The organism is Asticcacaulis biprosthecium C19 (genome assembly GCF_000204015.1).
Classification (GTDB): domain Bacteria; phylum Pseudomonadota; class Alphaproteobacteria; order Caulobacterales; family Caulobacteraceae; genus Asticcacaulis; species Asticcacaulis biprosthecius.
Map to the genome: position 1 here is coordinate 635,572 of NZ_GL883079.1, position 43,925 is coordinate 679,496.

Annotated in this window: 44 protein-coding genes and 1 tRNA gene; 16 read left to right on the forward strand and 29 right to left on the reverse strand. The window is 60.2% G+C overall.

Features of this window, described 5'->3' with window-relative positions; all coding sequences use genetic code 11:
- The coding region (locus ABI_RS25770; protein WP_211211192.1) for a hypothetical protein at positions 1–387 on the reverse strand (387 nt) is incomplete at its 3' end.
- A 103-nt stretch (positions 388–490) separates the two neighbouring features.
- Entirely contained in the window at positions 491–913 is a 423-nt protein-coding gene (locus ABI_RS18165) for an EamA family transporter (protein ID WP_245531392.1), read from the reverse strand.
- Positions 914–1,233: 320 nt separating this feature from the next.
- Between ABI_RS18165 and ABI_RS18170 the strand changes: the two genes are divergently transcribed.
- Both ABI_RS18170 and ABI_RS18175 read left to right on the forward strand, forming a co-directional pair.
- The gene (locus ABI_RS18170) at positions 1,234–1,695 is read left to right on the forward strand and encodes a hypothetical protein (RefSeq protein ID WP_006274523.1); all 462 of its coding nucleotides are present in this window, start codon (positions 1,234–1,236) and stop codon (positions 1,693–1,695) included.
- The gene (locus ABI_RS18175; protein ID WP_040309590.1) at positions 1,692–2,180 is read left to right on the forward strand and encodes a hypothetical protein; all 489 of its coding nucleotides are present in this window, start codon (positions 1,692–1,694) and stop codon (positions 2,178–2,180) included. Before ABI_RS18170 ends, ABI_RS18175 begins: the two co-directional genes overlap by 4 nt.
- On the opposite strand, the gene ABI_RS18180 is transcribed toward ABI_RS18175, so the two are convergent.
- From ABI_RS18180 to ABI_RS18190, 3 genes are read right to left on the reverse strand one after another with little or no spacing between them, the layout of a single operon-like run.
- Positions 2,177–2,725: a DUF4287 domain-containing protein gene (locus tag ABI_RS18180; RefSeq protein ID WP_006274524.1), complete on the reverse strand. Its 549-nt coding sequence runs from the start codon at positions 2,723–2,725 to the stop codon at positions 2,177–2,179. The genes ABI_RS18175 and ABI_RS18180 overlap by 4 nt on opposite strands.
- A 1-nt stretch (position 2,726) precedes the next feature.
- Positions 2,727–3,065, reverse strand: coding sequence for a DUF1523 family protein (locus ABI_RS18185; protein ID WP_006274526.1), 339 nt, complete (start codon positions 3,063–3,065; stop codon positions 2,727–2,729).
- Positions 3,066–3,125: 60 nt separating this feature from the next.
- Complete coding sequence (locus ABI_RS18190) at positions 3,126–3,842, reverse strand: RlmE family RNA methyltransferase (RefSeq protein WP_040309591.1); 717 nt, start codon at positions 3,840–3,842, stop codon at positions 3,126–3,128.
- A 102-nt stretch (positions 3,843–3,944) separates the two neighbouring features.
- Here ABI_RS18190 and ABI_RS18195 point away from each other — a divergent pair, with 102 nt between their 5' ends.
- The 7 genes from ABI_RS18195 (at position 3,945) to ABI_RS18225 (ending at position 10,503) form a co-directional block, all read left to right on the forward strand.
- The gene (locus tag ABI_RS18195) at positions 3,945–4,292 is read left to right on the forward strand and encodes a hypothetical protein (RefSeq protein WP_006274528.1); all 348 of its coding nucleotides are present in this window, start codon (positions 3,945–3,947) and stop codon (positions 4,290–4,292) included.
- A gap of 75 nt (positions 4,293–4,367) precedes the next feature.
- Positions 4,368–4,835 carry a peptidylprolyl isomerase gene (locus ABI_RS18200; RefSeq protein WP_040309592.1) on the forward strand — a complete coding sequence of 156 codons (468 nt, stop codon included), beginning with the start codon at positions 4,368–4,370 and terminating at the stop codon, positions 4,833–4,835.
- A 96-nt stretch (positions 4,836–4,931) separates the two neighbouring features.
- Positions 4,932–5,327, forward strand: a complete 396-nt coding sequence (locus ABI_RS18205; RefSeq protein WP_006274529.1) for a hypothetical protein — start codon at positions 4,932–4,934, stop codon at positions 5,325–5,327.
- 81 nt (positions 5,328–5,408) lie between these two features.
- The gene (locus tag ABI_RS18210) at positions 5,409–5,819 is read left to right on the forward strand and encodes a hypothetical protein (protein WP_006274530.1); all 411 of its coding nucleotides are present in this window, start codon (positions 5,409–5,411) and stop codon (positions 5,817–5,819) included.
- A 39-nt stretch (positions 5,820–5,858) separates the two neighbouring features.
- Positions 5,859–6,929, forward strand: a complete 1,071-nt coding sequence (gene queA, locus ABI_RS18215; protein WP_006274531.1) for a tRNA preQ1(34) S-adenosylmethionine ribosyltransferase-isomerase QueA — start codon at positions 5,859–5,861, stop codon at positions 6,927–6,929.
- A 1-nt stretch (position 6,930) separates the two neighbouring features.
- Positions 6,931–8,046: a tRNA guanosine(34) transglycosylase Tgt gene (tgt, locus tag ABI_RS18220; protein ID WP_006274532.1), complete on the forward strand. Its 1,116-nt coding sequence runs from the start codon at positions 6,931–6,933 to the stop codon at positions 8,044–8,046.
- A gap of 249 nt (positions 8,047–8,295) precedes the next feature.
- Positions 8,296–10,503 (forward strand): TonB-dependent receptor, encoded by a 2,208-nt coding sequence (locus ABI_RS18225; protein ID WP_006274533.1) that lies wholly within the window; start codon positions 8,296–8,298, stop codon positions 10,501–10,503.
- A 54-nt stretch (positions 10,504–10,557) separates the two neighbouring features.
- Here ABI_RS18225 and ABI_RS18230 read toward each other — a convergent pair whose 3' ends face one another.
- Positions 10,558–11,274, reverse strand: a complete 717-nt coding sequence (locus ABI_RS18230; RefSeq protein WP_006274534.1) for a hypothetical protein — start codon at positions 11,272–11,274, stop codon at positions 10,558–10,560.
- 244 nt (positions 11,275–11,518) lie between these two features.
- Here ABI_RS18230 and ABI_RS18235 point away from each other — a divergent pair.
- Both ABI_RS18235 and ABI_RS18240 read left to right on the forward strand, forming a co-directional pair.
- Positions 11,519–11,595 (forward strand) — tRNA-Lys (locus tag ABI_RS18235).
- A 440-nt stretch (positions 11,596–12,035) separates the two neighbouring features.
- Positions 12,036–13,073, forward strand: a complete 1,038-nt coding sequence (locus ABI_RS18240) for a pyridoxine 5'-phosphate synthase (RefSeq protein WP_040309594.1) — start codon at positions 12,036–12,038, stop codon at positions 13,071–13,073.
- 26 nt (positions 13,074–13,099) lie between these two features.
- Here ABI_RS18240 and hspQ read toward each other — a convergent pair whose 3' ends face one another.
- The gene (gene hspQ, locus ABI_RS18245; protein ID WP_006274536.1) at positions 13,100–13,429 is read right to left on the reverse strand and encodes a heat shock protein HspQ; all 330 of its coding nucleotides are present in this window, start codon (positions 13,427–13,429) and stop codon (positions 13,100–13,102) included.
- Positions 13,430–13,692: 263 nt separating this feature from the next.
- Between hspQ and ABI_RS18250 the strand changes: the two genes are divergently transcribed.
- Positions 13,693–14,844 (forward strand): Ppx/GppA phosphatase family protein, encoded by a 1,152-nt coding sequence (locus ABI_RS18250; protein ID WP_040309595.1) that lies wholly within the window; start codon positions 13,693–13,695, stop codon positions 14,842–14,844.
- A gap of 31 nt (positions 14,845–14,875) precedes the next feature.
- Here ABI_RS18250 and ABI_RS18255 read toward each other — a convergent pair whose 3' ends face one another.
- The 13 genes from ABI_RS18255 to flbT form a co-directional block, all read right to left on the reverse strand.
- Complete coding sequence (locus tag ABI_RS18255) at positions 14,876–15,742, reverse strand: peptidylprolyl isomerase (RefSeq protein WP_006274538.1); 867 nt, start codon at positions 15,740–15,742, stop codon at positions 14,876–14,878.
- Positions 15,743–15,767: 25 nt separating this feature from the next.
- A complete protein-coding gene (gene coaD / locus ABI_RS18260; protein WP_006274539.1) occupies positions 15,768–16,247 on the reverse strand; it encodes a pantetheine-phosphate adenylyltransferase in 480 nt (159 codons plus the stop codon).
- A 24-nt stretch (positions 16,248–16,271) separates the two neighbouring features.
- Positions 16,272–19,079 carry a DNA gyrase subunit A gene (gene gyrA, locus ABI_RS18265; RefSeq protein ID WP_006274540.1) on the reverse strand — a complete coding sequence of 936 codons (2,808 nt, stop codon included), beginning with the start codon at positions 19,077–19,079 and terminating at the stop codon, positions 16,272–16,274.
- Positions 19,080–19,164: 85 nt separating this feature from the next.
- Positions 19,165–19,674: a single-stranded DNA-binding protein gene (gene ssb / locus ABI_RS18270; protein ID WP_006274541.1), complete on the reverse strand. Its 510-nt coding sequence runs from the start codon at positions 19,672–19,674 to the stop codon at positions 19,165–19,167.
- 318 nt (positions 19,675–19,992) lie between these two features.
- Positions 19,993–20,442, reverse strand: coding sequence for a hypothetical protein (locus ABI_RS18275; RefSeq protein ID WP_157138988.1), 450 nt, complete (start codon positions 20,440–20,442; stop codon positions 19,993–19,995).
- 13 nt (positions 20,443–20,455) lie between these two features.
- Positions 20,456–21,136 (reverse strand): hypothetical protein, encoded by a 681-nt coding sequence (locus tag ABI_RS18280; protein WP_040309596.1) that lies wholly within the window; start codon positions 21,134–21,136, stop codon positions 20,456–20,458.
- A 143-nt stretch (positions 21,137–21,279) separates the two neighbouring features.
- Positions 21,280–24,276: a hypothetical protein gene (locus ABI_RS18285; protein WP_006274544.1), complete on the reverse strand. Its 2,997-nt coding sequence runs from the start codon at positions 24,274–24,276 to the stop codon at positions 21,280–21,282.
- Positions 24,277–24,439: 163 nt separating this feature from the next.
- Entirely contained in the window at positions 24,440–25,273 is an 834-nt protein-coding gene (locus ABI_RS18290) for a flagellin (RefSeq protein WP_006274545.1), read from the reverse strand.
- A gap of 145 nt (positions 25,274–25,418) precedes the next feature.
- Entirely contained in the window at positions 25,419–25,721 is a 303-nt protein-coding gene (locus ABI_RS18295) for a flagellar protein FlaG (protein WP_245531393.1), read from the reverse strand.
- Positions 25,722–25,874: 153 nt separating this feature from the next.
- Positions 25,875–26,699: a flagellin gene (locus ABI_RS18300; RefSeq protein WP_006274547.1), complete on the reverse strand. Its 825-nt coding sequence runs from the start codon at positions 26,697–26,699 to the stop codon at positions 25,875–25,877.
- 344 nt (positions 26,700–27,043) lie between these two features.
- Positions 27,044–27,874: a flagellin gene (locus ABI_RS18305; protein WP_006274548.1), complete on the reverse strand. Its 831-nt coding sequence runs from the start codon at positions 27,872–27,874 to the stop codon at positions 27,044–27,046.
- A 299-nt stretch (positions 27,875–28,173) separates the two neighbouring features.
- The gene (gene flaF / locus ABI_RS18310) at positions 28,174–28,566 is read right to left on the reverse strand and encodes a flagellar biosynthesis regulator FlaF (RefSeq protein WP_040309597.1); all 393 of its coding nucleotides are present in this window, start codon (positions 28,564–28,566) and stop codon (positions 28,174–28,176) included.
- A 33-nt stretch (positions 28,567–28,599) separates the two neighbouring features.
- Complete coding sequence (gene flbT, locus ABI_RS18315) at positions 28,600–29,004, reverse strand: flagellar biosynthesis repressor FlbT (RefSeq protein WP_023448551.1); 405 nt, start codon at positions 29,002–29,004, stop codon at positions 28,600–28,602.
- A 180-nt stretch (positions 29,005–29,184) separates the two neighbouring features.
- On the opposite strand from flbT, the gene ABI_RS18320 reads away from it, so the two are divergent.
- A complete protein-coding gene (locus tag ABI_RS18320) occupies positions 29,185–31,023 on the forward strand; it encodes a tetratricopeptide repeat-containing glycosyltransferase family protein (protein WP_006274549.1) in 1,839 nt (612 codons plus the stop codon).
- Here the strand turns inward: ABI_RS18320 and ABI_RS18325 are convergent.
- Together ABI_RS18325 and ABI_RS18330 are read right to left on the reverse strand one after the other, a co-directional pair.
- The gene (locus ABI_RS18325) at positions 31,016–31,546 is read right to left on the reverse strand and encodes a mismatch-specific DNA-glycosylase (RefSeq protein WP_040309598.1); all 531 of its coding nucleotides are present in this window, start codon (positions 31,544–31,546) and stop codon (positions 31,016–31,018) included. The two genes, ABI_RS18320 and ABI_RS18325, sit on opposite strands and share 8 nt — an antisense overlap.
- 36 nt (positions 31,547–31,582) lie before the next feature.
- Positions 31,583–31,783 (reverse strand): hypothetical protein, encoded by a 201-nt coding sequence (locus ABI_RS18330; protein WP_006274551.1) that lies wholly within the window; start codon positions 31,781–31,783, stop codon positions 31,583–31,585.
- 112 nt (positions 31,784–31,895) lie between these two features.
- On the opposite strand from ABI_RS18330, the gene ABI_RS18335 reads away from it, so the two are divergent.
- Entirely contained in the window at positions 31,896–33,425 is a 1,530-nt protein-coding gene (locus ABI_RS18335; protein ID WP_006274552.1) for a tetratricopeptide repeat protein, read from the forward strand.
- On the opposite strand, the gene ABI_RS18340 is transcribed toward ABI_RS18335, so the two are convergent.
- Both ABI_RS18340 and ABI_RS18345 read right to left on the reverse strand, forming a co-directional pair.
- Positions 33,413–34,585 carry a 2OG-Fe(II) oxygenase gene (locus tag ABI_RS18340; RefSeq protein ID WP_083811559.1) on the reverse strand — a complete coding sequence of 391 codons (1,173 nt, stop codon included), beginning with the start codon at positions 34,583–34,585 and terminating at the stop codon, positions 33,413–33,415. The two genes, ABI_RS18335 and ABI_RS18340, sit on opposite strands and share 13 nt — an antisense overlap.
- A 31-nt stretch (positions 34,586–34,616) precedes the next feature.
- Positions 34,617–35,441 (reverse strand): universal stress protein, encoded by an 825-nt coding sequence (locus ABI_RS18345; protein ID WP_006274553.1) that lies wholly within the window; start codon positions 35,439–35,441, stop codon positions 34,617–34,619.
- Between the two features lie 106 nt (positions 35,442–35,547).
- On the opposite strand from ABI_RS18345, the gene ABI_RS18350 reads away from it, so the two are divergent.
- Positions 35,548–36,180, forward strand: a complete 633-nt coding sequence (locus tag ABI_RS18350; RefSeq protein ID WP_050808347.1) for a YfbR-like 5'-deoxynucleotidase — start codon at positions 35,548–35,550, stop codon at positions 36,178–36,180.
- A 4-nt stretch (positions 36,181–36,184) separates the two neighbouring features.
- Positions 36,185–37,090, forward strand: a complete 906-nt coding sequence (locus ABI_RS18355) for an NUDIX hydrolase (RefSeq protein ID WP_006274555.1) — start codon at positions 36,185–36,187, stop codon at positions 37,088–37,090.
- An 87-nt stretch (positions 37,091–37,177) separates the two neighbouring features.
- On the opposite strand, the gene ABI_RS18360 is transcribed toward ABI_RS18355, so the two are convergent.
- From ABI_RS18360 to ABI_RS18380, 5 genes are all read right to left on the reverse strand, one after another.
- Positions 37,178–37,837 carry a helix-hairpin-helix domain-containing protein gene (locus tag ABI_RS18360; RefSeq protein ID WP_006274556.1) on the reverse strand — a complete coding sequence of 220 codons (660 nt, stop codon included), beginning with the start codon at positions 37,835–37,837 and terminating at the stop codon, positions 37,178–37,180.
- A gap of 103 nt (positions 37,838–37,940) precedes the next feature.
- Positions 37,941–38,756: an OmpA family protein gene (locus ABI_RS26495; protein ID WP_050808348.1), complete on the reverse strand. Its 816-nt coding sequence runs from the start codon at positions 38,754–38,756 to the stop codon at positions 37,941–37,943.
- 139 nt (positions 38,757–38,895) lie between these two features.
- Entirely contained in the window at positions 38,896–41,565 is a 2,670-nt protein-coding gene (ppdK, locus tag ABI_RS18370) for a pyruvate, phosphate dikinase (protein WP_006274558.1), read from the reverse strand.
- Between the two features lie 90 nt (positions 41,566–41,655).
- Positions 41,656–43,704 carry a glycine--tRNA ligase subunit beta gene (gene glyS, locus ABI_RS18375; RefSeq protein ID WP_006274559.1) on the reverse strand — a complete coding sequence of 683 codons (2,049 nt, stop codon included), beginning with the start codon at positions 43,702–43,704 and terminating at the stop codon, positions 41,656–41,658.
- A 16-nt stretch (positions 43,705–43,720) separates the two neighbouring features.
- On the reverse strand, positions 43,721–43,925 hold a 205-nt coding region (locus ABI_RS18380; RefSeq protein WP_040309600.1), incomplete at its 5' end, for a glycine--tRNA ligase subunit alpha.

A 43,925-nucleotide genomic window follows, 5' to 3' on the forward strand; every position in this document is an offset into this window, starting at 1 on the left:
TTCCGCCTTGACCAGGTCGTCGGCACGTCTGGCCGCTGTCTGGGCGAGCTCCTGTTGAGCCTGAGCACGAGCGACATCGCCATCAGCGCGGGCCTGGTTTGCTGCAAGGGCTGCAGGGTCGCTGGTCCCGCCGGCGGTGCCCGGCGCCACGACTTCGCCATGAACCCTCATTGCCTGGCCCAGGGCGCCTTCACCGACAGCGACAGTGGTCAATCCAAGACGATTTTCCGCGTCGGCTGTCAGGGTCAGCTTCAGCAGTTCGGTTTCGTGGCCGATCACTTCGAGGGTCGCCGGCTTCACCGGGCCTGAAGCTTTTTTCGGCGGTTCGCAGGCAACCAGGATAAAACCTGCCAGGGCGATAAGTCCCGATATTCCAAGTCTGGACATGTCTTCCGTCTCCCGCGAGTCTTCGCGGCAGCCATAGCCTGTTCGTCCTTCGCTGCGGCTGGCGGCATCTATACAAAATGCGAAGGTTTCGGTCGGAAATTGATCAGGTGCGGAGCGAAACCAACACAGCACCAACGGCGATCAGACCGACACCTGCCCAGTTGGCCAGGCTCAGCTTTTCGCCCAGGAACAGCACGGCAAAAGCGGCGACAAAGACGACACTCAGCTTGTCGATCGGTGCGACTCGGGCGGCGTCACCCAGCTTGAGGGCATGAAAATAACAGAACCAGGATGCCCCCGTGGCCAGACCCGACAGAATGAGAAACAACCACGTTCGGTTGGAGATGCTCGACGGGTTGTGCCAGCTTCCCGTCGCGACGACCAGGAGACCGGCTGCGAGCAGGATCACAATCGTCCGGATGAACGTCGCAAGGTTGGAGTTGACGTTTTCAACTCCAACCTTGGCGAACACAGCCGTAAGCGCTGCGAATCCCGCCGATAACAAGGCCCAGAACGGCCAGGACATGTAGAAGGTTTTCATCACCGCAAAGTATGGTTGAAAGGCGTCGGAGGCAATTGAGAAATCCCCAACCAAGACCATTTGCAGGTGCCTCCAAGACAGGGCTCAGGCCGCCGTCATCTACAACCCGGTAATCGACGTCCCCAACATGGCAGGAACACCACGCGCAACGGCAGCATGGTCTCGTGGTACGTATCCATGCCCTGGATCATCGTGGCAGTTCATGGGTCGCAGGCGATGGAACAAATTGTTGTTTCGGTTGTCGTGGTGTCTGTAACGCCGCCGGATCTGTGGTAGGCTGGGGCGGTTCTATGGAGGGGGAAACGATGTGGATCTTGCCGCGCATTTTCTTGAGCGTTCTGGGCGCCGCCGCCGCACGGGCGGCGGCCATCGGCCTGATGGCCTATGGCGTTATCGGCGAACGCACGGCTATTTCCGGTTTTGAGCTGGCCTCGACCATGCTCAGCCTCACTTTTTTCCTCAGCCTGATCATCGCCGCTATCATCGGCATACCAATGTTTGCGGGCCTGATCCGGCGTGGTCGCCTGAGGTGGTGGTCTGTAACCTGGCGGTCGTTTTTCGTCGGGTTTGTCGTGGTCAACCTGGTCGGTGTGGCCTTGTACGGCTTGGGCGCACCTGCGATCTGGGTGCTGGTGCCGCTGTATGCCCTGATTTTCCTGTCACCTTATCTGATCCTTAGCCCATTGGCCGGTCTGACGGCCCTACTGGTATGGAAGACGTTTCCCGCGAACCCGTGGGGGCACGAACGTCAGGAACCAGCGGCATGACACATCCGCAGGCCCAGCCGGTACCGATCGGCCTTCGGGCATGTGTTGCGGCCCTCGCCGGACCGCTGTCCTTAACGCTCATCGGAACCATGTTTTCGCTCTTGAAATCGGGGTGCGGGCCTTCAGGGGTAGACCTGAACTGCATTTTTGTGACGGGTCGAGGTTCCATCAGTTTGTTCGTGTGGTTGTTGCCGTGCGTAGCGCTTCCCGGAATGCTGGCGCTGCTCGGATTGGCGCATCTGAAGATGGACTATTGGTGGTCCATGACACTCGCTGGTTTCGTCATAGGCTACGGCATCTCCGGTGCTTGGGGACTCCTTAGCCCACCACATTTAGGTACCGATATTCCCGCCGAGGCCTGGCACGCCTGGAATCCCCTGTTTCTAGTCTTCGGCGGTATGGGTGCCTTGACAGGTCTTTTCATGTGGGCGGCGTGGCGCGGTCTGCGGTCAAAAGCACATGTGGATGTGCCGAGTGACGCTTAAGCCGCGTCATAGGCAGCGCGCAACCAGCCCAGCAGTTCCTTATCGACCTGAGCCCCTGCCGTCACCCGGACACGATGCGTCACCATGGTATTCCAGCTTCCGGCGGCTTCGAGACGTTCGCCAGGATCATAGCCTTTGAGCTTGATGCCGACATCCATACGCTCGACGCCGATCTGAACAATGCCGAATTTTTTCTTGCCGCGGTTCAGGTTGATGTAGCTCTGCGCAGGCGCAAACTCCACATCGCCACCAAAGGCTGTCACGTCTGCTGCCAAGGCGTCAAAAGCTGTCCGCCACGCCGCCTTGTTACCGGAAAAATGCGCGGCGAGCTTGTCGTCGTCCGATGACGGACCGCCGGTGGCTGCTTGCTTCAACACGGCCGCGATGGCGTTGGCATGGCCGTGCCCCAAGCCCAGCTCCCCCTTGGCCCAGGCGAGGATATCGGCGTGTTGCGTCAAGCCGCGTTCGGCGGCGATACGGCGAAAGTCGTCGGGGCCCAGCCCCGTCTTTTCGCGGATGGTATCGAGATAGGCCTGGAACGACATGCTAACCGATCTTTTCGGCCTTGGTGATGTTCTTGTAGACCGACAGAACCGGAATACGGAAACCGTAATAGCTGATCTTGAACCGTCCCTGCTCAGCCAGCTTGCCCTGAATATCCGACGAGTTGAACTTGAAATAGTGCAGGCTGTCGGTGTTGCGATAGGTGCCGTCATTGGTGAAAACCAGATAGACATCCTGGCGATCGCCGTTGCGCTCCATCAGCTTGTTCTCGACATGGGTGACCGTGACCTCGGCCGAGCCCGCCGTCCAGTAGGGATAGGTCGCCCAGCCCAGGAACATGGCCACGACGACGACAAGAATAGCAACAACCAGTTTCTTCACAGCCAACCCTCCATCTTACAAAATAAGCTTAGCCTCGCGATGGCAGGGCGGCAATGGCAATTAGCCTCTGAACCCCGTCGCGACGATGTAGATTTCCGTCGAGCCAGCGCGGCTGGACTTGGGTTTCATATGTTTGACCACATCGAAGGCGAGTTTCAGCTTCAGCAGCAGTTCTTCGGTCTCACCACCCTGGAAAGCCTTGGCAACAAAGGCGCCACCCGGCTTTAGGTTTTCGAGCGCGAAATCGCCGGCCATCTCCAGCAAGCCCATGATCTTGAGGTGGTCGGTCTGTTTGTGGCCAACCGTATTGTGCGCGAGGTCGGACAGTACGATATCGGGCTTGCCGCCCATCAATTCGATCAGTTGCGGCCCGATGGCCGGATCGGTGAAATCGGCCTCCAGTATATCGGCGCCCGGCACCGGATCGACCGGCAACAGGTCGACGCCGACCACATGCGCCGCGCCACGCTTTTTCGCAACCTGGACCCAACCGCCCGGGGCACAGCCCAGGTCGATGACCCTAGAGCCGCGCTTGAGCAGGTGAAAGCGCTCGTCGATCTCGATCAGCTTGAAGGCGGCGCGCGACCGCCAGCCCTCGGCCTTGGCCTGCTGGACGTAGGGGTCGTTCAATTGCCGCTCCAGCCACTTGGCGGAGGATTGCGTGCGGTACTTGGCAGTCTTGACGGCGGTGTGGCCTTTGCCGCGGCCGGCCAGGGTTCCGCCTTCGGGCGGCTTGACCATACGGCGGCGTTCGGGCTCTTCGGGGGTATCGTTCATGTCGCGTCTATAACAGTCCCTTGTGGAGCACGGAAGGAAAAGGTTCCAATTCCTTTCTTACATGCAAACCGCTAAACCGCCCGTAGCCCGAAAGGAGGCCCCATGCGCCCTGCCCTGTTCCTGATACCGCTGCTGATGCTGTCCGCCTGCGGGCCATCCGAAAAGCCGGCCGATGTCGCCACCGCCGCCGAAGCGCAGGCCGTCCAAGCTTTTGTCTCCTCCAGCGGGCCGCAACTCACCTTTGTCGACTCCTCGGAAATGGCCGGCTCCTGCCGCCTGGAAATCGGCGACGAGGAAGCCCGTAAGCTGGTCAAGCGCTGCACCCTGCTGTCGCCACCCACCCATCCGCCCTGCCACGTCGACAATTCGTGCAAGATGATCCACGACGAAATCAAGCGTGCCTGCGAGCAACTTCCCATCAACCGGCAACTGCCCGCCGAATGCGGCTGACGATTCCGGTTTGCAATCCCTCAGCCTAACGCCTATGTCAGGGCCGCAATTTTCTGCCCACAAGGAACCTCCACCATGGCCGATGATCCCGAAAACACCCTCATCCTGACGCTCGACACCGGCCCGGTGACGATCCGCCTGCGCCCCGATCTGGCGCCAAACCACGTCAGCCGCATCAAGGAACTGGCGCGCGAAAGCTTCTATGACGGCATCGTCTTCCACCGCGTTATCCCGGGCTTCATGGCCCAGGGCGGCGACCCGCAGGGCCAGGGCTTTGGCGGTTCGGGCAAGAAGATCAAGGCCGAGTTTAACGCTGAACCCCATATTCGCGGCGTCTGCTCGATGGCCCGCTCGCAAAACCCGGACTCGGCCGACAGCCAGTTCTTTATTTGCCTGGACGACGCCCGCTTCCTGGACAAGCAATACACGGTCTGGGGCGAAGTGACCGAAGGCATGGAAAATGTCGACGCCCTGCCCAAGGGTGAGCCGCCGCGCACCCCCGGCAAGATCGTCACCATGCGCGTCGCCGCGGACGTTGCCTGATCGGTGACCACTCGCGTCACAACTTAAAGGCTTGTTAAGACCCATACCCTTAAAAGTATGGGTCTTAGTTTAGTAGCGTAATAGTAGCAGAGTACCATGCCCAAGCGTTCGCGTATCAGCCTGAATATCGATGCCGCTAATCGCATCCTGTTTGTCCGCCTGCACAGTCTGTGCGATGACCATAACACGCCCGACCTGATAGACAGCCTGAGCCAGGTGGACGAGTCCTGGTCCTACGATGCCCTGTTCGATTTCCGCCGCTACGAAGCGGATCTCTCCGGCGATTACCTGTCCTTCCTCACGCAGAAATGGACCGCCCTGACCGAAGGCCGCGACCGCGACCGGCGGATGGCTCTGGTCAGTCCCTGCCCCGTCCTGAACCTGCAACTGCGCGAGATGCGCAGCGCCATGCCCGACCGTGGCATCGCCGTGTTCGAATCCTTCGACGAAGGGCTGGACTGGCTGAAAGCCGATACGGCCCTGGCTGCCTGAACCGACATTCGGCGGCCATCTCAACAAAGCCTTAAGTCCGTTGTGGCAGGGTGACTATCCACTGCCAGGACTGAGCCCGTCATGAGCCGATCGCGGATAACTATCACCTTTGACGAGACCAGTCGCATCTTCGTTGCGCGCTATTTCGGCGAGATCGAAGGCGATGATATCAATGACGGCATGATGGGACAACTGCTCAAGGTCGATGAAATCTGGACCTATGACTGCATCATCGACATGCGTCGCTATGACGGCACCGTCCTGGTCGGCGAGATCGAAGACCTGGGCAAGCGCTGGGCCTTGTTTGCCAATGGCCGCGATCGTGGCTGTTTCACCGCCATCATCAGCGACGATTCCCTGGTCCGGGCGCGCCTTCCGGTAACCCAGTCGCTGTTTCCGACGCGCACAACGGAACTATTCAACAGTTTTGATGAAGGGCTGGACTGGATCAAGGTCCAGCGTGGCTACTTACAGAAAGCCCTGGCTGTTTAAGCCTTGACCTGAGCGACGTTTGCGCGTTTGAGACGCGCCATGCTGGTTTCCGACTTCGACTTTGACCTACCCGACGACCTTATCGCCCTGCGTCCCGCCGAGCCGCGCGAATCCGCACGCCTGTTGCGCATCGACGCGCAAGGCGGTCTGACCGATGCCAGGGTCGGGGACATTGCCGCCTTCTTGAAATCCGGCGACCTGCTGGTCGTCAACGACACCAAGGTCCTGCCGGCGCAACTGCACGGGATCCGCCGCCGAGATGGCGCCGACGTCGCCATCGAAGCCACCCTGATCAAGGCCACCGGTGCCACCCAGTGGCAAGCCTTCCTGAAGCCCGGCCGCAAGGTCCGTATCGGCGATGACTTGCATTTCGGCAGTGATATCAAACTACAAGCGACCGTCGCCGCCAAGGCGGAAGACGGCCGCTATACGCTCGACTTCCACCACACGCCCGAGGTGCTAGTCGAGCGGCTTCATGTCATCGGCGCCATGCCCTTGCCACCCTACATACGGTCGAAACGGCGCGAAGACGATCAGGACAAGCGCGACTATCAGACCGTCTTCGCCAATGAGGAAGGGTCGGTCGCCGCCCCGACGGCGGGCCTGCACTTTACTTCTCAATTACTGGAAGTGTTGCAATCGCAAGGGGTCGGCATAGAGCGGATTACCCTACATGTCGGCGCAGGCACCTTCCTGCCAATGAAGGTCGAGGACACGCGCGACCACATCATGCACGCCGAACTCGGCGTCATCTCCGCGGAGTCTGCCGCGCGTATCAATGCCGCCCGGATCGCCGGCGGCCGGATCGTCTGTGTGGGGACGACCTCGCTGCGGTTGCTCGAAAGCGCTTGCGATCCGCAAGGCACCATTCACGCCTTTGCTTCCGAGACTGCCATCTTCATCACACCCGGTGTGGTGGTGCGGTCGTGCGACCTGGTGCTGACCAATTTTCACCTGCCCAAGTCGACCCTGTTTATGTTGGTCAGCGCCCTGGCCGGAACCGATACGATGAAGGCCGCCTACCGCCACGCCATCGAAACCGGCTACCGCTTCTTTTCCTACGGCGACGCCTGCCTGATCGACAACATTTCTAAAAACCAAGAAACGTAACATGAGCGCTTTTCCCTTTACGATCCATGCGTCACAAGGCCAGGCCCGCACGGGCGTGCTGAAAACGCCGCGCGGTGATATCCCGACTCCCATCTTCATGCCCGTCGGTACGGCCGCTACGGTCAAGGCGCTGACCCTGGACATGGTCCGGCAGAGCCACGCCAAGATCATCCTGGGCAACACCTATCACCTGATGCTGCGACCGGGGCCCGAGCGGGTGAAACGGTTGGGCGGGCTGCATAAGTTCATGGGCTGGGACGGTCCGATCCTGACCGACAGCGGCGGATTTCAGGTGATGAGCCTGTCCAAGATCTCCAAGGTCAAGGAGGACGCCGTCACCTTCGCCTCGCATATCGACGGGTCGAAACACGTCCTGTCGCCGGAACGGTCCATCGAGATCCAGGCCGACCTGCTGGGCTCGGACATAGTCATGCAGCTTGACGAGTGCGTGTCATGGCCGGCCGAGGAAAAGCGCGCCCAGGAAGCGCTGCAACTGTCGGCGCGGTGGGGCCTGCGTTCAAAGCAGGCGTTCGGCACGCGCGACAGCCAGGTTTTGTTCGGCATTCAGCAGGGCTCGACCTTCGAGCACCTGCGCCGCGAATCGACCGACCGTCTACTGGGCATCGGTTTCGACGGCTATGCCATCGGTGGGCTGGCCGTAGGCGAAGGCCACCGCGCCATGTGTGACACGTTGGATTTTTGTGCCCCCCTGCTGCCATGGGACAAGCCGCGCTATCTGATGGGGGTCGGCAAGCCGATCGACCTGCTGGAAGGCGTGGCGCGCGGCGTCGACATGTTTGACTGCGTGCTGCCGACCCGGTCGGGCCGCCATGGCCAGGTGTGGACCTGGGACGGACCGATCAATATGAAGAACGCCCGCTTCGCCGAGGACGACACGCCGCTGGACGCGACCAGCGACTGCCCGGCCAGCCGCGACTATTCCAAGGCCTATCTGCACCATCTCGTTCGCGCCGAGGAGATCCTGGGGCAGATGCTGCTGTCGTGGCACAACATCGCCTTCTTCCAGGCCCTGATGATCCGGATGCGTGGCGCCATTGCCGCTGGCACCTTCGACAGCCTGCGCGCTGACCTACTCAGCCGTTGGACGCGTGACTAGGTTTTGACGCATCGTGTTTATCCAAAAGGTGCCAAAGTTCGTTTCTGGCACTTTTGGGCATGACGCTACGTAAACTGCATTTTCGCCACAGTGGCGAGCTTTATGACGCACATGCAGCAATTCTGTTGCAAATGCGTCATGGCGGCGTAACCCTGCGCCTATTGCGGACCCCACAACGGGGCCGGATCAATAAACCGGGCAGGCAGCGGCAAGGAAGGCACGTCTCTTCACATCTGAGGGAACATGCCCATGTTGTCATCGAAATCCACGCGTCTCGCCGTCCTGCTGGGCGGTGTCTCCACCCTTATTCTTGCCTCCGCCCTTCCGGCGATCGCGCAGGAAGGCGACGAAGTCATCGTTACTGCCACACGGCGCAGCGAAGCCGCCCGCGACGTCCCCGTCGCCGTCTCGGCCATCTCCGGCGAAAAGCTCGGGGTCCTCAACTCTTCTGGCCAGGACATTCGTATGCTGTCGGGGCGCGTGCCGTCCCTGATCGCCGAATCGTCGTTCGGCCGGACCTATCCACGTTTTTACATCCGCGGCCTGGGCAATACCGACTTCGACGTCAATGCCGCCCAGCCGGTGTCGGTCGTCTATGACGACGTCGCCCTGGAAAGCCCGCTGCTGAAAGCCTTCCCGGTGTTCGACGTTGCCTCGGTCGAAGTCCTGCGCGGCCCGCAAGGCACGCTGTTCGGCCGCAACACCCCAGCCGGTGTGATCAAGATCAATTCCGCCAAGCCATCGGATGTTTTCGGCGGCTTCGGCAGCGCCTCGATCGGCACCTATGGCAGCACCAACCTGGAAGCCGCGGTCACCGGGCCGATCACCGAAGGCATCAATTTCCGCCTGTCGGGCCAGATCCAGCATCGCGACGACTGGGTCGAGAACACCGCCACGACCGGCGTCGCCAACGACATGCTGGAAGGCTATACCGACCGCGCCGTTCGCGCTCAGTTGTCGTATACCAAGGGTAGCTTCGACGGCCTGTTCAACATCCACGCCCGCAGCCTGGACGGTACGCCGCGCGTTTTCCGCGCCGGCTTGTTCAAAAAGGGCACTAACGATTTCTCCGACGGCTTCGATGTCGAAAAGGTCGCCCTGGACGGCGTCACGTCGCAGGAACTTTCGTCGTCGGGCGTCGGCCTGCAACTGAACTACAGCTTCGACGGCGTTGGCACCCTGCGCTCGATCACCGGCTATGAGACCGCCAAGGTCGAGAGCTCGGGCGATATCGATGGCGGCGACACCTATGTCTTCCCGCCGCTGGGCCTGAACAACGCCCTGTTCCCGAGCAGCACCGGAGGTATCTCCAAGCCGCAGGAACTGAGCCAGGAAGTGCGTTTCGAGTTTGAACCTTGGGGCAATTTCAGCGCCCAGACCGGCGTCTATTTCTTCGAACAGAAGCTGTTTTACAACGAACTGAACTTTGACGGCGCCGGCGTCGCCAACGCCAATGTCCTCCACGAAAACTACCAGACCAACACCGGCCTGTTTGTGTCGGGCGTATACAAGCCCACAGAACTGCTGACCGTACGGGGCGGTCTGCGTTTCTCGGCCGACCGCAAGACCGACGAGATTTCCGGTACCCCAGTGGTGTCCGGCGTTACCCTGCCGGCTGAGACCACGGTGCGCGGTGACAATGTCTCGGGCGACCTCAGCGTCACCTACGAACTGACCCCGACGACCAACCTCTACGGCCGAATCGCCACCGGCTATCTCGGGCCTGCGATTCAGGATCGGGTCAACTTCGTCTTCACGCCGACCGTGCCGACCGTGGAAGCCCAATCGACCATCTCGTATGAAGCCGGTATGAAATCGGTTTATTTCGAGCGCAAGCTGAGCCTGGCGGCTTCGGTTTACAGCTTTGAAACCGAAGACCTGCAACTGACGGCGGTCGGCGGCAGCAACAATTCAGCCAAGCTGATCAATGCTGACAAGGCAATCGGTTACGGACTGGAACTGGACCTGACCGCCAAGCCGATGGCCAACCTGCTGCTGACGGCCGGTGCCAGCTATAACTACACCGAAATCCAGGATGCGACCCTGGGCGTTGGTCCTTGCGGCTCAGGCATGTGTACGGTCAAGGATCCGATCGTCGGTGGGCTGGCCATGATTGACGGTAACCCCTTGCCCCAGGCGCCGAAATATGTCGCCAACTTCACGGCCCGCTATGCCTGGCCGCTCGACAATGGGGCGCAGATCTTTGCCTACACCGACTGGTTCTACCGTTCCGAGGTCAACTTCTTCCTCTATGAAGCGGTCGAATTCGAAGGCAAGCCCGAGTTCATTGGCGGCCTGCGGGTCGGATATCTGAGCGACGACGGCACCGAGTACGCCGCCTTCGTCCGCAACATCACGGACGAGATTCGCGCCGAAAGCGCCATCGACTTCAACAACCTGACCGGCATGGTCAATGATCCGCGGACCTTCGGTCTGTCGATCCGCAAGTCGTTCTGACCAACAAAAACAGCCTGAAAAAGAGAAACGGCCGGGAATGTCCCGGCCGTTTTTTTATCTGCGTTTCTTGCTGGTCCGCTTTTTCGACGTCGTCTTCTTTACCGGTACGTCTGCGACGGGCTTAGGCGGCTGAACGTAGGTCTCGACATAGACCCGCGGCTTGAACCACGAGGGCGCCGCTGGCGGGGCGCAGTTCTTGTTCATGCCGACACCCTTCAGGTAGGCGCGACGCACCTTGCCGGCCTGGATAGCGTTGTCGAGTTGCTTCTGGTGCTTGTCAGCGCCCGACAGGTAACGAATCGCGCCGCGGAAGGGAACAATGCCACGGGTCGCGCCACGCACCGCACCGACGGCCTGCTTATTGGCGAAGGCCTTGCCTTTTTCGCTATTGGTACGCTCGTCCTTGGGGGGCGGGGGTTCGTCGAAATCCCGGCCCAGCAGAGCGTCCAACTGCGCGACCTGAGAGGCGATGGCTTCGCAGTTGTCCAGCCCCGCCAGGTCGTAGGGCTTGATGACAGCGTTTTGCAGGATTTCCGGAATGTCCTGGCGCTTGAGATTGAAGTCTTCGAGCGGCGCGGTAAAGGCGTCACCCCAGTCGTTATTGTCCTCAGTGCTCTGGCGCATGCGTTCGGTGCTGGCCGATTCACGGCCGCGGCCATCCTCGCGCGCCCCATTCTCTGGACGGACCTTGTCGCCCTCACGCGGCGGCGCCGTATCGATGGGATATTCCGGCGATGACGCGCAGGCGCCAAGGCTCAGTGAAACTATCATTAAACAGGCTGTGACGAAAACCGTCCGGCTTCGTGTCATGGTTCGCCCCCCATCAGCCTGATCAGGCCATAAGCTCATTCACCCGCCTCCGCCCCGACTGTACTTATGACAGCTTCCGGGCATAAAAAAACAATACACAAAAATGGCCTCGCGCGCTTGCGCAATGCGGAACTCCCCTCTATGTAGTCGCTCACGTTTGATCCACCCTTTTTGGTTCCGGGTCAAGCCGTTACGTCTTTGGCAAGAGCCCGTAGCTCAGCTGGCTAGAGCATCTGACTTTTAATCAGAGGGTCCTGGGTTCGAGTCCCAGCGGGCTCACCAAGTCAACTTAAATTGGCTTGCGTGACATAATCATGGCAAAGACGACATTTACCCCATACAATATGTGGCCAATTGTTACCGGCCGGCGCGCCGCCGCTTCGGTCGGCGTCTGAAGACGAAGTCTGGCCGGTCTTCACGATGGACAGCAGCTTCGTCCGTGGTGAAAGCGTGAGGCGCTGGAATTTGAGGCAGCGTCGCCTCTCGCACCCTGCAGCTTTGCATGTCTGTTTCCGTCGCTTCAAGATGAAGCGGCACACGCCCTAAGACCGCGTGTATGGTGGCTTTCGCGTGTGGCATTTTGCCACTCATCCTGCGCGCGGCAGCGAACGTAATCCCTTCAGTATCTCGTCCGGCGCCCGGCCTTAGCCAGAGGCTGCTCAGTGGATTGCCGGCGATCGGACAGCCTTTTTTAACCAGGTCCTTCTGAACGGATTGTTGCCATGACCGTCGCTATGCAGCCTCGCAAGCTGAATTTGAGCATCGCCAGCGCCGCCATGTTGCCGATGGTCCGCAAAGAACCCTCCATGTCTTTGGCCGCTATCGCGGAGGCTGGTCTGCGTGGCGGGGCAGACGGCATTTTGCTCCACCTGACCGATGAGCGTTGGCTGGTCCGCGAGGACGATTTCGAGCAGGTCAGGCGAGTCTGTTCGGAGATGGACAGGTCATTTCAGTTGCGCCTGTGGAGCGCAGGCCCGCTGATCACGACGGCGCTGAAATTTCGGCCCGATGTCGTCTGTTTAACCGCCGAGAGCAAGATCGGCAGCCCCCAAAGCTATGGCCTCAGTTTCCGCGGCAACCTGGGCCAAATCAAATCTGCCTGTCAGCGTTTGAAAGACATTGGCGCACGCTGCTACGTCTCGATAGATGCAGGCCTGGAGGCAGTTGAAAACGCGCTGAAATCTGACGTTGACGGCATCGAATTCGACACGAGCGATTTGTGCGACGCTATACGGGGCGGCAATCTGAAACTTGTGGACGAAAGATTTACCCACCTTTCCTCCATGGCGCGCTATGCGTCGCGGCACGGATTGGGCGTACAGGCCGGGCACGGGCTGGATTTTGAAGCGCAGCGGCTGCTGGCGCGCGTCCCCCAGATCCGCGGGATCAATATGGGGCGTTATCTTATCGGTGGCGCGCTGATGCATGGCCTCACCGCCATGGTCGCCGAGGCCAAAGGGATCATGCTTCATGCCGGGAGCGGTCTGGATGGTCTCGACGCGCGCCGGCAGGCCTGTCTCTATCGTGCAAACTATCGCGGCTTCCGCGAGATGGACATCATCATGTCATCCTTCGCGCAGGCTGTCGTGCCTGCCCTGGTAGATCCCGACCTGTTCATGTTCGAGCACATCCTAGAAATGCCCGACCATGACCTTTACGAACGGATCAGGTCCACGAACGAACCGGAACAAGGCCTGCACATCGAACTGCTGACCAACCTGCGCGACCACTACAAACAGAGCCGTTGGCTTTGCCAATGAGGCCCACAGGCCGCCGCCACGACGCCTCAGTTCGCCAGTCGCACCTTGGGCAGATAGCGCCCATTCTCATAGCGATCGAACAACAGACGGGTCTGTGGGTGGTGCAGCGGCCCACCGGCGGTGTCCGGGCATAGATTGCCTTCGGAGGCATAGGCGACATAGTGGCTGTCGCCGTTCTCAGCCAACAGATGATAGAAGGGCTGGTTCTTGCTCGGACGTACGCTCTCGGGAATGGCTTCCCACCATTCGTCGGTATTGGCGAACTCGGGATCGACATCGAAGATGACGCCACGGAACTCGAACAGATTGTGCTTCACGATCTGACCGATATCAAATTTTGCGCGCTGTTCTTGCATGTTTGAGACCCGTACTCCCCCTGAGCCCGATCATAGTGCACCCGGTTGCCAGCGGATTTCATGCCCCTTCCCCATTCGGTTGTCGGCTTTTTTGCATTTTCATGAACGGCGGAATGTGGTTAACGGCGAATATATCAAAAGCCGGACCTATCCCGCTGAATCTCATAATCTTTCAAAAAGCGGTTGGCATTGTAACCGCCTCGCCCTAAGGTACCTGTGAAGGGATGCCGCGGGCGTCCAACGCAATAAGCGGGGTATGAGCCATGACCGGGGCTCCCTCATATGTGCGGCGGGGCACCGCCGCAGGCCGCCGTGATTCGGCGCCAAAAGGTGGACGCGAGTCCGGCATCTATGCCGCGCTCGACCTCGGCACCAACAATTGCCGCCTCATGATCGCCACCTTCAGCAATTCGCAGTTCAAGATCGTCGAGGCCTTTTCGCGCATCGTTCGGCTAGGCGAAGGCCTGGCCCATTCCGGCCGGTTGCACGACCGCGCCATGGAACGCGCCATGAAGGCGCTGAAGATCTGCGCCGAAAAGATCGAAAAGCGCGGCGCTGCCCAGGTTCGCGCCGTCGCTACGCAGGCCTGCCGCATCGCTCGCAACGGCCGCGACTTTATCGCCCGCGTCGAGCGCGAGACGGGCCTGAAACTGACCATCATCAGCCCTGAGGAAGAAGCCCATTTGTCGGTCATGGGTTGCGCCTCCCTGCTGGATGGCCGCGACCTGGATCCGATTGCACGGGCAGCCCTGGTCATGGATGTCGGTGGTGGGTCGACGGAACTGAGTTGGGTCGAACTGGCCCAGGGTGGCGCCGGCGAAGGCGATGGGTCGCAACTGGATGCCCAACAGCGGACACTGCGCATGAGCCGGCACATGCCACGGCCGCGCCACTGGATTTCGCTGCCGGTCGGAGTCGTCAACCTGGCCGAACGCTTTCCGGAGCCGGAGACCGGCGATCCGGAAGCCTGGTTCGAAACCATGGTCGATGACGTGACCCAACGGCTCGGAAATTTCAGCGCCGCAGACGGACTGCGTCCGCATTTTGCCGCCGGCGAGGCCTATATTGTAGGAACCTCGGGGGCGATCACGTCGCTGGCCGGCATGCACCTGGGGCTGGATCGCTATGACCGCTCCCAGGTCGACGGGCTGTGGATGGAGCATCGCCATTGCCGCACGGTGATCGACAAGCTGCTTCAGTTGGGGCGGTCCGGGCGCGAACTGGAACCGTGCATTGGACGCGACCGTGCCGACCTGGTGCTGGCCGGCGCCGCCATTCTGGAGGCCGTCCAGCGGCAATGGCCATGCACCCGGCTGCGGGTGGCTGACCGTGGTCTGCGCGAAGGTCTTCTGCTCTCCATGGCGCGCAAGAAGACTCGCCGCCGTCGGCGCGGCCGCAGCAAGGGACCGGCATAAAAAAGGCGGCCCCGAAGATCCGCCCGATTTCTTAATTGGAAGCGACCGGTGCCGCCGGTGGGGGCGCCAGGTCCTTGATCGGTACGGTAACGTCACACACCGAGAAGCCGTCGCCCTTTTCCTTCAGCACACCGTCCAGAACGGTCTTGAACTGCGGCGAGTTGGTGTCCATGACGATGATCTGAGGACGTTCGGCCTCCGGAATATCGGCCAGGAGACGCACGGTCAGCATCTTGTCGGGATTGACCGGTGGTTCGCCGATCTTCAACTTGCGGACGACATCCAGGCCGGAAATGACGGTGCCAAAGGCGGTGTAGCGAGTTTCCAGGAACGAACTGGCGCCACGCATCAGGAAGAACTGGCTGTTGGCCGAGTTGGGCTGAGAGTCCCGGGCCATGCCCAAGGAGCCCTGACAGAACAGGCCCCAGGCATTGACCTTCGCGTCGGCTGTCATGGCCATCAACTCATTGACCTGGGACTTCACCGGCATGGCGCCAACAAAACCGACCTGCGAACCGACCGGCTTGGCGGCCACCACCAGCGGAAAACTGGCATCGCGGCGTGTCGTGAACTCCGCCGTCAGGTCCGGCATCTCCGAACCGCCCTGGCCGGTGCCCTGCGGATCGCCCGTCTGGGCCATGAAATCCTCCATGACGCGATGGAAGATCAGGCCATCATAGAATTTTTGGCGCGTCAGGGTCTTCATGCGTTCAACATGGCCCGGCGCCAGTTGCGGCAACATTTCGACGATCACGCGGCCCTTGGTCGTATCGATGACCAGCGTGTTCTCAGCGTCCAGATTCCGGTAGCCCGGTTCCAGTGTCTGGGCTCCGGCCATGCCGGCCAACGCCGCAAAGGCCGCCGCCCCCACCAAGAGCGCCTTTTTCAAAACTGACATATTTCGTCCCGCTGTGACTGTTCGACTAGCTTCTTACCTTGGCGAGGAGGCGCTTTTCAACACTTTCCGCCACGAAGGGACGGATACTGCCGCCTAATTGAGCTATTTCTTTGACCAGGCGTGACGCAATCGCCTGATGACGCGGGTCGGCCATCAGAAAAACCGTCTCGATCTCTCGGTTCAATTGCTGGTTCATCGCCGTCATCTGGAATTCGTATTCGAAGTCCGCCACGGCGCGCAGGCCGCGAATAATGACCGAGGCGCCAATTTCTTCAGCAAAGTGCATCAGCAGGCTCGAGAAGGGCCGCACCTCGATATTGCCCAGATGCGCCGTCTGTTCGACGATCATCTCGACCCGTTCCTCAAGGGTGAAGGTCGGCCCCTTGCCGGTATTGCGCGCGACGCCGATGACCAGTTTGTCGACCAGTTTCACGGCCCGGCCGATGATGTCGGTATGACCGTTGGTGATCGGGTCGAAGGTCCCCGGATAAAGTCCGATCCGCATGCGCCGCCCCTTGTGATCCTGTGATTAGGTCTCGTTGCTGATAGCTGGTGCCTCGTCGGTGCCAGCTTCGTCTTCGCCGCTGTCAGGCAGCCGCTCGACCGATACCACGCGCTCGCCACCTGCCGTGCGGAAGATGGTCACGCCCTGGGTGTTACGGCCGGCAATCCGCACCTGACGCACGCTGGTGCGGATCAGTTGCCCTCCCTGGGTGACCAGAAGGATGCCATCCGTCGCCTCGATCGGGAAACAGGCCGCCAGCTTGCCGCCGCGCTTGCTCATATCCATGGCGACAATGCCCTGCCCGCCCCGGCCGGTCCGCCGGAATTCGAACGATGAACTGCGCTTGCCGAAGCCGACATCGGAAATGGTCAGGATGAACTCTTCCTGGTTTTTCAGCTCGGCATAGCGTTCGTCGGTCAATTCGGCGATGTCCGAAGTTTCCTCAGAGTCGTCTTCGACCACGGCCGGCGCTTCGTCATCGGCACTGCCGATCAGGGCGGTGCGTTCGGCCGAGGCGCGCTTCAGATAGGCCGCCCGCTCAGCCGCAATCGCGTCGGACCGCTTCAGAATGGCCATGGAGATGACCTTGTCGTCACCCAGCAAGCGCACACCACGGACGCCAGTCGAATCCCGGCCCTTGAAGACGCGGACCTCATCGACGGCAAAACGGATCGCCCGTCCGCCCGAGGTCGACAACAGCACGTCCTGATCGTCGCTGCAGACGGCAACACCGACAATGGCGTCGCCCTCTTCCAGCTTCATGGCGATCTTGCCGGCCCGGTTGACGTTGACGAAGTCCGACAGCTTGTTGCGGCGGATATCGCCCGACCTGGTGGCGAAGATAATGTCCAGCTTGTCCCAGCCGGCTTCTTCTTCGGGAAGGGCCAGGATGTTGCTGATATTGTCACCGGGCTCGATTGGCAGCAGGTTGACGAAGGCCTTGCCCTTGGACTGCGGGTTGCCCACCGGCAGACGCCATACTTTCAGCTTGAAGGCCTTGCCCGTCGACGAGAAAAACAGCATCGGCTGATGGGTCGAGGCGGTATAGACGCCGATAATGGCGTCCTCGTCCTTCATGGCCATGCCCGAGCGGCCTTTGCCGCCGCGATGCTGCTCACGGTACATCGATAGCGGCGTGCGTTTGACATAGCCGGAATGGGTCACGGTGACGACCATGTCCTCACGCGGGATCAGGTCCTCGTCCTCGATATCGCCTTCGGATTCGGCAATCTGGGTCCGGCGCGGCACGGCGAACTGGGCCTTGACCTCGACCAGTTCCTCGCGAACGATCGCCATGATGCGTTCGCGCGACGACAGGATTTCGAGATAGCCGGCAATGGCGCTCGAAAGCGCCCTGGCCTCGTCGCCGATTTCGTCGCGGCCCAGGCCGGTCAGGCGCGACAGGGTCAGGGCCAGGATGGCGCGGGCCTGTTCGTCGGTCAGGCGCACCTGGGCGCCTTCCAAAACGATGGAGCGCGGATCGGCGATCAGGTCGATCAGCGGCGCCATATCGCCCGACGGCCAGGTCTTGGCGCACAGGCGCTCACGCGCTTCGCTCGGATCTGCCGAAGACCGGATGATATGGATGACTTCGTCAATGTTGGCGACGGCAATGGTCATGCCGACCAGGACGTGGCCGCGGTCGCGCGCCTTGTTCAGCTCGAAACGGATACGGCGGACGACAACGTCCTCGCGGAAATCGAGGAAGATGTCGAGCAGGCGACGCAGGCCCATCTGCTGCGGTCGCCCGTGGTCAAGCGCCAGCATGTTGACGCCGAACGAGGTTTGCAGCGACGTAAAGCGATACAACTGGTTCAGGATGACATCGCCCGAGGCGTCACGCTTCAGCTCGACGACAACGCGCATGCCCTGGCGGTCGGATTCGTCGCGGACATCGGAAATGCCCTCGATACGCTTGTCTCGGACCAGTTCAGCGATGTGTTCGATCATCGACGACTTGTTCACCTGATACGGGATCTCGGTGATGACGATGGCTTCGCGATCCTTGCGGATGGTTTCAATGCTGGCCTTGCCGCGGGTCACGACCGAACCGCGGCCGGTCATCAGCGCCAGACGGGCGCCGGAACGGCCCAGGATCTCGCCGCCAGTCGGATAGTCCGGCCCGGGAACGATGCTCAGCAGATCTTCCATCGACACCGACGGATCGTCCAGAACCGCCAGGCAGGCGTCGACGATTTCGCCCAGATTGTGCGGTGGAATATTGGTCGCCATACCGACCGCGATGCCACCGGCGCCATTGACCAGCAGGTTGGGGATACGCGATGGCAGGACCGACGGCTCGCGACGGCTGCCATCGTAGTTGTCGGTGAAGTCGATCGTCTGCTTTTCGATGTCTGCGACCAGGGCTTCGGCCGCCTTGGTCATCCGGCTTTCGGTGTAACGCATAGCCGCCGGCGGGTCGCCGTCAACCGAGCCGAAATTGCCCTGGCCATCGACCAGCAGCAGGCTCATCGAGAAGGGCTGGGCCATCCGCACCAGGGCGTCATAGATGGCGCTGTCACCGTGCGGGTGATAGCGGCCCATGACGTCGCCGACGATGTTGGCCGACTTGACGTACTTCTTGTCCGAGGTCCGGCCTTCCTCGTGCATGGCGTAGATAATACGCCGGTGCACAGGTTTCAGGCCGTCGCGGGCGTCGGGAAGCGCCCGCGAAACGATAACGCTCATGGCATAGTCGAGATAGGAGCGTTTTAGCTCGGCCTCGATCGAGATATAGGCGATGCCTTGCGGCGGCGGCGGCGTACCTCCAGAAGAAGGTCCTCCGGAAGAAGGCTCAGGGAGTTCATCATCGCCGTTGGTCGTATCGTTCATTTAGTCACTGTCTTGGGTTTGTGAAGAAACGGACGGCGTCGTACCGTCCGCCTCCACGGGTTACTGCGGATTTACGCCCGATCTATTAGAACGGAATTTCGTCGTCCAGATCGAAATTCTGGGCCGGGCCGGATGCTGGGGCGCGCTGACCAGCCGAGGCCGGCGGACCGCCGTAGCTGTTGTTGTCTTCATACTCGTTGTAGCCGCCGCCACCGCTTTCGCTGCGGCCCCCGCCGCTGTCGCCACGACCGCCCAGCAGGGTCAGTTCACCGCGGAACTTCTGCAGCACCACTTCGGTCGAGTACTTTTCAACACCGCTCTGGTCAGTCCACTTACGGGTCTGCAGGCTACCTTCCAGATAGACGGTCGAACCCTTGCGCAGATACTGTTCAGCGATCTTGGCCAGGTTGTCGTTGAAGATGACGACGCGGTGCCATTCTGTTTTTTCCTTGCGTTCGCCGGTCGCCTTGTCGCGCCACTGCTCAGAGGTCGCAACGGTCAGATTGGCGACGCGGTCGCCGGAATTGAGGGTACGGATTTCCGGATCCTTGCCGAGATTACCGATAAGGATGACCTTGTTGACACTGCCTGCCATGGGACTTTCGCTTTCTTCTCTCTGCCGCACGATTTCCGTTGAGTCTGGCAACGAAGCGGCAACGACTCATTGAGGGGACATTAGAGACTTCTCCCGTCCAAGCCAAGCTTTACGGCCGGCACGCGGACAGGTGTTAACACTTCTTTTGCGTTTGTTGAAAAACAACGGCTGATGATATTGGCTCCGGTTGCAGAAATCGCCTCAGAGGACAATGCGCGCCGATCCAGTTGTTTTCCAACGGGCGTTACAATTTATGTTCTCATTTTGTTCCAACAATGTCAACAGGCCCGCCGATTCGCGAACCTGTTGTCTTGTGCCTTACGGCTTGGTCGGCAGATTGTCCGGCAATTCCACGGTGACGGGACCGGACGGCGCCTCGTCCTCGATGACGATTGAGCCCGGCTGAACCAGGCGATTGCCCGGCGCCCGAACGAGGAACGGCAGGCGCGGCCCCTCATAATGCTGCGAGTAGCGAACTTCACGATTGTTCGCCCACAGGAAGCTGCCGCCGTAGCTGCCTTCCGTCCAGTCAGACGTCGTGCCGGTCGCCAGACGCTGCATACGAACATTGTACAACTGAACCGCGCAGTGTTCCAGGGTCGGGACGTCGCGGGCAATGACGTTGAATTTCACCTCACCCGACGCCGGGTGACCAACCGAATAACAGACCCCGCGTTCCCCAGGTGACTTCAAGCGCTTCTCGCACGCCGTGAGGCCAAATGCAGCGGTACCTGCCAGGGCCATAACGGCCATCGCCTTCCAGTTCATCGTCATTCCTTCCTTACTGCGCCGGGACGGAGCAGCCCTTGCCCTGTTCGACCAGGGTCCGGAAATTGGTATTGTCGTCGGAAATTTCCACCCGCTTGGGGACCAGACGCAACGTCTTTTCGCCCCAGCGTCCGTAGGATGCGTTGCCGGGCGAGACACAGCGGCTGTCGAACAGCAGGGCCGCGCATTGGCCAAGAGTCAGGTCGTCGCGCAGACGATTCCAGCTATTGGAGTTGTAACGCAGGCACGGTGCGGTCGGCCCTGTGGCCACCTTGGCCGTTTCAGGGACGATTTCGCCTGTGGGCTCAGGCTCAGCCACCGGCGCTGTCGTACCCGGCGTCGCCGAGGTTGGGGCTCCGGGAACCGGCACCAGCGACCCGGTCGGCGCGGCGGCCACGTTGCCCTGATCATCGACGCCGACATCCAACTGACCGGTGGCAACACCGTTTTTCTTGGCGCAGTCGGCCAGGGTCAGTTCACCGACGTCGGCCCCGTTGACGTAGCAGCGCAGGGGCTTCTTGGGATCGAGTTGCGGCGTGGGATCGGCAATATCGAACTTCAGGCTGGGCGGTTCGCCGTTCATCTTAGGATCATCCTTGTGACCCTTGTTCAGCATCATCGCCAGTCCGATGGCCGCAGCAATAGCGACGGCAGCGCCGATCGCAACGAACTGCCAGCGTGTATTACCCTTCATCGCCAAAACCTTCCCCCTCCCTGTCGCAAAAATCAACCATTGGGCGACGCGGTCAAGCCGAATTTCACCCGTCGTTCAATTCGACTAAAGGCCTTGTTCTGGCGCAGCTGTCAAGGGTCTGAGGGAAGGTCCGCGCGGTGTGGCTAACCGCCGCCGGTGAGGCGGTTGAGCGCCGCCTGGTAATTGTTGATCTGATTGGTCAGGTAGGCCGGCGCCTGCCCCGACGACTTGCCCTTTTTCTTGCTGTCCGTTTCCTGCGGATCGCCGTACTTCAGGTAGTTGTACGCCTTCTGGACGTTCTTCATGACACCCTTAAGCGACTCCAATGCCGACTTGACATTGGCTTCGGTCGCCAGGTTCAGCGAGCCGTCGAATTCAAGGCCCATCATCTTCTGGGTCTTGGTATAGTTGCTGGCCTTGGCGTCCATCACCTTGTTGGCGTCGGCCGAGACAATCCCTGGCGCCAGACCAAGCCCCTCCAGAGCGTCACGGCCGGACGGCCCGGCGACGAACTCCATCTTGCTGGACTTGTTCGACGGCTGGATATTCAGTTGGCTCAGTGGCTCGCCCGTCATCTTCATGATATCGACCTTGAGCCGGTAGCCCGACCCGCGGACGATCTTCTTCGACAGGCTTTCAAGGGTTTCGTCGGCGTCGATGGTGATGGTCTTGCGAGCGCCCGACGACGGATCGACCATGTAGAACTGATCGCCGGTACGGACGGCCGTAGATGACACAATACGGGTATTGGCTTCGATCTTGCCCTTGACGTCGACGCCCAGGTCTTTTTGCATGATCGCGCCCTGGGGCAGCCCCATGCGGTCCAGCACGCTTGAGCCACCCTTGGAGATGGCAATGGCATTGGGCGATACGACGCCGTCCTGACCGGTATAGCGCTTCTGGAACTCGACATCGCCATTTTCGACATCCAGCTTGGCGAGGAAAGCGTCCCTGACGCCCTTGCGCGTGCTGGTCACCGCTGTCCCGGCGATTTCGCCGTCGGTGTTGCCCGCGATCCAGGCCTTGCCATCGTCGGCGAACTTGACCTGAGCATCTTTTTCGATGCCGGCGCCACCATAATAGGCGAGCTTATCGTCCGAGGTGTTGGTCAGGTCGGCATCGATCGACAGCGCAAACGCGTCCTGGCCACCTGAATAGGCCTTCGTTACGTTGGCTGTGGTTTCCATAAGTTTACCGTTGCCGGTAGAACCGCCGAGATAGATCTTGCCGTCGATCAGAGAAAAACCGGTGATATTGCCGCCACCGATACCGCCCAGGTTTCGGGTATTGGCGACATCCGCCGCCCACGTGGTCGTCGTCTTGCCGTCGGTCGTCGTCGTGTTCGAACTGACGTCATAGCTACGCACGACAGCGTTGCCGTCTTCGATGCTGGCGGCATAGACGGTGTCCCCATCGACGACCAGTTGCGAGGTGGTGTCGCTGTTGGCCGTCCCGGTCTGGACCGAAAAGCGAGCATCGCCCGTCTTCGAAAAGCCCATGATGTAGCCATCATAGCCGCCAGCCGCGCCACTGGCAGCACCCGGCACCAAAGACTTGGTCTTGCCGCCGACATAGACCGCACCATCATCGCCAAAAGCGACCGACGTCGCCTGATCTTCCTGGGTGGCGCCGCGACGCTGCGTCCATTCCTCGACACCATATTTGTCGAAGACGGTGACGAAGCTGTCGCTGAGAGACTCATTGACGCCGTTGGTGCTGACATTGGTGGTCAAGGTGGCGGTCGTCGCCTTTTCGCCGGTACCATAGGTCTTGGTCTCGGTCTTGGAGATGTTTAAGGCGCCCGTCACCGATCCGGCCAGGGCGACGCGGCCATCGTCCGACACCGACATGGCGTAGCCGGAAGCCGTATCTGACGCGCCCAGGGTGCGGGTGAAGACCACCTTGCCGGCGGAGTCGTACTTGATCAGGGCTACATCCTGTTTGCCCTTGATAGCCTGGTCGTTGATATCGCCTTCGACATCAGCCAGGACGTAGACCGAACCGTCGGCGCCCGACACGGTCTGGCGGACAGAGGTGATGTTCGGCGACAGGGCGACATTGGCCTCCTGCCCCTCCACCCAAAACTTGGTTCCGACCTTGGACGACGGATCGGCGACCAGATCGCCTTCGTCGGCCTGGAACTTGACCAATTGCGAGCTGACATCCTTGCCGACTTCGGTGACCGGTTTGCCGTCCTCGCCCTTCTTGGTCTTGCCGGCGTCATCCTTGACGACGGTTTTCTTTTCCGGATCGCCGGTGGTCTGGACGACATAGACGGCATCGGCCGTCGTCGGCGCGCTCATCGTCAGGTCTTCATACGACACGCCCTGGATTTTCAGACCATAGCTGTCGACGCCCTTGGACAGCGTGATCGTCTTGCCGTTGACCACCTGGGTCTCGGCGACGGCCGGGGTGCGGTTGACGATAAACTTGGTCGCCAGCCCCTGCTCTTTCAGCTTGGAATTGATATAGCCAACGACATTGGACATTGATCGCGTGCCGGACATGTCAGCCAGGTCAATATCGACATTAAATGGGGTCGCCGAGCCGATCTTCTTGACCGCGATACTGAACTTGACGTCGCCTTCAAAGGCCTTGACCGAACTCGTTGCCGAACCGGTATGGATACCCGGCCCGGTATAGACGGAATTGGTCCGACCGACCCCGACTTCGTTCTTCAGCTTTTCCGTCAGCGTACCTTCGGTCAGGCTGATGTGGTCAAACTTCGTGTCCTTGACGTAGTTCTGGACTTCACCCATGCCGGTCTGGAAACGGCGCCGTACGGCTGCCAGTGTCAGGTCGCTGAGGGTGCTGTCCTGCGCCTTTTGGGCCAGGCCTTCCAGAGCATTGAGGCCCTGATACAGGGTGAACAACTTGGTGTAGTCGGCTGACGCGCCGATCACGTCGGACACGGCGGCATTCTGGTTGATGAAACGGTGACCGGCCAGGACGTTTTTGACCAGGGCCTTGTCGTCCATCATCCCCGAGCCCGTCCCCCACGGGGTGCGCGGCGCCTCGGCCTTGCCGGTCGGCGATGTCGTCTTGCCCAGAACCAGGCCTGAACCACCTGACGCACCGCCGCTGACGCCGGATTTGGCGTTGTAGTAACTCGTCAAAAATGAGCTGTCGAACGAGATCACGGGGAAAAACTTGCCGAGTCAGAGGGTTGAGTCACGCTCAGTATCCGGCAACAAAGCTTAAGAAGCGTAAACTTTTTGCGCCCACCCGACACAACCCAAAGAAAAAGGCGAGCTTGCGCTCGCCTTTTTCCCGTCGGTTTCGGATGTCGGAGGCGGTTCTGTATCAGCCCTGGAACAGGGACAGGATCTGCTGCGGACCCTGGTTGGCGATCGACAAGGATTGCGTACCCAACTGCTGCTGAACCTGAAGCGCCTGCAGACGTGAGCTTTCCTTGGCCATGTCGGCGTCGACCAGGTTGCCGATACCAGAACTAATCGCATCATCCAGCTTTGCTATGAACGATAGATGCCCTTCGATCTGCCGGGCTTGAGAGCCCAACTCACCCAAAGCCGCGTTCACGTTGGAAATGGACGTATCAAGGTTCGAGAGCAGCGCTGTCGCCGTGGCAGCGGTCAGAATGTTTGCATCGCTGGCCAGGGTAATAATCGTGCCACCGAACGTCAAATCCTTTACGGACAAGGTGATCGTGGCGTCTGCGTCGGCGTTCGCAATGAACTGAATAGGATTCGGGATTGAGCCGTCGAACAGATTGCTGCCGTTAAATGTCGCATTGTCCGAGATCTGCTTGATCTGTTTTACGATGGCCTGATAATCACTATTCAGGGCATTTCGCGACGCAGTGTCAATCGAGCTGTCCATCCCCGCGACGACCTTTTCGCGGAGCTGGTTCATCATATCCGAGATCGATTCCCCAGCCGCCATAGAGACGTCGGCAATCGAATTGGCACGGTTGAGACTGTCGCGAACCGCGTTCAGACCCGACAGGTCGGCGCGTTGGCTCTGGGCGATTGAATAGACCGCCGAATTGTCTTTCGCCGTGGATACGTCCAGACCGGTGCTGATCCGCTTCTGGACCTCGTCCATATTGCGATTGGTTGCGTTCAAATTCTGTAACGCAATCATCGCCGATGTATTAGTATGTACGCTTGCAGCCATGATTTGCTGACCTCCGATGACTTGCCGACTCACTCAAGTCTTAACGTTTATGGTAAGCAAAGGGTTAACAAGCGCAAACGCATTTTGCCGCGCATTAAGATAATGCACGGGGACAACTTACAATCTATAACCTTAGAACTGACGCCTAAACGTCTGTTTTTATAACGGAACCCGCTTCGTAGTTACCGGATTTTTTCATGTCGAGAAGTTCCTGACGTGGTAACTGACGAACCACCTCTCCGGTGTAGCGATCGATCGCTTTGTAAACCCAGTCCCCCGTATTGGGGTCCTTATCGACGGTCAGACGCAGGGAATATTCCGGAGCCGGACCTTTATCCTGGCCTTTTTGCGACAGATCGTTGCCTTGATTCTGCTCCTTCGGCGCGGAAGCCGCCTCTGCGGCAGCGACAGGCTTGGCCGAATCCGACACCGGCTTGACCTGAGTCACGTCGGGCAACTGTGGGAAACTGACTATATTGTTGATCATCTCCGTCTTACGCCCGGCCCCTTGGCACGGACGCCCTCCTTCTAAAACTACACGCAACTGAAGTTACGCGGCGAAATGAGAGAGGGGCGGCCTTTCGACCACCCCTCCTTCCGATTAACGGAACAGGCTCAGGACAGTCGAAGTGGACTGGTTGGCAATGGACAGGGCCTGAACGCCCAACTGCTGCTTGGTTTGCAGAGCTTGGAGTTTGGCGCTTTCCTTGGCCAGGTCGGCGTCGACAAGGTTGCCGATACCGGAGGTGATCGAATCCTGGAGCTTGCCCACGAAAGTCATGTGGTTATCCAGGGCCTTCGACGAGGTACCCAGACGGGCCAGAGCCGCGGAGACGTTGCTGATCGAATCGTCCAGCGTCGACAACAGGGCGTTGGCCGAGGTAGCGGTGTCGAAGGAATCGTCCGAGGCCAGGGTAACGACCGCACCGCCCAGCGACAGATCTTCGCCGGTCACGGTGATGGTTGAAGACCCATCAGCGTTGGCCAGGGCACCGATCTCGGCGTTCGTGCCGTCAACGAGGTTAACCCCGTTGAAGGTCGAGTTCGACAGAGTCTTGGTGATCTGACCACGGATCGAGTCGAAGTCCGCCTTCAGTGCCTCACGGCTGGTTGTATCCAGCGAGGTGTCGGAAGCGGCCAGGGCCTTTTCCTTCAACTGGGTCAACATGTCGGAGACGGATTCGCCAGCCGACATCGACACGTCAACGACGGAAACGCCGCGGGACAAAGAGTCCTTAACGGCGTCGAGCGACGAAACAGTGGCGCGTTGGGATTGGGCGATGGCGTAGGCCGCACCATCATCCTTGGCGCTCGCAACCTTCAGGCCGGTCGAGATGCGGCTTTGGGTCGAAGAGAGTTCGCTGGAGGTGCGGTTCAGGTTTTGCAGGGCAACCATGGCCCCAACATTGGTGTTAATGCTAGACATTATGTCAGCTTCCTTCATTCTAGAATGTTCCGGTGACATTTTGTCGACCGGTGGCATTTTGCCTACGCACAATGATGCAAGTTGCGGGCCACAAGAGCGCCCCCCGAAAAAATTGCCTAAGCCATTGTTTTTAAATAGTATTCAAGGCTGAAGCGCGACCAGGGAACCGGCAATATTTGCCGGATGCGGGCAATATTTGCCGAGTCGGCAATTTTTGCCCCAAACCTCCCCGCCCCCTCGACCAAAGCCGACCCGCCAACAAAAAAGCCCGGACAAATGTCCGGGCCGGGCAAATAAAAGCAAAGAAAAGCCGGAGTGGCGAACCACTCCGGCTGTTAGGTGGATTAGCCGCGGAAGAGGCTGAGGGCCGTCTGCGGAGCCTGGTTGGCGATGGACAGAGCCTGCACGCCCAACTGCTGCTTGGTTTGCAGAGCCTGGAGCTTGGCACTTTCCTTAGCCATGTCAGCATCGACCAGATTGCCGATACCTGCTTCCAGCGAATCCTGGAGTTTTCCAATAAAGGTCATGTGCGCCGTCACGGCCTTGGAATCGGTACCCATGCGGGCCAGAGCTGCCGACACGTTGCTGATTGAGTCATCAAGCGTGCTCAGCAGGCCGTTGGCCGAGGTCGCCGTCGCGAAGGTCGCGTCGGTGGCCAGGGTAACGATGGTACCCGCCAGGCTCAGATTTTCGGTGTCGACGGTCAGGGTTGACGAACCGTCGGCATTAGCCAGAGCACCGATACCGGTGATGCTGCCGTCAATCAGATTGATGCCGTTGAATTCCGCATTCGAAATCGTCTTGGTGATCTGGTCACGGATCGATTCGAAGTCGGACGCCAAGGCATCCCGGCTGGTGGTATCCAAAGACGTGTCGGACGCCGCGAGCGCTTTCTCCTTTAACTGAGTGAGCATGTCCGAGATGCCTTCACCCGCTGACATGGCGACGTCGATCGAAGACGTAGCCCGGTTCAGCGAGTCCTTCACCGCGTCCAGCGAGGCCACCGATGCGCGTTGGCTTTGCGCAATCGCATAGGCCGCCCCGTCGTCCTTTGCCGTGGCCACCTTCAGGCCGGTGGAAATCCGGGTCTGGGTCGCCGCCAACTGGCTGCTCGTGCTGTTCAGGTTTTGCAGCGCCACCATGGCGCCAGTATTGGTGTTGATCGAAAGAGACATTTGATTTTCCTTACCATTCTGGTCGGGTTCAAGCGGACATTTTGCCGTGTAGCCATTTTGGCCTGCCTCCATCAAAGCAAGTGCGATGCCAATGAAGAAACGAGGTAAAGAATAGTTTAATGCATTGAATCTGAAGACTTTATTTCTCTTGCAAACTTAACGAATCGCAATTTGTAGGCTTCAGTGGCCGCGCACTTCACGGCAAATCCTGCCCAGCCCGGCAATTTTTGACTACAGACAGGCACAAAAAAAAGCCCGGCGCTAAGGCCGGGCTTTTCAATATGTCAGGCAGACCGAGTCTAGAAGCTTCCGCCCATCTGGCGCGGGGCAGAGGTGTCTTCGTTCTGCGGCGCAAGGCCCTGCATGATGATACGGTTGATATCGATCAACGGACCGATCTCCTCCTGGTTCCGCATTACCATCGAGGTATGCTTGTTGACCCAGATCGACAGCGAAATGATATTGGCACGGACCATGTCCGGCAGGCCGTTGCCATCGACCGAACAGTCGGCCCCAAGCGCGGACCACATGCGGCGATTCCAGTCCAGGGCGTCCATGCGCTCGCGGATCATGGAGCGGTCCATCTTCTCCGCCTCCATCAACGCACGCGTCACCTGCCCGAACAGGCGATACTCGGTCTGACGCGGATTCTCCGCACGGGCGGCTGTGGTCTGGTACGCCTTAAGGGACATCAGGACTCTTTCTGTTACGACAGAACCTTAGACTCAGACTGAGCCCGTGGTTCTCCCCAATCGTTCGTCTTCATAGTCGATGAGCTTACGACAGCCCATCAACGCCTTATAATACTCCTTGGTCATTAACGACCGGGAAACGGCGACACATTCCTGCAGGACGGAAGGGTTCGCAATGACGCTCATGAACTCAGTCATGCGGCGCAGGAATTCGTCATAGTATTTGTCAGCACCGGCTTCATCCAGGTACATCATCATGACCGGGAAATAGACGTGCCGTGCCGGTGAATTGGCCTCGGCCTGCTGCATGATGTCCTTTTCGCGCAGGACGGAGGCCTTGTTTTGCAGCACCAGAGAACAGCGACGGTCGCCGTTTTGCACGACGGCTCCGTTCAGGACGAATCTTTCCCCAGGCTTCAACGACAGTTTTAGCGGCATTGACTTTCTCTCGGTCTGCTGGTGCGACCCGCAAACCTTATGCTTAAGGCTTATAGATCACACGGAGTTAACATCAGGTTGCCGGCCTACCGGTAACGCGCCCAGATGGGACGAATTTCTTAAGGCCAATTAAACGAATCTCGTATTAACCATGACACGAAATGCGCGCGCGGAGGAGTCGTGTCCAACTATCTGAGAAATCCCCGCAAAAAGACGGGCAACCCTGTCTTTGCGCCAAAGCCCTCTGTGACAGCGATTGCGCTGGGTGCCGAGAATGCGGTTCCGCTTGTCGGTGCAGGTCTGGTCGATCCGGCTTCGCAGATCCTGGGTGATTCTGCATCGTCCGAATCGCTGAAGCGCCTGATTTCAAGCACCGACCGTATCAAGCAGATCGACACCCTGATCCTGCTCAAAGAAGCCCTTGTCATGTTCAAACGGGGTGACTGGATCCGGGGTGGTGAACTGGCTCTAAAAGCGCTGCATGTCGATGAAAAGAGCGCGCAGGCCTGGCACGTCCTGGCGATCGCACGGGAAAAGGCCGGCGACCTGAAAACCGCCATTACCTGTTTCGAAACGGCGCTGCGCATTTCTCCGGAAGACGCCTATATCGCCAACGATCTTGGTCGCCTGGCCTTCCGCCTCAGCCTCAACGACCTGGCGCAAAAGTTCTTCCTGCATTTTCTGGCCAGTTTTCCCAACCATCCGGAGGCTATGAACAACCTGGCGTCTGTGCTGCGCGAAAAGAACGATCTGGATGGCGCCATCGAGGTGCTGCAGACCGCCATCGCCGCGCATCCGGAGGACCCGCAACTGTGGAACGCGATCGGTACGGTTGTTAACGCCCGCGGCGATACAGAAACGGCGGGCGTCTTCTATCAGGAAGCGCTGAAATTCGACCCTGACCATTGTCACGGCAACTACAACTACGGCAACGTCCTGACGTCATTGGGCAGGTTCGACGAAGCCCGGCGGTACTTCGATCACGCCCTCCCCCGTTTCACCGACCCGATGAATGTCTATACCTGTAAGCTCAGCATGGCGTTTGCCTACCTGGCCGAAGGTGATCTGAAGAACGGCTGGACCTGGTATCGGGCGCGCACCAAGGAGAACACGCCCGAACATACGGTCTATATGGTGCAGAGTCCGCGTTGGGATGCCGACATGCCTCTGGAGGGCAAGCGCATCTTCGTTTCGGCCGAACAGGGCCTGGGCGACGAAATCATGTTCGGCAGCCTTCTGCCTGACCTGATTCGCGAAGTTGGCCCTTCCGGACACGTCGGAATAGGTGTCGAGAAGCGTCTGGTGCCTCTGTTTCAAAAGGGTTTTCCCGACTGCACCGTCGTTCACCACCATACCGTCAAGCACCAGGGCCACACGGTAAGACTCTTCCCGGATATCAAGGCTTGGGAGACGTGGGATGCCTATGCCCTGATGTGTGACTTCCTGCCGCGGTACCGGTCGAAGATGGAAGACTTCCCGCAACATCAGACCTTTTTTCGCCCCGATCCGGAAAGGGTCGCCTATTGGAAGGCTCTGTTGGGCGGATTGAACGATAAGCCCAAGGTTGGCGTCCTGTGGAAATCGGCCATCAGCCATTCCCGCCGTAACCGCTACTACTCTCCGTTTGAGGATTGGCAGGCGGTGTTGTCACTGGAGGGAATCCAGTTCATCAATCTGCAGTATGGCGACACCGAAGCCGAACTGGAAGAAGCGCGCAATATGGGCCTGGATATCTGGACACCGCCCGGCATCGACCTGAAGAACGATCTCGACGATCTCAGCGCTCTGTGCATGGCGATGGACTGTGTCCTCGGGCCCGCGAATGCCACCAGCAACATCGCGGCCGCTGCCGGCGTGAAAATCTGGATCGCCAGCCTGGCCAATACGTGGATCAGCCTCGGGACAGATCGCCTGCCCTGGTACGCCGACACCCGGATGTTCTTTGCTCACAATGCCCTGGACTGGCAACCTGTCATGCAGGATATGCGCGACGCCCTGGTCGAGGAATTCCTTAGCTGACCGCGTCCGCCAGGTCCTGCCAGGTCTGCTGATTCCAGAACACCCGCGCCTGACCGGAGGGCGACGGCAGCACATAGATGCGCGTTGCGCCTATCGTCTCAATGTGGAAGCCGAGGTGAACCGCCCCCGTCGCGCGTTGCAGAAACGCTGCCGCCCCGGTCTTGCTGGTAAAGGCCAGAACATCTGGCTTATATTTCAACATTTTGTCACGAAGGGCTGATGTATCGAATGCACCCGACGGCAGTTCGTTATCATTGCCAAAATGCCGCTTGCACAAGTCCGTGAGACCGATGCCAAACTCGCGCACCCGGACATAGTCTTTGGCGGCGATCAATTCCGAAGTCAGGCCGGTGGCCGACAGTGTGCGCCAGAAAAAGTTGCCGGGATGCGCATAGTAGGCGCGTGACTGCGCCGACACACGGCCAAGGGCCGTGCCGCAGAACACCACCTTCAAGCCCGGCATGAGGACATCGGGGACGCAGTGGTCAAGGGGCAAGACACCGAATTTTGCGAGATCAGCCATGGTCTGGATTTAGGGTGTCACGACCGAAAGGCAAGCCTAATCCTTTCCTATGACGGCCTTGGTCGCCTCGCCCCTGTCGCTTTGCCGGATCGGATTGTCGGCGTCGTCACCCTTCAATACCGTTTCGTCCGTGCCTTCTGGCGGCATGGAGTCGGCCTCCCCCTTGTTGACCTGTTTTTCCGCTGTGCGGCTAACCTCGGCAGGGCTGTGACCACCCATCACTTCCTTCTTGTCCATATCCGTCTCCTGTTTGGCGATAGTCTAAACCAAAGGCTGCAAGAACCCGGTGACGATGCGCCTGCAAAGGCGTAAAACCGTTATCAAGACGAATCACCAGCCCCCATCTCCCATGACCGCCGCCGCCACTCGCACCGACTACCGGCAACTGGCACGCCAGTATGAAGCAGCGCATGACCTGCCGTCTGCGCTGGATGCCTGGCAGCATGCACTGGCGGAAGCGCCGGAATCGATTGAGATCGGCCGTCATCTCGCCGACATCGCTTTCCGCCTTCGGCTATGGGACATGGCCGAAAAACTGCTGGCGCACCTGATCCTGAAGGGGGCGCGCGACAGCGTGACCGTCACCGCCTACGCGGCAACCTTGCGCGAGCAGTCCCGCTACGACGAAGCCGCTGACCTGCTCAAGACCCTGTTGGGCCAGACGCCGGAGGACTCGACGTTGTGGGAAGGCCTGGGCGCGGTGATGGCCGCCAAGGGCGACAGCGCGACCGCTCAGATCTTCTTCGCTGAGGCGCTGAGGCTGGATCCAAACAATTTCCACGCCTTGTTCAATCGCGGCTGTGCGCTGATCGATGCGGGCGAGTTACGCGAAGGCCTGGCCGACGTGCGTACCTGCGCCGAGCTGTTCCGCGATCCCACCAACAAGGTCAGCGCCGGCATCGTCAGCGCCCACACTGCCCTGGCGTTGGGCGATCTGAAGAATGGCTGGAACTGGTTCCAGGCCCGGCACAAGCGCGGGACGCAGGCCGAGGTCCATTACGCGTTGAAAGTGCGCCTGCTTACGACGACCGAAAGTCTGGACGGCAAGCATGTCTTCGTCTCGGCGGAACAGGGGCTGGGCGACGAAGTGTTGTTCGGATCGCTGTTGCCGGATATCGCCGCCGCCATCGGCCCCAACGGGCGGCTGGGTATTGGCGTTGAGCCGCGGCTGGTCCCTCTGTTCTGTCGCAGCTTCCCCAACGCGATTGTGGTCGCCCACCGGACTCGCACGATCGACGCCCGTATCCTCCGCGATTTCCTGGATTTCGATCTGAAACGCTTCGACACCTATGCTCTGGTTGGCGATTTCCTGCCGGTGTTCCGGCAGACGTCGGAGGATTTTGCCCATCCGAAAGCCTTCCTGAAGCCCGATCCTGAGCGCGTGGCCTATTGGCGGCGCTATTTCAATGGGTTGGATAGCCAGCCGAAGGCCGGCATATTATGGAAAAGCCTGAAAACCGGCGCCGAACGCGACCGGCATTTCGCGGGGTTCGGTCTATGGCAGGACGTGGTGGCGACGTCCGGCGTCACCTTCGTCAACATCCAGTACGGCGATTCCTCGGTCGAAATGGCAGCGGCTCACACCGCCGGTCTGAACATTCATACCCCTGAAGGTATAGACCTGAAGGACGACCTCGACGACCTGGCAGCCCTGTGCACGGCCCTGGATGTGGTTATCGGGCCGTCCAATGCGACGACCAATATCGCGGCGGCCTGCGGTGCGCAAACCTGGCTGGTCGGTGGCCGCCATAGCTGGCTGCGGCTGGGGATGGAGCCGTTTCCCTGGTATCCAAACGTCCGCTATTTTGAGACGCCGGGCCCTGGCGACTGGAAACCGGCGCTCGATCGTGTCCGTGAGGCCCTGGGTCAGGCCTTGTAGGGTTCCATCCCGGGATCCAGGTAGGCATTGTTCGACTCACGTACCTTGGCCGCCGCGTCATCATACAGGAATGGCAGGAAGGCGTAGCGCCGTCCTTTGGTGATCTTCGACACCGCATGCAGCAGGGCACAACCAAACACGACGGCACCGCCGACCGGCGGCTTGAAGCTGCGCGGGCCATATTCCGGGAAGCTCAACTCGCCGCCCTCGAACTCTTCGTTCAGATTGATCGAGACGGCAAAACGACGGTGTGCCGTGCCTTTGGTGACGTTGTCACGATGAGGACGGAAATGGCCGCCATCCTCTTCGGTGTAGCAGCCGACAATATAGCGCTCCATCCGTGTGGCGTCGAAATTGTGGATTTTCCTGACCTCGGGCACGATGCGGCGAATGACACGCGCCTGCAGTTGCTTGATCAGTTCGCGATCCTCGATGGTGACGTCGCGGCGGCGTTTGAAGCTGTGATCGTGGACCGGCTTGGTGACGCCGTCAATCTCGCGCATGACGCCGCTCTCCTCGTGGTCACCGGCCTCATAGATCCCAATCAGCTTGCGGCAAAATTCCGGTTCGAAGACGCGCGGGAGATAAAGGACCGGCGCCATGATCTCAACGCCGGCAAAACGTTCCGGCGCCGGCAGGGCGTCAAGCAGATCGAAAATGGCCTGCAGGTTGCTGCCATCGTTTTGGAACGGAAATACCTTCATCACGCGCAGAGTCGGATCCAGCAGCAGCCAGAAACGGCGATAGGCCAAAGGCCCTGACGTCGGCAGGGCGCCATACAGGCGCGAGACATTACCGTCGAAATCCCAGAAATGTCGCTGGCCCGGCATATACTCCTTCAGCCGGTCCTGCTCGCGATCCTGCGGATCGACACTGATGCCGAAGAAACATATTTTGGTGTCATCAAACAGCCGACGGTTGGCCATGACGGCGGTCAGGGCGTTCTGCACCATCGGATCCCCTGCGGTGCCGAAAAAGCCCATAAGGACATAGCGTCCGCCGACCGACGAGAAGGCATAGTTGGGGTGGCTTGTGCTGACCTGGTGAAACCAGGGCGCCGGGTCCCCTGCCGAGAGGTTGCGATATGCCGGACGTGACGGCGCCACCTCGGCGATGGTGTCGTTGACGTCTTGCTCGGCGGTTTCGGATTGTGCAGTCATCCCGCGAAATTAGCTGGCTTTTTTCAACGCATCAATGTGCCATGTAAAGGTTCAGCAAAGTGTTGTGCAAAAGGGCGCGCGTCGTGCCGCCAAAAGCAAATTCGCGCAACCGCGAGCGCCCAAAGGCGCCTGCCACCATATAGCTGGCGCCATGGCGTTCATTGGCCTCCAACAGCAAGGGCACGATATCGCCCTTGGGCAACGGGTCGATCTCGGACTCTATTCCATGGGCGGCATAGTAGTCGGCCAGGCGGCCCAGATCTGCGGGGCTGTCACCGACCGGCGCACCAATAATGACCACCCTCCCCGCCTTTTTCAACAACGGGGCTGCCCGGCGCGCCGCCCGCGAAGACGGTTCCTTGCCGTCCCAGGCCACCAGGGCCGTACCATTCAGATCCAGCGGTTTGCGGGCGATAAACACCCCTGCCCGCTCCTCCATCAGCACCTGCTGAAAGGCCTCGGACAGCAATCCCTGCCCCTTGGCGCTGGTTTCGCCGAAGACCACGAGGTCGGACAGGCGGGTTTCCAGAGCCAGGTCTTGCCACACCGGCGAATGCAGCACGGTGAAAGTCTTTGCGTCGTAATCGACGGTGTCGAAGTGCGACCGGGCGGTCGCTTCGGACTCTTCAGCGGCGACTTTAAGGCTGTCAATGGTTGACATCTGGACCGTCCCCATGAAGCCCTCACCCAGCCAGGGCGCCAGTTCCGCCGGGTCGGGCGGTGCAAACAGCACATTCAGCCGGGCGCCGAAGCTCGCTGCGATCTGGGCACCCAATTGCAGGACGGTCGTTTCGGTCGCCGCGCCACTGACCGGTACGCTGATACGCGACCAGGCCTGGGATTTGGAAACGGTCATCGGGGCCTCCGTTTTTTGTGCATAGAGAAGAATCAGACCGCGACGGCGGTCATGGCCCGCACTATACATGTCTGCCTGTAAAATCCCCATGTGACACAGAGCGCTTATGGCCGTTCGACAACGCAAAATCGCCAGATCTCCTTCGCGCGACACCGCACCGCGGGCCTGGCAGCGCATGCTGTCCGGCCGCCGGCTGGACCTGCTGGACCCGCATGCCATCGATATCGAAATCGACGACATCGCCCTGGGCCTGTCACGGGTGGCGCGGTGGAATGGCCAGACTCTGGGCGAGCACGGTTTTTCCGTTGCCCAGCACAGCCTTATCGTCGAGGATATCTGCGGCCACATCGACCCGAACATCACGGTGCCTCACCGCTTGATGGCCCTGCTTCACGACGCCCCGGAATATGTCATCGGCGATATGATTTCGCCGTTCAAGGCGGCGCTGGGCCTGGATTACAAACGCTTCGAAGCCCATCTGGAGCAGGCAATCCATGTCCGCTTCGGCCTGCCTGCCCTGATGCCGGCAGCGGTCAAGAAGCTGATCAAACAGGCCGACCACGCCTGTGCCTATTTCGAGGCGACGCAACTGGCCGGGTTCAGCGACACCGAAGCGCGACAATATTTCGGTGAACCACCCGACGGCTATATCCTGCGACTGGAGCCCTTGCCGTCGAAGGCGGCGTCGGAGGCCTTCGTTGCGCGTTTCGACACCCTGATCCGTCAGATGAAGGCATAGCGATATGGGCCTGGCGATCGAGCTGTCGGCCGTGGTGGTAACCGTCCGAGCCAACGAAGCCATGGTGCTGTGCCTCAATCTGCCGGCCAGCGCGACGGTCACCCGGGCGCTGCCGTCGGGTCCGTTCGCGCCGCAAAGCCACCGCACCTTCGACCTGGCCCTGCGCGCCTTCGTCCGTGAGCAGACCGGGTTCGATCTCGGCTATGTCGAGCAGCTTTACAGTTTCGGCGACGAGGGCCGCGAAACCATGGCGGTCGACGGCGCCGATCGAGTCATTTCGATCGGCTATCTGGCCCTGACGCCGGGCGGCGACTTCAAGGGCCGCATCAATGCCGACTGGGTGCCGTTTCATCGCTTCTTTCCGTGGGAAGACTGGCGCAACGGCGAGGTCAATCCGGCGCTGGACGCCCTGCGGCCGGCCATGGAGGCATGGGCCGATACCGATCTGCGCCGCAGCCGTGTCGCGACCCTGTTTCCGGCCGATTTCGACAACTGGAACGAGGAACGCGTGCTCGACCGCTACGAGTTGCTGTACGAGGCTGGCTTGATTGCAGAGGCCGAACGTGACGGGCTGGCGGCGCACAGCGGCGAACCGATGGCATCGGACCATCGCCGCATCCTGGCCACCGCATTGTCGCGGCTGCGCGGCAAGGTGAAGTACCGACCGGTGATATTTGAGCTGATGCCGGAACGATTCACCCTGCTGGAACTTCAGAAGTCTTTGGAGGCCCTGACAGGCATAAAACTCCACAAGCAAAACTTCAGGCGCGCGCTGGAACGCACGGGATTCGTTGAACCTTTGGGTGTTATGCGTGAAGACACTGGCGGCCGCCCGGCAGAACTCTATCGCTATGATCGCGACCGCTTCCGTTTCAGCCCGTCATCCGGGCTGAGCCTGCCACGTGCTTAGAGCGCGTTTCGATCCGGCAGAATCGGATCGGCGCTTTGAGGTTTTGTTTTGACGCGCTTGTTCTTCCGAAACTAACGGCACACGACTCTAGTGAAGACGGGCCAAGCGTGCAGCCTGAGACATCCAGTTTTCACGCGCAATTCGCCGCGATGTCGGCAGGCGGTTGGCAACCCAGGCCACATGCTCCGGCGACCAGCCGGCAATTTGCCAGAAATGGAAGATACCCAGAGAATTCAACTGTTGCTGCTGATCGGCCGTAATGCCGGAAATCACGGTCAAATCGTCCACAGGCCCTTGTGGCGCCGGCAAACGCACCGGCTCCAGGCCCGAACCGGCCTGCTGAACCGCGGCCTCGACGCTTTCGGGTGTCATCGCGGCCAGGCTGGAAACCCGGCGCACGGCGCCGAAATCATCAACCTGATGCAGGGCCATAAGGTTTTGCACCATGGCGCTATGCGTCACCTGCTGCGGCAGCGGATTGATCGGCATATAGGGCGAACGATCGGGCTCGGGCGCCTTGACCACGCCCGAAGTAAAGGCTTCGGCTGCGGCATCGAGATAGGTCACCGGTTGCGGCCGCGCCGGAGCCGGTTGCTCGACGACGGGCTCAGGCACCGACCAGTCGACGACTTCGTAGGAACGGATCGCGCGCGACTTGCGCTTACCGGCGGCCAGCCAGCCAATCACCGCGAAAACGGCAAATACACCAACCAGGAACAGGACCGATTGCAGGACAAGCGAAGGCATATCAACTCACCTTACGCGCAATGAAGCCGGTCGCCAGCCCCAGAAAGGCCGCGCCCAGCAGCAGAAAGCGCAATTCAAACAACAGATGCAGCATTTTGCTCCCCTAGCCCGCAGTCGCGCGGATAACAATACGGCGATTGGCCGCACGCCCTTCGGGCGTCGCATTGTCAGCAACCGGTGCGGCTCCGCCCATACCCTGAACCTGAATGCGGCCGGCATCGACGCCGCGCTTGACCAGGCCATCGGCGGCGGTCTGTGCCCGCGCCAGCGAAATCAGCTGATTGGCCTTGGCGTCACCCGTCGCATCGGTATAGCCGGCAATGATCAGTTTGACGTCGGCCGGACAGTCAGCCACGACCTTCGAAAGCTCATCCAGCAGCGGTTCGCTGTCGCCGATAAGTTCGTACGTGCCAAAGCGATATTCCAGTCTGCGTTTGCCCATCGCCGCCGAAATCCGGTCGTCGCACGAGCGGGCGACTTCAATGGCCGCGTCGCGGGCATTGTCACCCGCAACGGCCGGCAGATTGGAATTGGTGGCGACGATGGTCGTCGCCTTCTCGCCCTTGATCACCTCGGTAGGTAGTTTCAGAGCCGACGGATTGGCCGCAGCCACCTGAACCGGAGTCGCTTCGGTCATCGACAGGAAATGGACCTCGGACACCTTGCCGTCCAGCTTGGTGACGACCGCCTTGGCCTGTTCCAGATGCGACACGGGATTGGCAACTGTATCGCCGACGCTGAGGGTCACGGTCTGACCCGACACCTCGGCGCGAACATCGCTGAACCCGTTGTCGGCCAAGGCCTTGACAACGCTTGCGCGGACGTCGCTTTCGACGCCTGGCAGAGTCTTGTACAACCCGACCGCGCCCAGCGCGACCAGCCCTGTCAGACCCACGAACCATACGGCCCCGGCTTTCATGCAAGCACCCCAATCGTTGTTTTGTTAACTAAAGGTTATCGCGTTTGACCGAGGTCGGCAACCAGCCAAAACAACCCGTGAGGGACAAATATCAACGAGGCGGCCGGGTGTGGCGCAATTGCCCACCCGGCAGCTTCGCTTATTGACTGTTAGCCGCAATCGCAGCCTGTGCCGCCGCCAGACGCGCCACCGGGACGCGATAGGGTGAGCACGAGACATAGGCCAGGCCGACCTTGTGGCAGAAGGCGATGGAGGCCGGGTCGCCGCCATGCTCGCCGCACAGGCCCAGCTTGATGTCGGGACGGGTGGCCTTGCCCTTTGCGACCGCCATCTCGATCAGGGCGCCAACGCCGTCCTGGTCCAGGCTGACGAAGGGGTCCTTTTCGAAAATCCCTTTTTCGATATAGGGGTTAAGGAACCGGCCCGAGTCATCGCGCGAGATTCCGAACGTCGTCTGAGTCAGGTCGTTGGTGCCGAATGAGAAGAATTCGGCCGTTTCCGCCAGCCGGTTCGCCATCAGAGCGGCACGCGGCAACTCGATCATCGTGCCGACCTTGTAGGCCAGGGTCTTGCCGCGGGCGGCGAACACTATCTTGGCGACGTCGTGCGTCAGCGCCGACAGCTTGGCCATTTCTTCCTGGGTCGCGACCAGCGGGTGCATGATCTCGGGGTGCGGGTCACCGCCACCTTCCAGCACGTCGACCGCCGCGTTGAACAAGGCGTTGAGCTGACTTTCGTAGATTTCCGGGAAGGTGATGCCCAGACGGCAACCGCGCCAGCCCAGCATGGGGTTGGTTTCGGACAATTCCTTGGTGCGCTTGTACAGCTTGTCGGCGCCGATGCCGGAGGTTTCGGCGACGTGGGCGATGTCCTCTTCGGTATGCGGCAGGAACTCGTGCAGCGGCGGATCCAGCAGGCGGATGGTCACCGGCAGACCGTCCATGATCTGGAACAGTTCGGTGAAGTCCTTGCGCTGCATCGGTTCGATCTTGGCCAGGGCCTTGCGGCGGCCGGCTTCGTCGTCGGCCAGAATCATCTCACGGACGGCTGTGATCCGATCTTCGTCGAAGAACATGTGCTCGGTGCGGCACAGACCGATACCCTTGGCGCCGAAGCCCAGGGCCGTGCGAGCATCGGCCGGGGTTTCGGCATTCGCGCGGATATCCAGGCGCTTGTAGTCATCGGCCCAGGCCATGATCTGGTGGAAGTCTTCGGAGAAATCCGGCTCGATCATGCGGATCGCGCCCTTCATGATCTCACCCGTCGAACCGTCCAGCGTGATGATCTCACCATGGCGGTAGGTCTGGCCGCGCGAAGCGAACTCACCGCGTTCGGCATAGATCTGCATCTCACCGGCGCCGGAAACACAGGGACGGCCCATGCCGCGCGCCACAACGGCGGCGTGCGAGGTCATGCCGCCACGCGCCGTGACAATGGCCTTGGCCGCATACATGCCCTTGATGTCTTCGGGGCTGGTCTCGTCGCGGACCAGGATGACGTCCTCGCCGGCGGCGGCGTACCGTACCGCGTCTTCGGCCGTGAAGACGATCTTGCCCGAGGCCGCGCCGGGCGATGCCGGCAGGCCCTTGGCGATGACGGTCTTGTCCGCCTTGGGGTCCAGCATCGGGTGCAACAGTTGATCCAGCGTGCCCGGATCAATCCGCATAAGCGCTTCCTGCGGCGTAATCAGGCCTTCCTTGGCCATGTCGACGGCAATTTTCAGTGCCGCTTTAGAGGTCCGCTTGGCGTTGCGGGTCTGCAGCATGTACAGCTTGCCCTGCTCCACCGTGAACTCGACATCCTGGACATCGCGATAGTGGTTTTCGAGCGTGTCGACCGTCGTCTTGAACTGGGCGAACACTTCCGGCAGCGATTCTTCCATGGAGAGCGAACGCTCGCCCATGTCTTCGCGCGCCTTCTTGGTCAGCGCCTGGGGGGTGCGGATGCCAGCGACGACGTCCTCGCCCTGGGCATTGAGCAGGAACTCGCCGTAGAGGTCGCTGTCACCCGTCGATGGGTTACGGGTAAAGGCCACGCCGGTCGCCGAGGTGTTGCCCATATTGCCGAACACCATCGACTGGATGTTGACGGCGGTGCCCCAGTCCTCAGGGATGTCGTGCATCTTGCGATAAAACTTGGCGCGGTCGTTCATCCATGATCCGAACACGGCCCTGATAGCGCCCCACAGCTGGTCCTTCGGATCCTGCGGGAAGTCGCGGCCCAGCTCGGACTTCACCATGGCCTTGTAGTCGGCGATAATGCGTTCCCAGTCCTTGGCGGTGATGTCGGTGTCGATGGTAACGCCCAGGCGATCCTTGTGATCATCCAGAATGTCCTCAAAGCTGTGGTGGTTCACGCCCAGCACAACGTTCGAATACATGGTGATGAAGCGGCGGTAGCAGTCCAGCGCAAAGCGGCTGTCGCCGGTCAGAGCCGTCAGGCCTTCAACGGTGGCATCGTTGAGACCCAAGTTCAGGACCGTGTCCATCATGCCCGGCATCGAAGCGCGGGCGCCGGAGCGTACCGAGACCAGCAGCGGATTGGCGACATCGCCAAAGCCCTTGGCCGTCGTCTTTTCGAGATGGGCGAGATTGGTTTCGACCTCGTCGACCAGTCCCGCCGGAAGCTCGGAATTGTTCTGGTAATAGTGGACGCAGGCTTCGGTCGTGATAGTGAAACCTGCCGGTACCGGCAGGTTCAGCGACGACATCTCCGCCAGATTGGCGCCCTTGCCGCCCAGCAGCGCCTTCATGGACGCATCGCCGTCGGCCTGACCCGCTTTGAAAGCATAGACCCAGTGCTTAGACATGAAACTTTCCCTCTTCATGTTTATTTTTTTTGTTTTCAGGCACGCATGGAACTATCAGGTTCCATTTAGTTCTTTTGCCGCAACGCCGCGTCAGGCAATTTTGCTCAAATCCGCGATCGGTGCCGACAACTCACATACCCCGCGCAGTATGGCCAGGCGGTTGACTTTGACTTTTTCGTCATCCGCATTGACCAGCACTCCGTCCAGGAAGCTATCAACATTTTGCCGCAATGCAGCAATGCTTTTCAAGGCCCCGGCGTAATTTTCTTCCGAAATGTGAGACACAACGTCCGAACGCGCGACGTTGAGAGCCTCCAGAAGCGCTTTTTCCAAGGGATCGATGCCCTCATATGCCTGTGGCATGGCGTGCGAAAGGTCGGTCTTGCTGGCAGCCAGGATATTGGCGGCGCGCTTGTGAAGGGTGAGGAGATCCTCACCTTGCGGCGTGGCGATGACCGCTTCCACGGCTTCGATGCGGGTGATGGTGTTGACAACATCGTCGCTGCCGCGGGTCGCTTCCAGGACATCGAAGCGACGGCCTTCATCGCGAAGCTGGACCTTCAGACGGTCGGCGAAGAAGTCGAGCACCTCCGGACGCACGGCTTCGACGTCCTGAACCGCCACCGGCAATTCGCCGCGGCTGCGATACCAGGCATCAACCAACCCGCCTAGGTGCAGGGTTGCGCCGTGCTCGCGGATAATGCGCAGGACACCCAGGGCCGAACGACGCAGGGCATAAGGATCTTTCGACCCCGTAGGCTTTTCACCGATGGCGAAGAACCCTACCAGGGTATCAATCTTGTCGGCCAGGGCGACCGCAGCGCTGACCTTGCCCGCCGGGACGGAATCGGACGGTCCCTGCGGCTTGTAGTGCTCGCGGATGGCGTCGGCGATCTCAGGCTTCAGCTTCAAGGCGTCGGCGTAATAGCCGCCCATAACCCCTTGAAGCTCGGGGAACTCTCCAACCATCTTCGAGGCCAGGTCGGCTTTTGCCAGGCGCGCGGCTTCACGAGCGGCGGCGATATCGGCGCCGAGATGGCCTGCGATGTGCGCGGCCAGCGCCGAAATGCGCTCGACTCGCTGCGCCATGGTGCCCAGCTTTACGTGGAAGGTGGTGCCTTTCAGCCGTTCCAGCCAGCCGTCGAAATTGCCAGCCTTGTTATCCTCATTCCAGAAGAAGACGCCGTCGGACAGGCGCGCCGACAACACCTTGGCATTGCCGCGCTTGATCTCATCGCCGCCATCTCTGGCGCGGATATTGGCGACGATGATGAAGTGCGGCGCCATCTTGCCCGTTGCCTTGTCGCGAACGGCAAAATACTTCTGGTGCGTCCGCATCGAAGTCTTGATGACTTCCGGCGGCAAGGCCAGGAATTTCGGATCCATGTCGCCCAGGATCGGCATCGGGAACTCGTTCAGTCCCGCGACCTCTTCCAGTAGCCCCTGGTCCTCGATCAGTTCGCAGCCGGTGTCTTCGCACACGGCCTTGGCTTCCTTGAGGATAAAGGCCTGGCGTTCGGCATGATCCAGGATGACGGAATTGTCCGCCAAGGCCTTATGATAGCTGGCAAAATCGCTGACATTCAAGGCCTTTCCCGATCCCAGGAAGCGGTGACCTTCGGTCAGGCTCGACGCCGTCAGACCTTCCAGTTCAAACGGCACGATCTGGCCGTCGAACAGAAACAGTATGCGCTTCAGCGGCCGCACCCAACGGAAAGAGCTGACGCCCGACCGCATCGACTTGGGCCACGGGAAGGCCAGGATGACCTCACGCAGCATGTCCGGCAGGGCATCCACTGTGCGGCGGCCTGGCTTTTCGATCCTTGCCATCCACACGCCGTTTTCGAGGACCAGTTGGTCCTGGGTCAGGCCGACCTTGCGCAGGAAGCCGGCCATGGCCTGTTCCGGTGCGCCGTCTTTGGGCCCCTTGACCTCTTCTGTCACGGCTGCCTGCTCCGCCGGTAGCCCTTCGACCACCAGGGCCAGGCGACGCGGCGCGACATAAGCCTTGATCGACTCAAAGCTTAAGCCGGATGTGTTCAGCTTGGCGCCGAAGAGGCGCTCGAAGTCACGCGCCGCCCCCAATTGCATGCGGGCCGGTATTTCTTCGGAAAACAGTTCAATAAGCAGTTGCGGCATGGATTATTTCTTTGTGCTAACGCTTCGCTCTTTGAGCACTATATCGCCCCCGGGCAGTTTGGGCGACGCCTGCTTCTTCCTGACGGGCCCATTCCTGGGCGCAGGCCTTACACAGATCGCGAATACGGCCGATATAGGACTGACGCTCCGCCACGGCGATGGCGCCACGGGCATCCATCAGGTTGAACAGGTGCGACGCCTTCAACACATGATCATAGGCC

What these genes read in the sequence shown, in the direction of transcription:
- ABI_RS18165 (WP_245531392.1), bottom strand. Translation starts at nt 913, where the DNA reads ATGTCCTGGCCGTTCTGGGCCTTGTTATCGGCGGGATTCGCAGCGCTT.
- ABI_RS18170 (WP_006274523.1), top strand. Translation starts at nt 1,234, where the DNA reads ATGTGGATCTTGCCGCGCATTTTCTTGAGCGTTCTGGGCGCCGCCGCC.
- ABI_RS18175 (WP_040309590.1), top strand. Translation starts at nt 1,692, where the DNA reads ATGACACATCCGCAGGCCCAGCCGGTACCGATCGGCCTTCGGGCATGT.
- ABI_RS18180 (WP_006274524.1), bottom strand. Translation starts at nt 2,725, where the DNA reads ATGTCGTTCCAGGCCTATCTCGATACCATCCGCGAAAAGACGGGGCTG.
- ABI_RS18190 (WP_040309591.1), bottom strand. Translation starts at nt 3,842, where the DNA reads ATGAACGATACCCCCGAAGAGCCCGAACGCCGCCGTATGGTCAAGCCG.
- ABI_RS18195 (WP_006274528.1), top strand. Translation starts at nt 3,945, where the DNA reads ATGCGCCCTGCCCTGTTCCTGATACCGCTGCTGATGCTGTCCGCCTGC.
- ABI_RS18200 (WP_040309592.1), top strand. Translation starts at nt 4,368, where the DNA reads ATGGCCGATGATCCCGAAAACACCCTCATCCTGACGCTCGACACCGGC.
- ABI_RS18205 (WP_006274529.1), top strand. Translation starts at nt 4,932, where the DNA reads ATGCCCAAGCGTTCGCGTATCAGCCTGAATATCGATGCCGCTAATCGC.
- ABI_RS18210 (WP_006274530.1), top strand. Translation starts at nt 5,409, where the DNA reads ATGAGCCGATCGCGGATAACTATCACCTTTGACGAGACCAGTCGCATC.
- queA (WP_006274531.1), top strand. Translation starts at nt 5,859, where the DNA reads ATGCTGGTTTCCGACTTCGACTTTGACCTACCCGACGACCTTATCGCC.
- tgt (WP_006274532.1), top strand. Translation starts at nt 6,931, where the DNA reads ATGAGCGCTTTTCCCTTTACGATCCATGCGTCACAAGGCCAGGCCCGC.
- ABI_RS18225 (WP_006274533.1), top strand. Translation starts at nt 8,296, where the DNA reads ATGTTGTCATCGAAATCCACGCGTCTCGCCGTCCTGCTGGGCGGTGTC.
- ABI_RS18230 (WP_006274534.1), bottom strand. Translation starts at nt 11,274, where the DNA reads ATGATAGTTTCACTGAGCCTTGGCGCCTGCGCGTCATCGCCGGAATAT.
- ABI_RS18240 (WP_040309594.1), top strand. Translation starts at nt 12,036, where the DNA reads ATGACCGTCGCTATGCAGCCTCGCAAGCTGAATTTGAGCATCGCCAGC.
- hspQ (WP_006274536.1), bottom strand. Translation starts at nt 13,429, where the DNA reads ATGCAAGAACAGCGCGCAAAATTTGATATCGGTCAGATCGTGAAGCAC.
- ABI_RS18250 (WP_040309595.1), top strand. Translation starts at nt 13,693, where the DNA reads ATGACCGGGGCTCCCTCATATGTGCGGCGGGGCACCGCCGCAGGCCGC.
- ABI_RS18255 (WP_006274538.1), bottom strand. Translation starts at nt 15,742, where the DNA reads ATGTCAGTTTTGAAAAAGGCGCTCTTGGTGGGGGCGGCGGCCTTTGCG.
- coaD (WP_006274539.1), bottom strand. Translation starts at nt 16,247, where the DNA reads ATGCGGATCGGACTTTATCCGGGGACCTTCGACCCGATCACCAACGGT.
- gyrA (WP_006274540.1), bottom strand. Translation starts at nt 19,079, where the DNA reads ATGAACGATACGACCAACGGCGATGATGAACTCCCTGAGCCTTCTTCC.
- ssb (WP_006274541.1), bottom strand. Translation starts at nt 19,674, where the DNA reads ATGGCAGGCAGTGTCAACAAGGTCATCCTTATCGGTAATCTCGGCAAG.
- ABI_RS18275 (WP_157138988.1), bottom strand. Translation starts at nt 20,442, where the DNA reads ATGAACTGGAAGGCGATGGCCGTTATGGCCCTGGCAGGTACCGCTGCA.
- ABI_RS18280 (WP_040309596.1), bottom strand. Translation starts at nt 21,136, where the DNA reads ATGAAGGGTAATACACGCTGGCAGTTCGTTGCGATCGGCGCTGCCGTC.
- ABI_RS18290 (WP_006274545.1), bottom strand. Translation starts at nt 25,273, where the DNA reads ATGGCTGCAAGCGTACATACTAATACATCGGCGATGATTGCGTTACAG.
- ABI_RS18300 (WP_006274547.1), bottom strand. Translation starts at nt 26,699, where the DNA reads ATGTCTAGCATTAACACCAATGTTGGGGCCATGGTTGCCCTGCAAAAC.
- ABI_RS18305 (WP_006274548.1), bottom strand. Translation starts at nt 27,874, where the DNA reads ATGTCTCTTTCGATCAACACCAATACTGGCGCCATGGTGGCGCTGCAA.
- flaF (WP_040309597.1), bottom strand. Translation starts at nt 28,566, where the DNA reads ATGTCCCTTAAGGCGTACCAGACCACAGCCGCCCGTGCGGAGAATCCG.
- flbT (WP_023448551.1), bottom strand. Translation starts at nt 29,004, where the DNA reads ATGCCGCTAAAACTGTCGTTGAAGCCTGGGGAAAGATTCGTCCTGAAC.
- ABI_RS18325 (WP_040309598.1), bottom strand. Translation starts at nt 31,546, where the DNA reads ATGGCTGATCTCGCAAAATTCGGTGTCTTGCCCCTTGACCACTGCGTC.
- ABI_RS18330 (WP_006274551.1), bottom strand. Translation starts at nt 31,783, where the DNA reads ATGGACAAGAAGGAAGTGATGGGTGGTCACAGCCCTGCCGAGGTTAGC.
- ABI_RS18335 (WP_006274552.1), top strand. Translation starts at nt 31,896, where the DNA reads ATGACCGCCGCCGCCACTCGCACCGACTACCGGCAACTGGCACGCCAG.
- ABI_RS18340 (WP_083811559.1), bottom strand. Translation starts at nt 34,585, where the DNA reads ATGACTGCACAATCCGAAACCGCCGAGCAAGACGTCAACGACACCATC.
- ABI_RS18345 (WP_006274553.1), bottom strand. Translation starts at nt 35,441, where the DNA reads ATGACCGTTTCCAAATCCCAGGCCTGGTCGCGTATCAGCGTACCGGTC.
- ABI_RS18350 (WP_050808347.1), top strand. Translation starts at nt 35,548, where the DNA reads ATGGCCGTTCGACAACGCAAAATCGCCAGATCTCCTTCGCGCGACACC.
- ABI_RS18355 (WP_006274555.1), top strand. Translation starts at nt 36,185, where the DNA reads ATGGGCCTGGCGATCGAGCTGTCGGCCGTGGTGGTAACCGTCCGAGCC.
- ABI_RS18360 (WP_006274556.1), bottom strand. Translation starts at nt 37,837, where the DNA reads ATGCCTTCGCTTGTCCTGCAATCGGTCCTGTTCCTGGTTGGTGTATTT.
- ABI_RS26495 (WP_050808348.1), bottom strand. Translation starts at nt 38,756, where the DNA reads ATGAAAGCCGGGGCCGTATGGTTCGTGGGTCTGACAGGGCTGGTCGCG.
- ppdK (WP_006274558.1), bottom strand. Translation starts at nt 41,565, where the DNA reads ATGTCTAAGCACTGGGTCTATGCTTTCAAAGCGGGTCAGGCCGACGGC.
- glyS (WP_006274559.1), bottom strand. Translation starts at nt 43,704, where the DNA reads ATGCCGCAACTGCTTATTGAACTGTTTTCCGAAGAAATACCGGCCCGC.